Origin of the sequence: Pseudoxanthomonas sp. J35 (assembly GCF_000513995.1) — a bacterium.
In the GTDB taxonomy this organism is placed as follows: Bacteria; Pseudomonadota; Gammaproteobacteria; order Xanthomonadales; family Xanthomonadaceae; genus Pseudoxanthomonas.
This window is the reverse complement of the sequence record NZ_AZVB01000008.1, coordinates 55,263-112,128: the sequence shown is the minus strand read 5'-3', so window position 1 is coordinate 112,128 and position 56,866 is coordinate 55,263. Positions and strand designations below refer to the sequence as shown.

Genomic DNA, 56,866 nt, shown 5'->3' with positions numbered 1-56,866 from the left:
AGCGATGGATGGCCAGCTGCAATCCAAGCGCGCTGGCGGTGTGTGCAAGCCGCGAGCCGAGGCTGTCCGCCGCAGCCTCACTGCGCACCTTGGCGGTCGGACCCACCGGCATGTCGATCAGCACGTGGGTGGAGCCCGCCGCGATCTTCTTCGACAGCACGCTGGCAACCAGTTGGCCGTCGCTGTCGAAGTCGAGTGGCCGTTGGACCCGGATCAGGATGTCGTCGGCCGGGCTCAGGCGCACGTTGCCGCCCCAGACGATGCAGCCGCCCTCGCGCTCCACCACCCGCCGCATCGCCGCCAGGTCGAGCGCCACCGGCGCCATGACCTCCATGGTGTCGGCGGTGCCCGCGGGCGACGTGATCGCGCGCGACGAGGTCTTCGGAATGCGGTAGCCAAGCGCGGCCACGATGGCCACCACGATCGGGGTGGTGCGATTGCCCGGCAGGCCGCCGACGCAGTGCTTGTCCAGCACCGGCCCATCGCCCCAGTCCAGGCGCTGGCCAACCGCGATCATGGCCCGCGTCAGCGCGGTCGTCTCGACGTTGTCGAGGCGGTCGCCCGCGCTGGCCGTGACGAAGGCGGCAAGCTCCAGGTCCGACAGCCTGCTTTCCATCACGTCCTGCACCAGGGCGAGGTACTGCGCGTCGTCCAGCCGTGCCCCGAACACCTTGGCGCGGAGCGCGCCTGCCGACGCCGCGGGTTCCGCGTGCCGAACCCGGGCCAGTGCATCCGGCATGGGTTCGAGGAGCGTCCACGCGGTCTCCGAGAGCGCCACCTCGTCCAGGCCGAGCCGATCGTCCACGACCACGTTCAGCGTCGCCACCAGCGTGCGCGCGCCGACGTCCAGCCTCACGCGCGTCATCGCGGCAAAGCCTTCCGAGCGGCAGACTTCGCAGTCACGGTGCATATAGACCACCGGCTGCTGGTAGGTGTCGATGCCGGCACGGGTGACGCGCAGCAGGGTGTGACCAGCGGCCAGCTCGCTCATCGCGCATCCTCCAGTCCAACGCGCTCCAGGTGCTCCGGAACGCGCGCGCGCCAGCCCAGCTCACGCTGCACGCGCCCGCGCAACGTGTCGGCTGCATCGGGCTCGCCGTGGGTGAGGTAGACGACGCGCGGCGCGGACGGCGCGGTGCGCATCCAGTCCAGCAGTTCCCCGGCGTCGGCGTGGCCGGAGAAGCCTTCCAGCTGCACGACCTCGGCGCGGATGGGGACCTCGCGGCCAAACATGCGCAAGGTTCGCTTTCCTGCCGCCAGCGCGGCACCGCGTGTTCCGCCGGCCTGGTAGCCCGCGAGGAGGATCGCGTTGCGGTCATCGGGGCCGAACGCTTCGATGTGGTGCAACACGCGCCCCCCGGTCGCCATCCCGCTGGCGGAGATGATGATCATCGGCCCGCGCTGGCGGTTGAGCGCCTTCGACTCTTCCACCGTGTTGACGAAGGTGGCCACGTCGAACATCCGCTGGCAGTCCTCTTCGGACACGTGGTGCTCGGAATGGTGGGCGTGGTAGTGCCGGGTCGCGTTGATCGCCATCGGGCTGTTGAGGTAGACCGGGACGCGGGGAATCTCCTGCCGCTCACGCAGCCGGGCGATGTGAAGCATGAGCGCCTGGGCGCGGCCGATGGCAAAGGCGGGGATGACGATCACGCCCCCGCGCGCGGCAACACGGCGGATGATCGGGGCCAATTCCGCTTCCTGGTCGATCGGGACGTGTTCGCGATTGCCATATGTGGACTCGCAGACCAGTACGTCGCAGGCGGGCAGGGGCGTCGGCGGATTCATCAGCGATTCCTGCTGCCGTCCCAAGTCGCCGCTGAAGTGCAGGCGCTGCCCCTGGACATCCAGGCTGACGTGGGCGGCGCCCAGGATGTGGCCTGCGGGGTGGAAGCGCACCGTGAAGCCGGGCGCGACCTCGATGTCGCGTTCATGGTCATGTCCCTGCAGCTGCTTCAGGCTGCGACGGGCGTCCTCTTCCGTATAGAGCGGTCGCGGCTCCTTGTGCTTCGAGTAGCCCTTGCGCGCGGCGTACTTCGCCTCTTCTTCCAGCAGGTGCCCGCTGTCGGGAAGCAGCAGTCCGCACAGGGCCACGCTGCCGTGGGTGCAGTGGATCCGGCCGCGGAATCCCTGCTTGACCAGCGCCGGCAGGTAGCCCGAATGATCCAGATGGGCATGGGTCAGGACCACCGCGTCGATGGACGCCGGATCGACTGGGAACGGTGCCCGGTTGCGGTCGCGCAGCTGCTTGTAGCCCTGGAAGAGACCGCAGTCGACCAGCACGCGCTGGCCATTGGCCTCGACCAGGTAGCGCGATCCGGTGACGGTGCCGGCGGCACCGAGGAACTGCAGCGTCGGGCGGGAAGTCGAGGTCATGATGAGCTCCGGTTCTGGCAGGAAGTGATGGCGGAGAGCGGGCGCACGTCCGGCGCAGATCGCGCCGGACGCGTGGCTTGCTCACGGTCGAATCAGCTCGACGATGTCATTGACCTTGGGCTTTCCGGAGATCACTTCAGCCTCTGCGTAGTGGTCGTCGAACAGCCCGGTAATGCGCACCTGACCGACGGCTTCCCGGCGAAAGCGCGGCCCGATATCCCGAGGACCGCGGTTACGGCGCTTGTGCCGGATCACATCCAGCACCTGGTCGACCTGGGCTCCGTCGGCCTTGCCGACGCAGACCACCAGTGTGTCGTCCTGCGTCTCCAGAACCTGGCCGCGCATCAACACGTTGTGGCGGAACCCGCCTTCGCTCGCGGAAGCAACCCCCGGCAGTGCGAAGGAGAAGGCGAAGGCGCCCGCCAGCGCCAGCGCGGCGAACCAGCGATTGGGATTGGTGCGTGGGCCAGAAAAACAGGCGGCATGTGTGACGTTGTTCATTGTGTGGACTCCTTGCATGGATGTGAGGCGAAACAGCGAGACTGCTAGAGCACGAAGGGATGGAACACGACGGTCGGCCTTCATCGGGCTTCCCCCGCCGATCGGACAGGACCGCGCCGGCGTCGCGGTATGAAGGCCGGCACCTCCTGCATATAGCTCACGTAGTCCTCGCCGAAGCGGCTCAGGCAATCCCTCTCCTCACGACGCGCGAGGCGGGCATAGGCCCACACCAGCACCGGATAGCTGACGAGCGTGAGCAGCGTGGGCCACTGCAGGAGGAAACCGGTCAGTACGAATACGAAGGCGACGTACTGCGGGTGACGCAAGCGCGCATAGACGCCCTCCCGGGCAAGCCGACCCTCACGCTGTGCCCGATACAGCACGGGCCAAGCTGCCGACAGCAGCCAGAAGCCGCCGCCGATCAGGACGAAACTCGCGAGGTGGAATGGACCGAAATGCGGATTGGCGCGCCAGCCGAACCACATCTCCAGCAGATGGCCGGCGTCGTGGCTGAGCCAGTTGACCTGCGGATAGTTGGCGCTGAGCCACCCGCCCAGGACGTACAGCGTCAGCGGGAAGCCATACATTTCCGCGAACAGGGCCACGACGAATGCGGAGAACATCCCGAACCCACGCCAGTCCCACCGGGTCAGCGGTTTGTAGAAGCTCCAGGCGAAGAAGATGAAGAACGCGGCGTCGATGGCGGCGAGGAGCCAAAGACCGTAGCCGGAGTCAGGTGCGTGCATGTCATCGTCCTCCGTTCGAGGGGCCGGACGTTTCGTCATCCAGCGTCCGCGTGCGCCGGCTCTCATGCTGGCCGTGAGGTGTGTCGTCGGCATTGCTGTCGCGCCCATGACCGCCGTGACCGCCATGCCCCTTGTGCATGAACACCTGCAACAGGGGGCATAGCAGCAGGATCGCCAGCGGCAGCCAGCGGAGCGTTCCCGCAAGGTGGGCGCGGTGCTCGAAGCCGAGATAGAACAAGGCCAGCGCCAGGAAGATCCAGAAGACCCAACGTCGGGACCCCGAGGTGGCAGGACCGGGGACAGTCATGGCAAATTCTCCTGAGTGGGGCGGCGTCCAAGGAGGCGCCGCGGGGTGGACCTGACGAACCCGCCGCCCTCAGCGGCGGCAACGGATTCGATCAATGCGCAGACATCGTTGCCAGTCGGGATGGAATCCGGCAGCGAAGACCAGGCGTGGACGGCATGTTCCATCCGCGCGTGCATGGCGAGCAGGTTGTCCAGTTGCTGGCGGGTGTCGTCGAGTCGGCGTCGGATGATGTCCCGCACAAACGGGCAGGGACTATGTCGCAGCAGGCTGTGGCGGATGATCTCCTCGATCTCCGCCAGCGTGAAGCCGAGCTGTTGGGCGGTGCGAATGAAGTGCAGGCGCTGGAGCTCCGAAGCCGAGAACAGTTGGTAGCCACTCTCGGTGTGCCTCGCCGCCTGCAGCAGGCCGCGCCGCAGATAGTTGCGCACCACATGCACCGTGACGTCGCCCTGTCGGGCCAGCTGGCGGACCGTCATCAGCGGCGGTACTGCTTTGTCGGTGACCGTCATTGGCGCACTCCCGGCAGGGTGTAGGTCAGGCTAGACCTGTGTCTCGCACACAGGTCAACCTGCATGAGCGTGGTCGCAGTCACAAACGCCCGAGACTGTCGCCAACGGGCGCAAGTCCACGTCCGCGCGTGCGCGGACGATCCGTCCGTGCATGTGTTGAACGGCCGCATCACCGCATCTCCACGGGCAGCGCAGTGGGTGCCGGCGGCTTCCTGGCCAGTTGCCGCTGCTTGATCAGCGAGTACAGCGCCGGGATCACGACCAGGGTCAGCACCGTGGACGACACCATGCCGCCCACCATCGGCGCGGCGATACGACGCATGACCTCGGAGCCGGTGCCGCTGCTCCACATGATCGGCAGCAGGCCAGCCATGATCGCCACCACGGTCATCATCTTCGGACGTACACGGTCGACCGCGCCTTCGATGATCGCTTCGCGCAGGTCGCCAGCATCCAGCGAGCGGCCTTCGGCCTGCCTCTGCGCGGCGCGCGCCTCCAGCGCGTGGTCGAGGTAGATCAGCATGACCACGCCGGTTTCAGCTGCGACGCCGGCCAGCGCGATGAAGCCGACGATTACCGCGACGCTGGTGTTGTAGTCGAGCAGCCACATCAACCACACGCCGCCGACCAGTGCGAAGGGCACCGACAGCATCACGATCAACGACTCGGTGACCCGGCGGAAGTTGAGGTACAGCAGCAGGAAGATCAGCGCCAGCGTCACGGGGATGACAACGCGCATCTTGTCGGCGGCGCGCTGCATGTATTCGTACTGTCCACTCCAGGTCACGTAGTAGCCAGGCGGGAACTGCACCTGCTCGGTGACCGCTTCCTGCGCAGCCTTCACGTAGCGGCCGAGATCGCTCTCTCGGGTGTCGATGTAGATGTACGCCGCCAGCATCGCGTTCTCGGTGCGGATGCTCGGCGCACCCTTCCTGACCTCAATCCGCGCCAGTTCGCCCAGCGGCACCTGGGCGCCGCCGGGCACCGGCACAAGGACTTGGCTGCCTATCCGGTGCGGATCGTCGCGGAGTTCGCGGGGATAGCGCACGATCGCGCTGAAGCGTTCGCGGCCCTGGAGGATGGTGGTGACGATCTCGCCGCCCAGCGCGGCGGCCACCACGTTCTGCACCTCGCCCAGGGTGACGCCGTACTGGGCCAGGCTGCCAAGGTCGGGGGTGATGTCGAGGTAGTAGGCGCCGGTCAGGCGTTCGGCGAACGCGCTGGTCGTGCCCGGCACTTCGCGCACCACGGCTTCGATCTCGGTGGCCAGCGCGTCGAGTTGCTCAAGGTCCGTGCCGAAGAGTTTGATGCCCACGGGCGTGCGGATGCCGGTGGCCAGCATGTCGGTGCGCGCCTTGATCGGCATCGTCCAGGAGTTGGCGACGCCCGGGAACTTCAGCGCCGCGTCCATCTCGGCGATGAGCTTGTCGGTGGTCATGCCGTCCCGCCATTCGTCCTCGGGCTTGAGGTTGATGACGGTCTCGAACATCTCCAGCGGTGCGGGATCGGTGGCCGTCAGGGCACGGCCCGCCTTGCCGAACACCGACTCCACTTCCGGGAAGCCCTTGATGATCCGGTCCTGCTGCTGCAGCAGCTCCGAGGCCTTGGTCACCGACATGCCCGGAAGCGACGCGGGCATGTACAGCAGCGTGCCTTCGTTGAGGGTTGGCATGAACTCGCTGCCCAGCCGCGATGCAGGCCACAGGCTTGCAAACAGGGCGACCAACGCAAACATGATTGTGGCCATGCGATGCCGCAGAACGACGTTGATCACCGGCCGATAGGCCGCAACCAGGAACCGGTTCACCGGATTCTTGTGCTCGGGCACGATCTTGCCGCGCACGAACAGCAGCATGAGTACCGGTACCAGCGTGATCGACAACAGCGCGCCACCGGCCATCGCGAAGGTCTTGGTGAAGGCCAGCGGCTTGAACAGGCGACCTTCCTGAGCCTCCAGGGCGAACACGGGCAGGAACGAGACGGTGATGATCATCAGGCTGAAGAACAGCGCCGGCCCGACCTCGCGACAGGCATCGATGATCAGCTGGGTCCGGCTGCGGGAGCCGTCGGAGCGCTCGATGTGCTTGTGCGCGTTCTCGATCATCACGATCGCCGCGTCGACCATCACGCCAATCGAGATCGCGATGCCGCCCAGGCTCATGATGTTGGAGTTCATGCCCAGCATGCGCATCGCGATCACCGCGATCAGCACGCCGACGGGCAGCATGACGATCGCGACCAGCGCGCTGCGCGCATGGAACAGGAATACTAGGCACACCAGTGCGACGATCAGGCTCTCCTCGAGCAGCGTCGTGCGTAGCGTCTTGATCGCGCGCACGATGAGATCGGAGCGGTCGTAGACCGCCTGGACGCTGACGCCCTCGGGGAGTCCACTCGCAAGCTGGGCGATCTTTTCCTTCACCCCCCCGATCACGGCCAGGGCGTTTTCGCCGAAGCGCGCAATGGCGATCCCGCCCACAACGTCGCCTTCGCCGTCCAGGTCGGCGATGCCACGGCGCTCATCGGGTACCAGTTCGACCCGGGCGACGTCGCCGATCAGCACCGGTGCGCCCCCTTCGGCGCGCAGAACCAGGCTCTCGATATCCTCGATACCGCGCAGGTAGCCGCGGCCCCGCACCATGTACTCGGTCTCGGCCAGCTCGATCACGCGGCCGCCGACGTCGCGGTTGCTCTCGGCGATCACCTCGGACACGCGTGAAATCGGGATGTCGAACTCGCGCAGCCGGACCGGATCGACGGTGATCGAGTACTGGCGCACGAAGCCGCCGACGCTGGCGACCTCGGCCACGCCGGGCGCGGTGGTGAGCTGGTAACGCAGGTACCAGTCCTGCATCGCGCGCAGCTCGTCCAGCGAGTGGCGGTCGCTCTGCAGCACGTACTGGTAGACCCAGCCCACGCCGGACGCGTCGGGTCCCAGTGCCGGTGCCACGCCAGCCGGCAGGTTTTTCGACGCGACGTTGAGGTTCTCGAGCACGCGCGAGCGCGCCCAGTACAGGTCCGTGCCTTCTTCGAAGATGACGTAGATGAAGGAGGCGCCGAAGAACGAGAAGCCGCGGACGTCCTTCGACTTCGGCGTCGCGAGCAGGGCGCTGGTCAGCGGATAGGTGACCTGGTCCTCGACCACCTGGGGCGCCTGCCCCGGGTACTCCGTGAACACGATCACCTGCACGTCCGACAGATCCGGTTGTGCGTCCAGCGGCGTGTTCATCAGTGCGTAGATGCCACCGGCGACAATCGCCAGCGCCATCAGCAGCACCAGGAAGACGTTGCGCACCGACCATTCAACGAGACGGCCAAGCATGTCAGTGCCCCTCGTGGCTGGTGGCGGGAGCAGGTGTGCCGTGGTCGTTCATCGTTCCATGGTCGCCATGGCTGTCATGGCCGTCGGACGCGCCAGGATCGCTGGCGGCAGCCGGTGGATCTCCCGATGTCGCCGGTATGGCATGGCCTGCGTGGGGATCAGCGACCTCGTCAACATGACCTGCGTGCGGATCGACGGCGTCCTCACCGTGCCCGGCGTGTGGATCCTCAGTGGTGCCCGAAGGCGCGCCGTGTCCTGCATGACCCTCAAGCCCCTGGAGTGCCGACTGCAGGTTGCTTTCGGCGTCGATCAGGAAGTTGGCGGAGACCACGACCTGTTCGCCTTCGGCGATCCCGTCGAGCACTTCGATGCGATCGCCGCCACGGCGACCCAGGGTGACGTCGCGCGGTGCGAACCGGCCGGGGCCGGTCTCGACCAGCACCACCTGGCGCGTGCCGCTGTCGAGCACGGCCGAGCGCGGAACGGTCAGGACCGGTCCGGACCCCGGCTCCTCGAGCAGCACCGTCCCGTAGAGCCCCGGCCGGAGGTCGCCGTCGGGGTTGGGCAGGGCGATGCGCACATCCACGGTGCGCGTCATCGCATCGATGACGGGGTGCACGAAGGCGACTTCGCCCTCGGCCACCTGGCCAGGCAGGGCCACGGTTTCAAATCGTGCGGGCTGGCCGGGCTGGATGCCCGCGGCCTGCGCCGCCGGGACCTTCGCGATCACCCACACCGTCGACAGGTCCGCCAGGCGCAGGATGGTTTCGCCGGGCTCGAAGCGTGCGCCCTGGACCACCGGCTTCTCGATCACGACCCCGTCCGCGGGCGCGGTGAGCACCAGCCCCGTCTTGCCGAGTTGCGCGTCGCTGATTTCCCAGTTGCGCAGGCGGGTGCGGGCGGCATCGCGCAGCCGGATCATTGACGCCGCGCTCGCGGGGTCGGACGCCGCCAGCCTGCGGGCGGTCTCGTCGGCCAGTCGGTATTCCTGCTGCGCCGCGGCCAGCTGCGGGCTGTAGACGGACAGCAGCGGTTGCCCCGCGCGGACCCGCATTCCGGTCTGGTTCGCGTACAGCCGCTCCACCCAGCCTTCGAAGCGCGGCGCGATCGCGTACTGCCGGGTCTCGTCGACTTCGACCGTGCCGCTGGTGCGCACGGTGGCGGACAGGGCGCCGCGCTTGACCGCTTCGGTGCGCACGCCCAGCGCCTGCACCTTGTCGGGTGGCATCACCACCGTTCCCGGCGCCGCGGCAGGCGCGTCGCCGGCGTAGACCGGAATGTAGTCCATGCCCATCGGGTCCTTCTTCGGCACCGGCGAGGTGTCCGGAAGGCCCATGGGATTGCGGTAATAGAGCACCTTGCGTTCCGCGGCCGGCGCTTCGGCGGACGTGGCTGCGCTCGGAGCATCGTTCGTCGCGCGGCCGGCCATCCAGCCGACGGCGAGGGCGGCGAGTGCGACGCCGATGGCGAGCGACAGGGTCTGGACACGGGTCATCGGATCTCTCCTTCGATGGCGCGCACGGCGGCGGCGCCCAACAGTTCGTCACGCAGTGCATCGAGCCGTGCGAGGTCGGCGCCCTGCCATTCATTGAGTGCTTCCAGCAGCGTCCCGAAGTCGACTTCGCCGACCTGGTAGCTGGCCAGCGCGGACTGCCAGGTGGCGTCGGCCTGCGGCAGCAGCGTGTTCTCGATCAGCTCGCGGCGCTCGCGTGCGCTGGTCCACTGCGCCCAGGCAGAGGCGCCGCGTTCCTCGACGGCCCGCAGCGTGGCGTCCATCCGCGCCAGCGCCGCTTCTTCGAGCAGGCGCGATTCGCGCTCGCGTTCGCGGCGTGCACGCTGCTGGAACGGGATCTCGACCTCGAGCATCAGCTCGGTGCTTTCGAGGCCGTTGCCGAGCTGCATCGCACCCACGCCCAGGGTGATGTCCGGAAAGCGGTTGCGACGCTGCAGCACCACGTTCGTGCGCGCCGCCTCGGCGCGGGCCTGCTGCGAGCGCACCGCGGGATGCGCATCGGCGTCATCCAGTGCCTCGGCAAGCGAGGCGCTGTGGACGGCGAGGCGCGGCGCCTCGCCGGGAGTCGCCAGCGGTGCATCGGACCGGCGCCCCAGCACCGCGTTCAAGGTGGCGGCCGCCTCCTGCTTGGTCGCGAGGCGTTCGATCCGCTCGCGCTGTAGGCTGGTCTGCTCGACCTGGGCGCGGATGGCATCCTGCTGCGCCGCGCGACCCAGGGCGTAGCGCACGCCGGCTATTTCCTCGACCTGGCGGAGCAGGGCGATGCGGCGGTCGAGCACGGCCACGGCCTGATCGGCATGCCAGTAGCGCACGTACGCCGCTTCAGCCTCTGCCAGCAGGTCGCGCGCCGCGGTGATGCGGTCAAGCCCGACCGCGACCGCGTCCTGGCTGGCCGCGGTCCGCGCCAGACCACGCTTGCCCCAGAGCGGGAAGCGCTGGCGCAGCGCGTAGTTCACCTCGCGCTCGGCACCGGCGGTGCGCCAGGGCTTGTCCGGATCGAGGCCGCGGAATCCAACCGAGGCCATCGGATCGGGCAGGGCACCTGCGGGAAGGATCCTCGCTTCGGCGGCCTGGGTTTCGAAGTCCATGGCCCGCAGCTCGGGGTTGTGTTCCAGAACCCAGGTGCGGATCGACTCGAGGCTGTGCCCCGGGATGGGTTCGGTGGCGGTCGCGGGCAGCGCCAGCGTCCACAAGCCGCCGGCGAACACGCAGGCAAGCAGGTGCCGGAGCAGTGGCCGACGGCGGAACAGCGGGTAAGGGTGCAGGCGCCTGGCCTGCATCGGGTCGAACAGGGATGCCATATCAGTGTCCTTGGGCCGACGCGACGCAGGTCGCTCGGACGAGGCAGGAACACATGCCGTGACGCGCACGGCACGAACGCACAGCACTGCGCCGCACCGGTGTGCGGAGCAGTCAGCGTCCGGGCATCAGATCAGCAGGAGTGCCGCGGGATGAGCGGTGGGGCGGTGCCAGGCGGGCCTGGGTGGCGAATCTACCCATGTGGACGTGACACCCGGTGCACCATCCCCACTCTCGGCGACTGCGAACCAGGAGAACCATGCTCCGACAAGGAGCGGCGGAATCGAGGGGATGCGCCCACTGTCCGCCGAGATGCCACCCTCGGTGCAGTGCGCGTCGCACAGGGCCTTGCTCGCCGAGGGGAGCTCGGCATCGCAAGCGTGGCCATGGTCGTGACGGGTGTCACTGGCGGCAGCGACACAAGCCGCCGGCGTACCTGGGAGATCCAGGCACTCGCCATGGCCGGCCAAAGCGAACTGGGACCAGAGCAGCGCCGCCATCGCGAGGAGGGCGGTGCGCTGGAACCAATTCCGATGGCGGATGCGGACCATGACTTGAGCTTACCTCTTACCAGGACCGATGCAATTGACTCAAGTCAATCCCTGGCGAGGCCCAAGGTACGGTCCCGCACGGGTGCCGTCGGCGAGGGCGGTACGGCGGCCGACTTGGCCAGGCGAAGCGCATTGGCCACCACCGACACCGAGCTCAAGCTCATCGCAAGCGCCGCGACCATCGGACTCAGCAGGATCCCGAACGCGGGGTAGAGCACCCCGGCCGCGACCGGCACCCCAAGCGCGTTGTACAGGAACGCGAAGGTGAGGTTCTGCTTCATGTTGGCCACGGTGGCCTGGGAGATCTTGCGGGCGCGCAGGATGCCGCGCAGGTCGCCCTTGAGCAGGGTGATCTGGGCGCTGGACATCGCGACGTCGGTGCCCGTGCCCATGGCGATGCCGACGTCGGCGGCGGCCAGCGCGGGAGCATCGTTGATGCCGTCGCCGGCCATCGCCACCCGCCGGCCTTCGCCCTTGAGGCGCTGCACCAGCTCGGCCTTGTCCTCGGGGCGGACTTCGCCATGCACCTCGTCCAAGCCCAGCTCGGTGGCCACGGCCCGTGCGGTGGTGAGCCCGTCACCGGTGGCCATGATGATGCGCAGCCCGGCGGCGTGCAGCTCATTGATGGCGGTCGCGGCCGACGCCTTGATCGGGTCTGCGACCGCGATCAGACCCGCCAAGCGACCGTCCACGGCGAGGAACATGACGCTAGCACCCTCGCGGCGCAGACGCTCGGCGACGTCGAGATGCGCACCGGGATCGGCGCCCATATCATCCATGAGTGCGGTATTGCCCAACGCAAGCGCGTGACCCGCTACGGTTCCGCGCACACCCATGCCGGTCACCGAGTCGAAGTCCTCCACGCGGTCGAGCTCGAAGTTCCGGCGTCGGGCCTCGGCCACGATGGCATCGGCCAGCGGATGCTCGCTGCCCTGGTCCAGGCTGGCCGCCAGGTGCAGCACCTGGTCGGCGTCGAAGCCCTCGAAGGCCACGACTTCCTTGAAGGCCGGGCGCCCTTCGGTGAGCGTGCCGGTCTTGTCGACGATCAGGGTGTCGATGCGGCGCATATGCTCGATGGCTTCGGCATCGCGGAACAGCACGCCCACCTGCGCCGCCTTGCCCGTGGCGACCATGATCGACATCGGCGTCGCCAGGCCCAGCGCGCAGGGGCAGGCGATGATCAGCACCGAGACCGCGTTCAGGATGGCAAAGGTCCAGGCCGGGTCCGGGCCGAAGAAGCCCCAGATGAAGAAGGTGGCCACCGCGATCGCCAGCACTGCGAGGACGAACCAGTAGGCGACGGTATCAGCCATCCGCTGCATCGGCGCGCGGGAGCGCTGCGCCTGCGCGACCAGCTGCACGATCTGCGACAGCACCGTATCGGAACCCACCTTGGCGGCGCGGATCACCAGTGCGCCAGTGCCGTTCTGGGTCGCGCCGATGACCTGGTCGCCCGCGGTCTTCTCGACCGGGATCGGCTCGCCGGTGAGCATCGATTCGTCGACGCTGGAGCGGCCCTCGACCACTTCGCCATCCACCGGCACCTTCTCGCCAGGACGCACGCGCAGGTGATCGCCGACATGCACGTGGGTCAGCGGGATGTCTTCCTCGGTACCGTCGGGGTTGACCCGCCGTGCTTCCTTGGGCGCGAGACCGAGCAGGCCCTTGATCGCCGCGGAGGTTTTCGAACGTGCCCGCAGCTCCAGCATCTGGCCCAGGAGCGTCAACGATACGATTACCGCTGCCGCCTCGTAATACACACCGACGCGCCCGTGCTCGGTAAACGACGGCGGGAACAAGCCGGGTGCCAGCGTGGCGACCAGGCTGTAGCCAAAGGCGGCCGCAACGCCAATCCCGATGAGGGTGAACATGTTCGGGCTGCGGTTGCGGATCGACTGCACGCAGCGCTCGAAGAACGGCCAGCCGGCCCACAGCACGACCGGTGTGGTCAGGACCAGCTCGACCCAGGTTTGCAGGTCGATCGACAGCGGCAGGATCTGCACGCCGCCCAGCACGATACGCGGGAGGTACTGGCCGAACATGGCCAGCACGAGCGTCACCGCCGTCAGCGGAAGCGTCCACCAGAAGCGCCGACTGAAGGCGACGAGCTCCGGGTTCTCCTCGTCGTCAAGCCCGGGCATCTCCGGTTCCAGAGCCATGCCGCAGAGCGGGCAGGTACCGGGGTGGTCCTGGCGGACTTCGGGATGCATCGGGCAGATGTACATGGCGCCCGGAACCGCGGCTGCAGGCTCGATCGGCCCAGGTGCGAGGTACTTCCCGGGGTCGGCAACGAACTTCGTGCGGCAACCGGCCGAGCAGAAGTGGTACGTCGTGCCGGCGTTTACGGCGTGGTGGGGCGAGGTCTTCGGATCGACGTTCATGCCGCAGACCGGATCCTTCACCGTTCCGGGAGGCGCGGAGGGCGGACCGCCTTCAGGCGCTTGCCCGGCAGTGCTGCCGCCATGTCCGTGTGCCTGCTGATGTGTGTGCGTGTTCATGCGTCTTCCTTCGACAAGGCACCCAGGATCGGGCAGTCCTGGATGCCGCCGTGACCCGGGCAGGCAGTGACCAGTTGGCGTAGCCCATCGCGAATGCGTGTGAGTTCATCCAGCTTGCGCTCGACGTCGGCGAGGCGTGCCGCCGCCGACGCGCGCACCGCCGCCATGTCCTCGCCAGACCGCCCGGAGAGCTGCAGCAGCTCGCTGATCTCGCGCAGCGTGAAGCCGAGCGCCTTGGCGCGACGCACGAAATGCAGGCGCGCCACGTCGGCGTCGCCGTAGGATCGATATCCCGAATTGCGACGGGCAGGGGCGGGCAGGATGCCGTGGCTCTCGTAGTAGCGGATCGTGTCGATGGGCACGTGTGTCCGCTTGGCGAGTTGACCTATCTGCATGGTGGGCGCTCCGCTAGACCAGATTCCGAGTGTGTGCCCTTGACCATGGTCCAGAGTCAAGTGGTGGTGGCCCTCGCGCTGATGCCCGTTGCCTTCGGTGCCAGCCTCGAGCTGCCGTATGGATTGCAACCGCTACACAGGACTGAGCGTCCCGAGCACTGAAACAACAATCAGGATCAAGATGGCTAGCGCGGCCTCAGCCGTAACACTTTGCCGCAAAGCACGCGCCTCCTGTGCAGGTTCTCCGCTGGTCAGCGCCCGTCCCAGGCGCGGCACCAGCGTCCATCGGTGCAGCGCCCCTAGGCCCAGCATTCCGCCGAACAGAGCCAGTTTGAACAGCAGGAACTTCCCGTAGGTGCTCTGAAACAGGGCCGAAAACGACCACGCGGTGAGATCCCCGTAGTGCACGATGCCGGACACGACGAGCGCAGCAACGAAAATCGTTCCCAGCGTCGAAAATCCATGCAGAAAGTCATGCGTTGATCGCAGACGCCCGCTGCCGGAGGCCTCCTTGCCGCGCAGGAGCATCCCCAGGAACATCAGGACCGCTGCGATCCAGCCGCCTGCCGCAAGAAGATGGACAAGGCCCGCAGCAAGCCGGACCGCGCCTGCCACGCCCTCACCAGCGGCCGCGTGGCCGTTCCATGCCAGAGAAGCGAGTGCGCCGCCCGCCAGCGTCACCGCCAGCGGGAAGGCGGGCTCCACCTTCCCGCGGCGACGATGCCATCCAAGCACAAACATCAGGGCGAGCAGCAGCGCGCCTCTCGCCATCGCTGCCCGGCCCGCGGACGTCTCGAGCAGATACCAGCCAAGCGATGCGCGATCAACGTCGGCAAGCGGCATCCCCATGATGCCCGCGGTCTTGAAGACCACATCGGCGCCGGTGAGCACGATACCGACAGCGGCACTTGCCAATAGAATGCCCATAAGTGGCCATCCGGCCAGGGCATCGGTGAGTGCCGCTCGACGCGAACCGTACCACCCGAGCAATGGGACCCCGAAAAGAACCATGAGGACTAGGTATTCCAGGAACCTCACTGCATAAGCCGACAGGTCGAGCATTTGTTGCTCCTCAGCGCACCGTGAAACTGAAATTGCCGGTCATGGGGTGGTTGTCGCCTCCCACGGCGCGGTATTCCACGGTATAGACGCCCGGAGTCAGCGGCTGGGGCAACTTGGCACGCAGGGTCTTACCGTTGTTGACGATCTCGGTCGTGAAATTCTCGATCGGCATGGTGGAACTCCCGTGCTTCATGAGCAACTTGAGACGCGACGCCCGCGGAATCAATGTTTCGTTGAACACGAGATCGATCTGGCCCGGCGAAGCCACCACCGCATTTGCCGCCGGTGTGGACTGCTGCAGCGCGGCGTGGGCGTGCGCGATCTGCAGGGAGAACTGCCCAGCCGCAATCGCGAGGACGAGCGCGAAGGAGCGAAGGACGTTTGATGATTTCATAGGGATAAATCCTCATTGCGAATGTGATGCAAAGCCCCGTTCGGCGCCGTGCTGTGTTGGATCCGACAAGCGTTAGGTGTCGGGCTGTCACCGAAACCACGGTTGGTCGGCTTTTGATATTGGAGATGAGGATCCCGCCGCTCAGGCGGGATCCTCGACGCGTCAAGCCGCCATGGCGCTGCAGCTTTCCGCGCATCGACGACACGCTTCAGCGCAACGCGTCATCTCGGGGTCGTTCATGGCATCGCATGCATCCGCGCACTGGCGGCAGATCTCCGCGCAGGCACCGCAAATGACGTTATGAACGCTCGTACCGCGCAGCATCGCGTCGGCACTGGTTGCGCAGATATCGGCACACGTCGCAAGGAGTGCGATGTGCTCCGGGGCCGCGTGGGCACCTCCTTTGGTCAGGCAATAGTTGATGGTCTCCAAGCAGATCGCATGGCATTGCGTGCAGTTGTCGATGCACTCGTTCATGGCCTGGGACCGGTGTGCCGCGGAATGGTGAGTCATGTGGTTCTCCTTCTTCCTCGCGGACGAGAATCGGCGCGCCCGCAACACCGCCCCCTGTTCCTGCACCGGATCAGTGCTGTGCGAACGGTTCAGTGGTTCCGTCGTGACGGACCAGCTCGACCGTGTACGGCTGTTGTCGCCCGGCAGGGACCTCCATGCCCGGCGAGCCGAGCGGCATTCCCGGCAGGACCAGGCCGCGTGCGTCCGGCTTCGCTTCGAGGAGGCGCTTGATGTCCGCGGCCGGGACATGGCCTTCGATGAGGTATCCACCGATCTCGGCCGTGTGGCAGGAGCCCTTTGCATAGGGGACACCCAGCCGTTCCTTGACCGGACCCAGGTCATCCATGTCGTGCACATCCACGGTGAAGCCCGCCTTCAGCACGTGGTCAACCCAGCTACCGCAACACCCGCAGGTCGGGGTCTTGTGGACGGTCATGCGTGGCAGGGCAGCGGGAGTGGTGTCGGCTGTTTCCGGGACGACCTGTACAGCGGGCGCGATGGTGGACTGCGCGGGTGTCGCCGCCTGGGTACAGGCACCCAGGCCGGCGACCGCAAAAGCCGCCCACGCCAGTCGGTTCAATCTGCAGGCTTTCATTTCCGGTTCTCCGCTCAGCGCCTGGTCCGCGAGGACCAGTGGATGTGGACGATCCGCCAGCCGTCGGCGGTCTGCTTCAGCACCATCGTTTCGGTGCTCTGGACGGTCAGTGGCTTGCCGTCCTTCTGGGCGTGCAGCTCGCTTTCGGTTCCGACCCACGCGAACTCGCCAGCGGTTCGTGCACGCTGACGGAGCAGCTGGCGATGGGCGCCCTTGAGGAACGCCGCATCGCTGACTGCGTGATGGCCCATGTATTCCTCGCGGCTGCGTTCTGCACCTCCGGACTCGAGGATGAGAACGTCGGCAGCGAGCAGGGCTTCGACCGTGGCCAGGTCGCCGCTGGAGAGGGCGGCGTTGAAGCGCTCCGCCACGTCGACGGCGGCCTTCGCGGCGGCCGGCACGTCTACGTCCGCCGCTGCCGCAGCGGCGGGGTGATGTGCATGCGACTGTGCCGTCTGCGCCATTGCGGGCGACACCATTGCCAGCATCAGCGCGAGGCCAGACGAAATTGCTGTTGCATTCATTGTTCAACTCCAGGTTTTCAGTGAGTGTGCGCAGGGCCGTCTTCGGCCTCGGTCATATGGGGTGAAGGTGGAGACTGCACTTTGCCGTCGGCATGGCGATGCTCTACCGCGCGGACTTCTGTGTCGGTGACACGCGTTCCGTGGTCATCGTCCATACCCGGCGACTGCGCGTGCGGCATCGCGTCGCTCCCAGCTGTGGGCTGGGCAGGGTGATCCTCCGTCGCCGCCTCGTCATGGTCGTCGTCGTGTGTCTCGCCGCCGCCATGCGCGTGGCCTTCGCTGCTGTCGACCAGTTCCCTGTATGCAGCCGCGTCGAGCGTGGGCAGCACCTGCAGGAACGCGGCCATGTTCCATATGTACTCGTCCTCCATGTTCTTGCCCCAGGCGGGCATGCCGCTTGCTTTGATCCCGTGCTTGATCACCCAGAACGCTTTTGGCGCATCGACCCCGTACTGGCTGAGGTTGGGCGGGGCTGGATACAGGCCTTGGCTCATCTCTGTTTCGGCCATCGATGGAGCCAGGTGGCACCCGGCGCACATCGCTGCGTAGTTGCCCGCGCCCTGCACGATTCTCGCTGGATCGTCCAGGCCCGGCGGGACGTCCAACCTTCCCGCACGCGCCAGGATGGAGCGCTCGCGTGCGGTCTCGAGCAGGAAATACACGGGCTTCGTGTGCATGTCATCGGCGGCGACGTTGTACACGCCGCCCCAGATGAAGCCCGCCGTACCGGCCACGACAACCAGCGGAACCCCGATCAACCAAACACGCTTGCGTGTCTTTGGTTGCATGTGTGTTCTCCCATCAGAACCAGATTCGGACGCCGGCCACGACCCGGGTGTCGTCGACGTCCCCGGACCGTGCGCGACGCTGGTCCGCCGTTCCGCCGTAGGCACGCTCCCTGACGACGCCGACATAGGGAGCGAACTGCCGATGGAACTCGTAGCGCAGGCGGAAACCGGCTTCGACCTTGCTCAGTCCGCTGCCGATTCCAACCGCCGGATCGTCCTTGCTCCAGGCTTCGCCCTCGACGAGCCACTGGCCGATCAGCCGGTTGGTGAACAGCATTTCGTATTCGGCTTCCGCCCCAAGCCCGACCTGGCCGGACTCGCCCACGTAGGCGGTCGCTTCGACTTCGAACTTGTACGGGGCGAGACCGATGACACCAAGCGCGGCATAGGTGCGCGATGGACCGCCGTCGAAACCGAAGTCATGGCGGACACCGGCGACCGCGTCCCACCAGGGGGCGATGGCCCGACCGTACAGGACTTCCACATCCGCCGACTCGGTGGATCCGCTCGCACGCTCGCCCTCGCTGCGGAGCCAGAGCCGGTTCAAGTCGGAGCCGACCCAGGCTTTCGCTTCCCAGGCCATGCCGGTGCCGTCCTCATCCGCGTCCCAGGCCTCAAGCCGGTCAAGCGACCAGTAGGAGTTGATCGATTCGCCGTGCATTACGTGCGCATCGAGGTCCTGGAACGCCGCGGCCCGATCGGCCGGCGTGATGGCAGGAATGGGCTCGTGCGGCTCCGCGTTCGCCGGGAGATCCTGGCTGGCACCAGGCTGATGGCCCATGGACGCGTGGTCCATGCCGGAGTCATCCATTCCGGAGTGATCCATCGTGGAGTGATCCATCGTGGAGTGATCCATCGTGGAGTGATCCATCGTGGAGTGATCGCTGCCGGCAGTGTCCGTAGCCCCGTGTTTCATGGCGCCGTGGTCCATGTTTCCGTGGTCCATGGTCCCGTGATCATTGGAGCTTTTGTCTGTCGGAGTCGGCTGATGTCCGGCGTGTGGGTCAACAGGTTTGGGTGACGATGGTGTCGCAGCGGGCTTCGCTTCCGGGTGGTGCGAGGCGTGGTCCGTCTCCTGCGCCCACGCCGGCGCGAAGCCCGCTGCGAGAGACAATGCGGAGGCCAGGCCGACGGCCAGGGGATGACGACTTGAAAGGATCATGGCGTTCATTCCTCCACCCGCACTTCGCGGAACATGCCGGCTTCCATGTGGTAGAGCAGGTGGCAGTGGTAGGCCCAGCGGCCAAGGGCATCCGCACGCACGCGGTAGCTGCGCTTGGTGCCCGGCGGCATGTCGATGGTGTGCTTGCGCACCATGAAGTTGCCCGATTCGTCCTCGAGGTCGCTCCACAGGCCGTGGAGGTGGATCGGGTGCGACATCATCGTGTCGTTGACCAGCACGATCCGCATGCGCTCGCCGTAGTTCAGGCGCAGCGGTTCGGCATCAGCGAACTTCACTCCGTTGAACGACCAGGCGAAACGCTCCATGTGCCCGGTCAGGTGCAGCTCGACCGTGCGACCGGGCTCACGCCCGTCCGGGTCGCTGAACGTGCTGCGCAGGTCGGAGTAGGTCAGCACGCGGCGGCCGTTGTCGCGTAAGCCGATGCCCGGGTCATCCAGCCTGGGCGCGGGCGCCATCGTCTGCATGTCGACCAGGGGGTTGCCGGTTTCGGTGGCAGGGTGTTCCTGCATGCCGCCGGCACCGTGGTCCATCCCGGCCATGCTCCCGCCGGTGCCATGATCCATGCCGGCCATGCTTCCGCCGGCCATTGCGCCTCCAGCCATCGCCGACATGTCGTGACCGCTGTGATCCATGCCGCCGGTTGCACCACCGGCCATTGCGCTGTGAGACATCGAAGACATGTCATGGCCGCCGCCCCCCATTCCGCCGTGGCCCATGTCGTCCATGGTGAGAATCGGCTTGGGATCGACGTTGGGCACGGGAGCCCGCAGCCCTTGCCTGACGGCGAGCGTGCCGCTGATGTAGCCGGTACGGCCACTGTCCTGGGCAAAGATGGTGAACGCATCCTGCCCGGTCGGTTCGACAATGACGTCGAAGGTCTCGGCGGTGGCGATGCGGAATTCGTCGACCGTGACCGGATGCACGTACTGGCCATCGGCTGCGACCACGGTCATCTTCAGGCCCGGGATCCGCACGTCGAAGTAGGTCATCGCGGAGCCGTTGATGAAGCGGAGGCGGACCTTCTCGCCCGACCGGAACAGCCCGGTCCAGTTGCCGAGCGAGGTCATGCCGTTCATGAGGTAGGTGTAGGTGTTGCCGTTGACGTCCGACAGGTCGGTCGGCGTCATCCGCATCCGGCCCCACATCTTGCGGTCTTCGACCGTGGCGGCCAGGCCGTGCTGTTTCACGTCGGCGAAGAAGTCGCCAACCGTCCGCTTGGAGAAGTTGTCGAAATCCGACCGCTTCTTGAGCCGGGCAAACAGGCGCTTCGGATCGAGGTCGGTCCAGTCGCTGAGCATGACCACGTAATCGCGGTCATAGGCGAAGGGCTCGGGCTCCAGCGGCTCAATCACCAGCGGCCCGTAGAGGCCGGCCTGCTCCTGGAAACCGGAGTGGCTGTGGTACCAGTAGGTGCCGCCCTGCACGACGTTGAAGCGGTACTGGTAGGTCTCGCCACGGTCGATGCCGTTGAAGCTCAGCCCGGGCACGCCGTCCATGTTGGCTGGCAGCAGGATGCCGTGCCAGTGGATCGACGCCTGCTCGCCATGGATCGAGCCGCGGGGCAGGGCATTGCGGACCCGCAGGTTGACGGTGGCGCCTTCCCGCCAGCGCAGCAAGGGTGCGGGAATCGATCCGTTGACCGTGATCGCGGGGCGCGTGGCGCCGGTGAAGTTCATCGGCGTCTCGCCGATGGTCAGGTCGAACTCGGTGCCCGAGAGCACGTTGGGCAGGCCCTCGGCCTTGACGGCCCAGCTGGAACGGGGCCACAGGCCCAAGGTTGCGACGGCCCCGCCAACAGCAAGGCCCTGGACGAAGCGGCGGCGCGACGGGGCAGACAGCCCCTCGGCACGGCCGAAAGAATCGGATGACATGGGAACTCCGGGAAAGGTCGAAGGCTCGCGGGACGAGCGTTACCCTGTCAGTGCGGAGCAGCGGACAGGATCCATCAGCGCCTCGGAAGGCGCGCAGGGACACTTAGCCGATCGGAGGTCGGAAGAGATTTCTCAGTGCCGCGGACGCGTGAACCGACAGGAAGGGTTCGGCGGTCTGCCGGTACCGGACGGTGAAGTCGGCGAGTGCCGACCCGGCAAGTGCCGCGGAGCAATGGTGCATGCACGCATCGCAATCGCCTGACTGACAGCAGTCGTCCAACGGCGATACCGCTCCGGCCTCGTCAGTGGCCTGGGGGTGATGGTGTTCATTGGCCCCCGTAGCAGCCGCTGCTCCTCCATGGCAGGCCGCCATGGCCTCGGCTGCTGTCGGTGCCGAGGTGACGTCACCGGCGGAGTCGCGCACGTGCTCCATGTGCATGGACGCGCCAGCGATGCCCGGACCGTTGGCGAGCAAGGCAACGACCAGGAACAACCGCATCAGGAGCGCGCGGAAAGGCATGCGCCTTAGTATACGTGCGGATATAAACTCCGGATGAATACAGTGACAACGCACGGGGGATCGAGCCGCGGGTCTTCGTCGCCTGCCTGACCCAACGTCGCCTCCCGCTTTTCGGCTACAGGGCCATGTCTTCGTAGCTGCGGGGATCGGAGACCGGTTCCAGGTGCCCGGTCACGCGCATGGCGGGAAACTCCGCCACGATCTTCTCCACCAGGTCTTCCATGGCGTCATGCCCGCGCAGCACCGTCCAGTCGCCGGGCACCAGCATGTGCATCTCCATGAACTGGCGGGCCCCGGACTCGCGCGTGCGCACGGCGTGGAATTCGATCCGGCCCGGTTCGGCGTGCGCGTCCAGGATGGCCTGGATCCGGGCGTTGTCCTCGGGGGACAGGGTCGCGTCCATCAGGCCGGAGGCGGATTCGGACATCAGCCGGTAGCCGACAACCAGGATATTCACGCCCACCAGGATCGCGATCACCGGATCCAGCCAGTTCCAGCCTGTCAGCCACGCCAACCCCAGGCCCACCACGACCCCGACCGAGGTGTACACGTCGGCCATCAGGTGCTTGCCGTCGGCGCGCAGGGTGATGGAGCGGTGGCGCGTGCCGACCTTGATCAGGATCCGCCCGACGATGCCGTTGAGGACGGCGGCCATGATCGAAACAGCGAGGCCGATGCCGAGCGATCCCAGCGGCCGGGGGTTGAGCAGGCGATCGATGCCCAGGTAGATGATCGAGGCCGCGGCGACGAAGATCATGATCCCTTCCAGCGCGGCGGAGAAATACTCCGCCTTGCTGTGGCCGAAGTGGTGGTCGTCGTCGGCCGGCCGGGCGGCGATGGTCAGCGAGACCAGGGCGACGATGGCGGCCACCAGGTTGACCATCGATTCGGCGGCGTCCGACAGCAGGCCCACCGAGCCGGTGATCGCCCAGGCGCTGCCCTTGAGCAGCACCGTCAGCACCGCGGTCACGATGGCCAGCCAGGCGTATTTCCTCAGGTCCGGCGTGGCTTCGGCCGGTCTGTCGCGGGGTTTCATGGCGACCATTGTCTGCTGTGCGCGCGAGTCCGGCCAGCCGAAGCCTGTCGCCTTACGATCACCAGGGTCGCCCGGAATCTCCACGTGGCCCGTACGTACACGTTGTCATTGCGGCGCGCGCCGGGCGATTTCCTCGCGCGGCGGAGGATGCCCCCGTTGGTCATGGTCTACCACACCCACCGCATCCCGAGCAGTTCGTCGCTGACCTGAAATCGCTCAGCAACAGCTAGCCGTTGGGGCGCCGAGTAAACGATACCGGCGCCGTGATCGTAGGCCGCTTTGGCCGGAAGCGAACATCGATAGGGCAGGGGATTAGGGATGTTTATCAGCGGTACGTCAGACACAGCACGGGAGCTCGTAACGGGGTCAGACTACCCCTCTCCTTCTTTGCAATCCTCAAGCCAATTCAACCCCTCGATTGTCGTCCGTTCCATCACTTCTTCAAGAGTAGAGGGTGTGATGCTCCCGAAAACGCGGATCAGGAGTGGGTACAACTGCGCTGCGCACAAAATACACAACCGACTTAACCGTGCTGCGCGATGAGCAGCTTCATGAACGCTGGTGTCGATGGGGGAGATCTCTCCGTGCAATAGCTCGGAACGGATACGATAAACGCCCAAAACCTGTTCGTATTCTCTTACATCGTCATCGCACTCAAAGGAAATTAGAATGCCACTAATGCGACGAGCGAAATGCTTCGTGCGGTCCCGCTGAAACGTCCCAAAGAACAAGCGCTCGATCGCTGATACGTACTTTGCGATGCTTGACGAAGGGTTTGAGTCAGTAGCGGCGTCACCGAACCAGCGTATAGCATCTAGTAGTCGTTGATGCAGGTGATGGATGTCAATGGGGTTTACGATCGATCTCACCGCAGAGCCCAGCACTTCAAGATAGTAATTGCTCTGTCGAAGTGCCTCGTACCAGTTCTTCGTCCCTACCGCCCCCATTGCACTTCTGCCAACACTCGCGTGAATAACTCCGTCGGCATCAGCGAAGAGGTGTGCCGTTTGCAATGCATCACTCTTGGCCCATGCGACCCGCAGTTTGCGAGTTGGCTCGGATCCCAAAAGAACACGAACGACGTGAAGCGCCATCTCGACTGCTTCAGCCGCCCGCTGTCGAGAAAACTCCTCCTCACAATCAGTCACGTGGACGCTCGCAACCCAAGGATAGCGTCGATATGTAGCGATTGCGCCAGCATGAAGGTGACGGATTAGCTGCCGTGATTCATCCCTAGTGTACGCTCTCTCGCGCGGGAAACCTTTCTCTACCGCCGTGGAAACGAGATCTACGTGGTTGCGGGTGCCCGCGTCAACGCTCCTTCTCAGCGCTGATCGCTGCTCATTAAAGAACCTCCTCCTTCTTGTGAAGGTGACCGGTCCCACCATGAACTCCTCGGCTTCGCCATCCGAGAACAGCACGCATGGAATGTGGTGTTCCGTCACGACGAGGGATTTCCTCAACGAGTTCAGTGCGTCCTCGAGCAGTAGGGCTGCTGTTTCTTGGTCAATCGGACGCTCCTCCTGCAGCACGAGCCTTACGAACGAGTCCGACACCGCACTTCGAGCAAGTTGGCGACTGATACGGAGCGCGAGAGGGCGATCCAGGTCCAAGGCGAGATCCGCAAGTGCGCCCATCCTGGCCCACCCAAGATCTCCAACTGGGATGTGGCCCCTCCCCTCGGGATGAGGAAGTTGCCGAAAAACGTCCATGGGGTTCCTGTCGTAATGACTCTTTCGTTCGCTGGTCGTCATTCTTGCGAATCGGACTAGCTGCCGAAAGATGAACGCCATGTCTCGCCGTGCGCGGTTGGTAGCCTTTTGGGTGACAAGGGAGACCATTGATGGTTGGGCGGAGCCTTTAGCGCACGTTGCAGTGTCGCCTCATGGCGTACTCGCGGCAAGCGGAACACGGCGTCATGGTCCAACTACGCAGAGAGGATTGATTGCGCGCTGTCAGGCTACTGTCCCTACCGAGCTCTCTACAACGCTCGTCGTTCTAGTCGACCTCTGCCGCCTTCTCGACGTCCGGCGCCCTTCATCCGAGCACCACTACATGCTCACGCGCCCTATCACCCCTCCCTGAGGGGATTAGATTGATTTATCAGGGGTAGGGAGGGTGATCTTCAAACATTTCGGGCATTGGATGTCTATACCTACCTGACCGATTCAGTTGTCTCAATGACTGGCAATTACGCGCAGGTCGACGTTTGCTATGTCACGCAGATACATGTAACTGGTACCGAGCACCGTCATGACACTATCCGTAATGTTAACGGCCGAAAAAGCAGGCTGGACGATGAAGAACCCCATTCGCATTTCGATATCTTGCGCTTTGAACCTCAAGATGTCGATTTGCTGCGGAGTACCTTTAAGCAGTCGTTGCGTTCCAGCACCGTTGCCCGTGCTATAGCGTTCCAACAGACGCTGGAAGAGTGCGGGACCTTTATGGAGCCATTTTGCAGACCGACTTGCTTGCCCCGCCACCACGTAGGCATCGTCCACGCGCGACCCCGGTCGTTGACCACTACCGCAGTACTTGCAGTGATAGAGGTCCACCACAATGTGATCGGGTGCTTCCCGGATCGCGACAAGATCGGCAATTTCACCAGCACCGTCGTCGTTGAAGACAATGTCGTAGCTATCGGAAATCTTCTGGAGTGTGAAGCCTTGGACTGAATCGAAATCCTCAGGATGGGCCATCGATTCCTTATGTATGTTGGTAGTGCCCCAATCCCAGGTCGACAGGAGAGTGGCCGGGAGCGGTACGTTGAGCGCCGCGTGGGTGAAGTAGCGATAGTCGCCAATAAGTATGGAACCATCGGCCTGAAGCAATCGCATGCGTTCACGATCTAGATACTCGCTGAGCTCGTGCTCCTGACTGCCGATAAGCAAAGTTGCACGACCGCATGAGTATCGGTAGCCATCAGTCTCAAGACGGATTCGAATGGTAGTCAGTATCTGTTCGTCGCCGCTGACTGAAATAGCCGACAATGCAATGGCTAGGGTGTCATCACTCTCCTTAACTGGCTGCCCAAGTTTGGTGTCGAGCAATGGATAGGACACCCCATTGAGGGTGATCGCGCAGCGCCTTTCGGTTTCAACACCTATGGCATCCGGCCAGTCAGCGAAGAAGATTCCGTCCGGCCAGCGTCCGCTCAGCTTCTCCGCCCGCATGACGTTTCGAAGTATGGCGGCCGTATCGATAGAAGAGTTGTTGATCTTCGAGGCGACGACATCGCACCAGCGCACCCATTCGTCAATGGCGCCGGAATCCATTTTCCAGAGCTTGCCCTTGGCCGAGCAGCCTGCGGTGGTACTTTCCCCGTCGGCGTGGCCGACGCCAAAAATGTTGGACTTGATGGACCGGCCACTCTCGAGGTCGTCCATGACCCGATTGACGTCTTGCCCAACGTGCATGGTGAAACGTACGTCACGGCCGGATCGACTGAGGCCCACATTCTGTAGCTTCAGTCGGTTGATCCCGTGCATGATGCGAAATACGTCGTCGCCATTGATACGACGTGCCGAGGGGGCAACGAGGGTTTGGAAGCGCGACGTCTGCCGCTCGTCTCCGGTGCACGAGATAAAGAGGGTCGAATCGCTTTGTCGGTAGTAGGCCAGGTAGAGGTTCCAAGTCGAGCCATAGATCGACTCGCTACGCGCCCAGGCAACGGGAGAAGTTTCATGGGAAACAGCCATAACAATCCAGCCGTCGTCGCTTACCGAATGCAGCTCAAGCTTCTCCTTCGCTGACCCTAGCTTATTTACGGCGTGGGGACTCCAATTCGATCTGGTTAGGCGGTAGGCCAGGCAGCTGATGTTAGGCGTTGGGTTGAGTGCGGCGATCCTCGCGCCCTCAGAATCTCCTTCGAATCGTGATTCGAATTCCTGACGTTGGAGCTCGCGGCCGATGCGCTCAGTGCTTACCTCGCGAATGATCAAACTCCAGTCCGCGCTTTCCTCAAAGAGGCGCTTCATGGGGCTGTCCGCACGCTGGTTAGCAACGTTGGCGACGAACTTCGCGGTTCCCAGGCGCGCGTCCGTTCGGGTCAGGCGACCAATAAACTGGAGTGTGACGGCCGGGCTTTGATGCTGATCGTGGATCGCGGCTATCTTTAGCTCAGGCAGGTCAAAGCCTTCGCCGAACATGTCGACGCAAACTACGATGCGACTTTGCCGGCTTCGGATGCGGTCGAGATCCCGCTCCTTCGTTCTTTTGCTCTTGCTGTGGATGACGACTGGCTCAAATTCGGGTCCCAACTCACGGTACAGCTCGAAGATCTGGTTAGCCTTGGATATCTTGGCGCATCGCGCCATGAGAATGTGATCGAAGCCTGCTTCCAAATCGGTAGCTAGCAGCTCAACGGCTTTGGTGGCGATGGTCCGATCAATCTCGCTAGTCACATACTCGCGCACAGGAAAGAAATCGATCTTCTGGAAGTAATTGTCTCGCTGCGCCTGGCTCAGGGTATAGTTGAAGATGATCTTGCCGTCGAGCCGTTGCTGGTCGAGACGGAACGGTGTGGCAGTGAAGTAGATGGCTGGTTTGGAGCCGAAAGCATTTCGAATACGTCCCCACGTCATGGCGGCAACGTGGTGAGCCTCGTCAAAGATGAGGTGACTGAAGTGGGCTGCAAAGGTCTCCAGTTCGTCGTCATCCAATTGGGCCAGGGCGGCAGGCGTCGCAATAGTGACATTTGAAGCTTCGATGGCTTGCGCGTCGATTGCAGCATCGCGACCATCGATGCGATGGACGATCGGTGAAAGAATATCGTCGGAAATCGCATTGATGGCTCGTAGGCGCTGCAAGCTGGCCAGTCGATCGCCTATCTGGGTACGGAGCGCATCGGACGGCACGATCATCAGCGTGCGTCGGAATCGACCCGCTATGATGATTGCGAAGATGGTGTCCGTTTTTCCCGTGCCGGTGGGCATCACAACGGTCGCTGACACGTCGGCATCGGAATCGAGGTGGGAAAAAACAGCAAATGCAGCAGCGCGCTGGGGCTTCCGAAATCCGGCGAACCCATTGGCTGGTCCTTCGATAGCGAAATTGACAGCGTGGTCGGCCCAACTGCGGTAAACCACGTTCTCCCGGTAAAACTCGACGTCAACGTCCATCGCTTTCCCCCTGTGAAGCGTCTTCCGGTCGCCGACCACCCGTCTCGACGGAGGCGAGCCGCACCGGACTCCCATTCTGCCAGTGGATTGTGGATTAGGAATAGTCTGATTGCGAGCTTCCTTGGCCCGCAGAAGAGTCTGAGCCACTGTATTTGCGAGGGTTCGCATCTGCTGAGACTTTTGACATGTAGTGACCCAGAGCCACGCGAAAGGTGGAGTAGTTGTAAGTCATGTCTGTCCGTTTGAGGACGAAATCTGCTTTCAATGCGGCGCGGCAGCCCGATCGCGCAGCATCCGTCTGCGGGCCGCTTGTTTGCCGGCAAAGCTGGTAAGGAGGTTCTCCTGTCTCGTTTACTATGGCGTCATGATAGAAACCAGCATCGTCGTTGGCGGGCCACCGCAAGCGGAGACCGTCATCCGTTGGCTCAAGAGAGAGTGGGTCGGCAACCCTGACGGCGCCGGGTTCTACCACAACCGATCGATCATTCGGCAGGCCGCCCGAAATGGCGAGATGACGTGCCTGCGCGACGGCAAGACAATCATTGGGTTCGCGGTCGTCACCCTCGGCCAGGGCCGTGCGAAGGTCGACATCCTAGAAGTCCGGCCCGGGTATCGCGGCCGCGGATTCGGTCGTCATCTAGCCGCGCACATCGTCCGGATGCTCGTGTCCCAAGGGGCTCCGCGAATTGATCTGGAATGCGCCCCGAGGAGTTCCGAAGGATTCTGGCGGGCACTCGGCTTCGTGGATCAAGAAGGGCCCGCCAGTGCTTGGGGGAATCCGAAGCTAACGTTGGAGTCACGAGCTGCCGACGCTTTCGAGGAGACGTCGCTTCATGACTAGGACAGATCGAATCCAGCACTCCATGTAATGACCTGTCCCCCGGAACGGACAGGCAGACGAGATCATGCGGAGCGCCCCGCGCTGACCGCGGGTGGGGGATAATTGCGGGGATCGCGTAGGCCGACCCACGAGGCATGTGATGACGACGACTAGCTCAGGAGACCAACGTGCCAGAGAGGCGGATTTTGCAACGCCTGGTGCCGATGTTCGCGGCGAGCGACCATGGCGAATCGAAACTACCCAGCGTCTGCATACGCTTCAGCGGGCCATCCGCGATGGGCAGATGCGCTTTCCTGAATCCCTGGCCGGCGTGGTGGACGAGATCATGGCAATCAGCCTGCAGCCGGGGCAGCTGATCAATCGCAATGCGTTGTCGCCCGAAGCATTCGGCATGGTGCGCACCGCCGCCATGGCGCTGACATACGATGCCGAGCGGTGTGCCGGTGAGGGAGACAGTCGAGCGCCGATCAAGCTTGCAGACGCACAGGTTGAGCTGTTCCGCCACTTCTCCGAGGTGTTCGTCGCGGTTGCGGGCAGGCCCTATCACGCTTTCGCCACCATAGACGACTTGGCGACGGCGGTACGTAAGCGCGCTCGGGGGAGCTCAGCAACGTTAGCGCGTAACTACGAGAATGCCTGTAATGGCTTGGCCGGGTTCTACCAAGCGCATGCGCGCACTCTGTGGAACTACGCGCGCGAACTCGGCGGACTCAAGCTAGTGCTCGGCGGTCAGCGGCAGTTCGGCTCATCCGCGTTCTCCGGCCTACGCAGGATGGCACTGTACGCCGACACGCAGCTGGTGGCCGACCCGGTGTACCCCTTCTTCGAACGCGATCTCGATCTCGGTGCGGAACATGTGGAGCTGCTCCGGCAGCTGTACCAGTTGTTGCAGCTCACGCCGTTGGTGGAGGCAGGGCTGCCGGTGCCTCCGGTGCTGGTGTTCCCCAGCTTCGAGAAGGGCCTGGAGGACCTTGACGTCTATACCCAAGTGGGAATCGGTGATCTCGTGCTGCAGGCGGTAGGCGCCGCGTGCGACGCTACGTTCTCTGAACTCGACGAACTGCAGGCGTTCGTTCGCGAGAATCCGGAGCGATTCGTGACCGACGTGATGCGCGCGCAACTCTTCCTGCCGCCTGGCGTCGTTCCAGGCGAGATCATGGATCCCCGCGTAGCCGTGAAACGCTATCTCGACGAGATCGCCGAGTACCGCCGACCCGAGTCGGTGCGGGCGCTGGCAGAGGCGCCGCTGCCGCGGGTACTGCTTACCGGCATCGCCGAGCGCTTCGCGCCCCAGTATCACCTCCTGGAGAACGCCAGCGAACTGTCGGCCCAACCGATGCTGACGCAGCGAACGCACTGGCATTTCTTCGAGAGGGCATCCGCTGCCAGCGCGGTCGACCTCCATCGGCAGGACATCCTCTCGGAAGGCGGTCTCAAGGCGCTGCAGGCGCTTCAACACGCGCGTTTAGCTTGGCTGGGAGATATTCCGATGCCGGTACTGGTGGAACTACTCGCTAACCAGGAAAACCTGGCGTTCCGCAGGCAACTCGGCGAGCACACGAGAGCGCTTTCGCTCGCAGGTCCTGCTGAACTAGATCGTGTTGTACGCGAGGTCTGCCACGCGATCAATGCGATGGCGCAATCGCACGACAAGACGATCGGTGAGATCGACGCAAAGTATGCGCCGAAGTATGCGGCGACCCAATGGACCGGAGCCGCCGGAATTGGGCTCGGTTTCGGAGCGATGCTCCTGCCAATGCTTTCTGCATTCGGGCCAGCTCCGCCACTGGCCGCGGGGGTAGCGATGCTGGGCAAGCTGGGTGTTGATAAATTGCACGAGAACGCAGAGCGTCGGCGGGCTCGCTCGAGTTTGATGGGTGTTCTGGCAGCCGTGTCGCGGCAGTAGTTTTGCAATCCGTCTTTTTATCCGCGCCTAGTCTTCGAGCAGGCGCGCGGCGGGATTGTCTGCAGCTCCGCCTGTCTGGAAGTACCCAATCACGCTCGACACCGCCCGGTGCTCGGTCAGCTGCATGATCGCTGGCAACGCAACGCCCTGACGGCTCGCCTCGGTCACGAACCCCGAGCGCAGGCTGTGCCCCCCAAAATCCCCCTCCAGCCCTGCCAGGCGCGCCCGCCGCTGCACGATCTCGCCGACCGCGGCGGGGGAGAGGGCAGGGCCCATGCGCTGTTTCCAGAGCCGCCGGAAGATCGCGCCCTCGGTGATCCCGGACGCCTCCAACCAATCCTCCAGTGCCAGCGCGGCCCGATCCAGCACCGGCTTGTCCGGGGTCGAGGACGCGGTAACCCCCGCCTGCTGGGTCTTGCTGTGTTCGAGCCGGTAGATGTAGCCGGTGTCACCGATCCGGCGCAGGTCCCGCATGTCCGCGGCGGCGATTTCACTCCGGCGGCGTCCACCGCTAGCGAACCCGAAGCAGAGGAGGGCGCGATCGCGCAGGCCTTCCAGGCTGTCGTCACAGGTGGCCAGCATGGCCTCCAGCTCAGTCAGGGTGATCGCGGTCTTCTTACGGGGGCGCTCGCCGCGCTTGACCGCCGCCCGGGCAGCGCGGCTCAGCACGGTCCGGATCGCTGGCTGCTCGCAGGGATTCGGGACCTGCTTGAGCCGGTGCGCCGTGGACAGGACCGCAACCCGGTGCCGGACCGTGGCCAGCGTCCACGGGCCTGGCTTGGCTTTGAGACCGGCGGCCACCAGCGCCTTGTCGACGGCCAGCGGCAGTTCCCACGCCAGGTCACCATCGGCAGATCGCCGCTGGACGTGGTCGACCACGAACTGCAGCACGGCCGCTTCCGAAACCGGGAGTGCCAGTTCGACGCCGTAGCGCGCCGCATGCCAGCCGGCCCAGTAGCGCAAGGCCGTGGCGTAACTGCGGGTCGTGTTCTCGGCGGCCGCTTCGGCCAACAGCTCGCGCACGGCATCGGCGGCCTGTTCGGCGAGCTGGTCGGGGAGGACCATGCCAGACGCCGGTTGCACGAGGACCGGAAGTGCGTGATTATCATTCATAATATGTAGTATCCACTACGGTATAGACCGTATACACGCGATAATCATCACTTATCACCAGTACGGAATCAACAGAGTAGGGCGACCGAGTAGGAGGCACTTCCATGGCCCGAGGCATCACCGAATCCGACGTGCACACCGCTGCCGACGAGATCGTCGGCTTGGGCGAACGGCCGACTGTGGAGCGCGTCCGTGCGCACTTAGGTACCGGCTCGCCGAACACGGTTACGCGGTGGCTGGAAACTTGGTGGCAAGGACTCGGAAGGCGGCTGGACGCGCATCACCGCAGCGTCGCCGTTCCAGACGCCCCAGATGCGGTCGCGCGCTTGGCGAGCGAATTGTGGGCGTCGGCTATGAGGCACGCTCAAAGCATTGCGGACGATGCGTTGAGGGCTGACCGCGCAGCTCTGGGGCGTGAGATCCAAGCGCTTGAAAGTGATCGCGAGGCCTTTCTGGCGGAAGCTGCCACTTTGCGGGAACAGGTGGCGGCCGCAGGCCACAAGGCGGAGCTGGCTACCACCCGGGCCGCAGAGCTCCAGCGCTTGGTCGACAGGCTTGAGGAGCAGGTTGAAGAAGTCGGCCGCCAGCGCGATGCGGCCGTCGCCCACGCAGCAGACGGCGTAAGCACCCGCGACGCCCTGGAGGCCAGGGTCCGCTCGTTGCAGGATGCCGCCCTGGCTGAACGCGAGTCACTCGGTCAGCATGTCCGTGCGGTGGAGGATCGAGCCCTCAAAGAGATCGACCGAGCTCGTCAGGAGACAAAGGAACTGCAAGGGAGACTGACGGCCGCCGTGCGCCAATCGGCTGCTGCCGAGAAGTCGCTACGTGAACTGATCGACCAGGCGAACACCAAGGCGGTTGAAGCTTCTCGCGAGGCCTCGGCGCAACGGGCCCGCGCGGACGCGCTTGAGGGTCAGCTGGGCGTGCTGCGGGATCTGCCCGCGGCGCTCAGAGCGGCATTCCCCCAGGCTGCCCCTGGGTCCGCGGCTCGGAAGTCGCGCAGCCGGAGCAAAGTTGCGCCCTCGAAGCAGACCAAAGCTACGAAGCAATCCAGCCAGCCGGCACGCCGGCGTCGTGCGAAAGTGGCCGATTGATCTATTCTCAAGGTGTCGGGGCGCGACATCGTATCGGAGCACGACACGGTTAAGGGGGGCAAGGCGCTCGAATCGGCTACGACAAAGGTCACTGCATGGAGGCTCTATGTCATTGATCTACATGGGAGTGATTGTCGGACGACGACATGGTTACGGGTCACGTCATGGTTAAGGAGCAGACGACAGAGTTTGGGTAGCACCGACAGCAGGTTCCAGTAGTAGCCCAGCCGCGTTGACATAATGTGCATTATGCGAAATTAAGGATGGGTGCGGAGGGCGATATCTGCTGCGCCCCATCGCCGCTGGTTTCCAGGGTTGCCAGCTCCCCTGACGGCCTGTCGCATGGTGTTCCCGCTCGACGGTGGGCCCTTGGGGCATGCAGCGGCACGGCTTCCCCCGATGGCTTTGCGATGCGGTTCGGACAGTCCTGGCGTTCTGCACAGCCGTCCGGGCACGGTTGGCGCGTATCGAAACCGGTGGGCTCGTCGGCCGCAGCCAGCTGGAAGCGCGGCTGCTCCGCTGTGCGGCCGCGTCCACGAAAGCCTGGCGCATGGGCCCAGCATGCGCGGCTCACTTCGCCTCGGCTGCCCACTGCTCCGCGTCCGCACCGGCCGGGATGTAGAGCGGCGCGGCCGGATCGGTCGCCGCGCGCCAGACCGCTTCGGCGACGTCCCGGGAACGCGTCCCTGGGCCGACGGAGTTGGCCATGCGGGCGATGGTGTGCTGCATGAACTGGCCGTACACCGGGTCGTCGAAACCGCGCAGGCCGCTCCGCGCGGACTCGCGGAAGCGGGTCTCGCCGGAGGATCCGGGCAGGACCAGGTGCGCGCGCAGGCCGAACTGGGCGATCTCGGCGGCCAGCGATTCGGTGGTGGCGTTCACCGCCGCCTTGGAGGCGCGGTAGGCGCCGCTCAGCGGCAGCGGCTTGTAGATCGCGCTGGAGGTCACGTTGATGATGACGCCCGACCCGCGCTCGCGCATCTCGGGAGCACGGCCTGGGCCATGGCGATGGTGCCGAAGATATTGGTCTCGAACAGGCCCCGAACGGTCTCCATGTCCATCAGCTCGAACGGCGCCGGGCGCCGAAGCCGGCGTTGTTGACGAGCACATCGACCTCCCCTGCCCCGGCGACCGCGGCCTGGATGCCCTGCGGGTCGGCGACATCCAGCGGAATCACCCACAGGTTCGGGGAGGCCGGCAGCAGGTCATCGCGCGGGGTGCGCATGGTGGCGACGACGCGCCAGTCCCGTTCCAGGAAGTAACGGGCGGTGTCCAGCCCGAAGCCGGAGGAGCAGCCGGTGATCAGTACGGTCTTCATGCGGGGTCTCGCGAGTGGTGGGCGAGTCACCAAGGTATGCGACGGAGCCCGTACTGCCTACAATCGAAAGTCCTTTTTCCGTTTGCAGGGGTCCGGCAATAGTCGATCCACTGGCGGAGATCGTCCTGCTCCTCAAGCCCACCGCCCGCTTTTCCAAGCAGGTGGTCGGCGCCGGGCCGTGGCGGGTCAGCCGTTCGGATGGCGGGGACCCGTTCTATTGCGTCGTCATCGAGGGCGGCTGCCGGCTGATGCTCGAAGGTAGCGACACGGTGGTCCTGCAGGCCGGGGATTTCGTGCTGGTCCCGGCCGCCTACGGCGTCACCATGTCCAGCGTGCACGAGGTGGACTCCACGACCCACTCGATTCCGGTCGAACTGGACAAGGGCTTCTACCGCATCGGGGTGCAGCACGGACCGACCGACATGCGCATCCTGGCCGGGCATTGCAGCTTCGATTCGCCAGACGCGGCCCTGCTGGTCCCGCTGATGCCGCAGCTGATCCATATCCGCGGTGAGCACCGGCTGGCCACGCTGGTGCGCATGCTGGGCGAGGAGTCGCGCGACAGCAGGCCCGCGCGCGACCTCGTGCTGGCGCGCCTGCTGGACGTGCTGTTCATCGAGGCGCTGCGTTCGGCCAGCGGATCGGGCGTGGACCGCGGCCTGGTCCAGGCGCTGTCGGATCCGCGCCTGGCCGCGGCGATCCGGGCGATGCATGCGGAACCTGCACGAGGCTGGACCATCAACGAGCTGGCCAGGGAAGCCGCCCTCTCCCGCTCCGCCTTCTTCGACCGCTTCAACCGGGTGATGGGCATGCCGCCGATGGAGTACCTGCTGGCCTGGCGCATGGCGCTGGCCAGGGACCTCCTGCGGCACGGCGACATCGGCATAGCCGAGGTCGCCCAGCGCGTGGGCTACAGTTCGGCCAGCACCTTCAGCGTCGCTTTCTCGCGGCATGTCGGGAGTCCGCCGGCGCGCTACGCGCGCAGCGCCGGAGCTGGTTTGCAGGAGCAGGAAGAGACACATCTGGACCCGTTCGAGGCAAGCCGGAAAGAGCGGACGGAAGGCGCTTCCGCGTTGGGCGTCTGAGCCGGGAACAGTTCCCCCAGTCAGGCGGTGTCCGGTTCTCGCGTCTGCCTGCAGCTAGAACTTGCAGGCGGCCTGCACTTCCTTGTCGAGGGCACGGCGGTACTCGATCGACGGGCGTGGGCCGGCTTCGTACAGCAGCCGGTCCCGGCGGGCCTTCGCGTCCCGGCATTGGCTGCCGCCGGTTACCGGGATCACGCCGCCCTGGGAGGCGCTGCGACCGGCGGCCGGCACACGTACTGCCTGCGCAGGCCTGGCCTGGCGTTCGTAGGACGCGATGCGGGCATTGGCCTCGGCCGCCGACATCCGGTCCCGATCATTCGGGTTCCCGGTGCCATCGAACTCGCGTCGCCATTCCTCGGCCGTGGTCGGGCATGGCGAAGAGGAGTACGCCACCTTGCCGGTGACCGGATGCGTGCACTTGTTGATGGCCTGGCCGAAGGCCGGCCCCATTGCCAGCAAGGTGACGAACAGACTGGACGCAGCAAGCCTGCAGGATGCCATGGTCTCTCCTTGACCGTGGGTGGTTCTCCTGGGGCGGATGCTAGCAAACCGCTGCGCGCCGTCCACACTGCTGCGAGGGCGTGCGGGCCGGGCGCGGGCACACCACCCCGCGGCCCCTCGATGTCGTCCAGGCTGCAAGGCGTGCGTTGCTGAAAGGCTCACCGTGGACCTCGAGGATCCGGCTGCCGGGCGCGAGCCGCGCCTGGAAGGCCGGTCCCTCCCAGGACACGGCGCGGACCACGCCGTTGCCGTTCACCTTCAGTCCCAGCGAGTAGGAGAGATCGGTGATGCCTTCCTCCGCCTCGTGCTGGCGGAAGGTGGCCGTCGGCGTCTCGGCGTATGCCAGCGCCCAGCCGTGCTGGCGCAGTCCGGCCAGGGTGTCGAATTCGCCGTGGCCGTCGATCCAGCCACGCAGGTAGGTGCTCCAGTCGCCGGGAACGATGGACTCGAGCGCGTCGCACAGGCTGTCGAAGGTGTACGTCCTCGCCGGTGCATCGGCAGCCGCCCCCGCGAAGAAGGCGCGCGCGAAATCGTCGATGCCTTTGGCTCCCTCGCTGAGCTCGCGCAGCCGTGCATCCACGGCCAGCCAGAGCATCACGCCTTCCGGGTAGTAGTCCTTGCGCCGCTGCCAGTCCTGCCAGGGGACCGGCTTGCGCAGCATGAAGGCCGGATAGTTCACGTCGTCGGACAGGCTCCGCCAGGTGCGCCCGGGCCGGGCGGAGACCAGCACGGCGTCGAGGGCCAGCTGGTCCAGCGTCTCCTGGTGGTTGCGGAGCCCGGCACGCGCGGCGAGGATCCGCGCCCAGAACTCGCTCTGTCCCTCGTAGGCCCAGAGCAGGCTGCCGCCTTGCGGGCTGTTCGGCGTGGGCGTCCACAGGTCGGCGGGCACGCGGTAGAGGCCGTTCCAGGCATGGACCAGCTCGTGGGCGATGATGTCTCGTCCGTTGAGCTGGCTGGCCCAGTCGCTGAAGTAACCGGTGGGCAACGACAGCTCGCTGGAGCTGCGATGCTCGCTGCCGCCGTTTGCGGCGTCGTCCTCCATCCGCGCGAGGAAGCGGTAACGGCGGAACGGTGGCGGACCGAACACCGCAGCGGTCTCGTCGAGGAGCCGCTGCAATGCAGCCATCTGGCCCGGCGGTATCGCGAGGTCCGACGCGCGGGCGGCCATCAGGTCGAAGCTCGCTGCTTCCGCGCCGGGGAAGTCCAGCGCGACCTGCGTGATGTGACGCGCCGCGTAGAGCGGCGAATCGAGCAGCGTCTCCAGCGGGGTGTCCGGGAGCACCACGACCCCGCCCTGCCCCGCGGCCGCATCCAGTGCCGAGACCGCCTGCAACCCGGGAGGCAGTGCCACGCTCGCACGCACCGGCAGGTTCCGCGCGTACCAGCCTGCCGGGTACACCACCAGGCGCTGCCATGGCACCACGACCAGGTCCGGGGCCAGCACGTCGGCGCCGGCCACGACCTGGTACTTCGCCTCGATCGTCCGTGCACCGGCCGGGATATCGAGATGGAAGGCATGCGGCTCGACCGGATCGCGCCGCCAGCGCAGCGGCTGCCCGTCGACCGACACCACCAGCCCGGCGAGATCGGTCACCGTGAGGCTGGGACCATGGCTGCTGGTCTCCCAGCGCGGATACAGCAGCGTGACCGTCCCCGGCTGCTGCACCGGCAGGCGCAGGCGGACGTTGAACAGCATCCTGTCCACGTCGGTCGCATCGACATCGAGCTCGATGACCCCGGCGAAGCCGCGGTCCACGGGAGCCGGTATCGGCGCGGCCTCGAGCTGCTGGACCGGCCATTCCGGAGCCTTTGCATGACCGGCGCCGACGGCGACCGACATCGACAACGCGGCGACGAGCGCGCCGGACCGTTTCCACCTCGGGGCGATCAGGGTCATGGGCCCATCATGCTTCAGCCGCGCCCGCGCAGGAAGCGAACAACGGCCCATGACGATCACGACCCGTCGGTCGCATGCGCACGCTCCGGTTCCCCGCGAACACGGCTGGCACTGCGCGATGGGCTCAGTCCGCGGCCGCTGCCAGCCACCCCAGCAGCCGCGACAGCGTGATCACGTCCTGCCGGTTGTGCACCAGCACCCGCCGCAGCAGTGCGCTGCCGCCACCACGGATGTAGCCCAGCCATGCCGCCGGCGCTTCCGAACCCGGCAGGTCGTCCTCGCGCACGATCTTCAGCACATGGCGTTCGATGGTGGCCAGGCGGCAGTTCTCGTAGACGCCGCGGTAGCTGCGGCGGGTCGGGTACAGCAGGTCGACGTGGCGCAGGCCGGGCAGCGGACTGGTGCGCCGGGCCAGCCGGTAGCGGGTGTTGAGCAGCGGCGCGTCGTAGCACTTGCCGTTGTAGCTGCACAGGACGGTGTGCGGCTGCAGCCAGCCGGCGAAGGCGTCGAGCATGTCCCGCTCGGCGCCCATGCTCGCCAGGGTGAGCTGGCGGATGCGCAGGCGCGGGCCGCACCAGTCGGCTGCGCCGATCATGAATGCGCGGGTACCGGTGCCACCGGCCAGGCCGGTGCTTTCGGTGTCGAAGAACAGCACGTCGCCGGTCGCGACCGGTTCGCCCCGGTCGAAGCTTCCGTCGAGTACCGGCGGCACCTCCGGATCCGGCAGGAACTCTTCGACGAAGAACAGGCCGGGCGCGATCTCGGTGCCGGGAAGGCTGCGGTCGCCGCGGACCACGGGCTCCGGCCCGCGGCCACGCACGCGCAGCAGGCTGCGCAAGTGGTCCAGCGAGAGGTCCGCTCCGGTTGCCTGCGCCGGCCGCGGCGGGCGCGCTGGTGCCGCGCCGGCCTGGCGTTTGAGCTGCTGCAGCTTGGCCAGGGAAACGCTCACGCAGCCTCCAGCGCGGCCAGCACGCGCAGCGCCAGGGCACGCGGTGTGGTTTCGGCATCTTCCTGCGTGGCCGACACAGGCCGGGCAGCCACCCTTGCAGCCGCAGGCTTCGACCAGTTCGCGGGCGCGCTTGACCAGTTCGCGCTGGCGGTGCCACAGCGGCTCGCTCTGGCCCATGCCGCCGGGATAGTTGTCGTAGAGGTAGACCGTGGGCAGGAAGCTGTCGTGGCGGTCCGGGTCGACGGCGCTGCCATCCAGCCCGCGCAGCTGTCCCCTGCCCCGCCCGTCGGCGGTGGCGGACCAGGCACCGTCGCCGCTGCCGACCGCCTTCTGCAGGTCGGCCGAATCGGCCATGACCGCGACCTTGGCCACCACGTGCAGCGCGTAGCCGGCGCCGAGATCGGTACCACCTTGGCGATCGTCACCACGTAGTTGATCGCCGCGGCCTGCTTCACCCCGCGCAGGATCATGAAGTGGAACAGCCAAATGCCCACCGAGGCGACCAGGATGGCGACCACCGTGTTGCCGTCGCCGAACACCGGGAAGAAGGCGCCGAGGGTGGACTTGATCAGTACCCAGTAGGACACGTTGCCGATGCAGCTGCCCATCCAGTAGCCGAACGCGGACAGGAAGCCGGGGTAGTCGCCGTAGCCTTCCCGCGCGTAGGCGAACACGCCGGCGTCCAGGTCCGGCTTGCGCTCGGCGAGGAACTGGAACACCCGCGCCAGCATGAACATGCCGGTGCCGGCGATCACCCAGGCGATCAGCGCACCCAGCGGGCCGGTGGCGCCGGCGAAGGTACTCGGGAGGGCGAAGATGCCGGCACCGACCATGCTGCCGACGACCATCGCGGTGAGGTGGAGCCTGGAGATCTTGATATCGGATGCCATGGCTCGCTCCGCTGCCCCGCCCGCACCGGGGCTGGCCGGGGACCATGCTGCTTCGCCCGCCTGTTATGGGCGCATGAAAGGTCGCGCGCCCGTCGGCGCCGCTTCCGGCCCTGGATGGCGAGGCCGGGGGGCCGGGAGCTCTCCGGATTGCAGAACCAGGGAATCAGCAATTTCACTTTATATCAATTACGTATGTCGACAACTTGAAGTGATGCGAGCAGAGCTGGCGACCCTTGACCCTTGAGCAAGGTCCAGGGTCGACAATAGGGCTCCCTCTCCATTGGTGCCGCCATGAACATCGGCCAGCTTGCCCGGCAGACCCGGGTCGCCATCGACACCATCCGCTACTACGAACGCGAGCAGGTGCTCCCGCCTCCGCGCCGCGCCGCCAACGGCTACCGCGAATACGGACCGGACGACGTGCGCCGGCTGCGCTTCATCCGCCGCGCCAAGGAGCTGGGCTTCGGCCTGGACGAGATCCGCGGCCTGCTCGCCCTCAGCGACAACCGCAGCGGCGACATGGCGGCGGTCCGCACCACGGCGTGGGAGAAACTGCAGCTGATCGAGCAGCGCATCGAGGAGCTGCAGCGCGTCCGCAACGCGCTGCAGGAACTGGTCGCGGCCTGCCCCGGGCACGGCTCGCTGAGCGAGTGCCCGATCATGTCCGCCCTGGCCGGAGAGCGCGAATGAACGGCCACGACGCAGCCCCCTCCCCCGCCCGCAGCTGCTGCTGCCAGCACGGCGCTCCGAAGGGCCACGAGGCAGCCGCGGCCGCGCATGCTGCCCCGCCGTCCGGGCGCCGCGAGATCGACCCGGTCTGCGGGATGAGCGTGGACCCGGAACGCACTCCGCACCATGTCGCGCATCGTGGCCGCACTTGGTACTTCTGCGCGGCGCGCTGCCGCGAACGTTTCCTGGCCGACCCGGCGCGCTACACCGGCGAGAAGCCGGCGCCAACGCCGGAACCGGCGCCCGCCGGCACGCTGTACACCTGTCCGATGGATCCGGAAATCGTGCGCGATGGCCCCGGGACCTGCCCGGTCTGCGGCATGGCGCTGGAGCCGATGATGCCCTCGCTCGACGAAGGCGAGAATCCGGAACGCACCGACTTCCGCCGCCGCTTCATCGTCTCGCTGCCGCTGACCGCGGCGACCATGCTGCTGGCGATGTGGGGACACCAGCTGCTGCCCGGCGTGGGCGCGGCGACGCGCAGCTGGATCGAGCTGGTCCTGGCCACGCCGGTGGTGCTGTGGTGCGGCTGGCCGTTCCTGCAGCGCTGGGCCACGTCGCTGGCCACGCGCACCCCGAACATGTGGACGCTGATCGGCACCGGCGTGCTGGCCGCGTACGGCTACAGCGTCGTCGCCACGCTGGCGCCGAGCTGGTTCCCGGCCGCCTTCCACGAGCATGGCCGCGCCGGCGTCTACTTCGAGGCGGCCGCGACCATCGTCTCGCTCACCCTGCTCGGGCAGCTGCTGGAACTGGGCGCGCGCTCGCGCACCTCCTCGGCGCTGCGCGAGCTGCTGGAGCTGGCGCCGGCCACCGCGCGCCGGCTGCGCGACGACGGCAGCGAGGAGGACGTGTCCGTGGCCGAGCTGCGGCCCGGCGACCGCCTGCGCGTGCGCCCCGGCGAGAAGGTGCCGGTCGACGCGGTGGTCCTGGAGGGCCGCTCGCACGTGGACGAATCCATGCTCAGCGGCGAACCGATGCCGGTGGCGAAGGCACCGGGCGATGCCGTGGTCGGCGCGACCCTCAACGGCACCGGCGCGCTGGTGGTGCGCGCGACCCGGGTCGGCGCGGATACGGTGCTGGCCCGCATCGTGCAGCTGGTGGCGCAGGCGCAGCGTTCGCGCGCGCCGATGCAGAAGCTGGCCGACCGGGTGGCGCGCTGGTTCGTGCTGGGCGTGGCCGTCGTGGCCGTGGCCAGCCTGCTGGCCTGGGGCCTGTTCGGACCGGACCCGGCCTGGAGCCGCGCCATCCTCAGCGCCGTCTCGGTCCTGATCATCGCCTGCCCGTGTGCGCTGGGCTTAGCCACGCCGATGTCGGTGATGGTGGCCACCGGCCGCGCCGCGCGGCTGGGCGTGCTGTTCCGCGACGCCGAGGCGCTCGAACGCCTGCAGCAGGTGGACACCGTGGTGGTCGACAAGACCGGTACCCTCACCGAAGGCCGCCCCGCGTTCCGAGAACTCGTCGTTATCGCAGCGCACGCGGAAGACCGCGTGCTGCAACTGGCCGCCAGCCTGGAGGCCGGCAGCGAGCATCCGTTGGCGATCGCGATCGTCGCCGAGGCCCGACGCCGCGGCATCGCCCTGCTGCCGACACAGGAGTTCGAAGCGGATACCGGTGCCGGCGTGCGTGGCCGGGTCGATGGAAGCGCGCTGTTGCTCGGCTCGGCGGCGTTGATGCAGGAGGCACGCGTCGACGTGCAGTCCCTGCAGGCCCGCGCTGAAGCGCTGCGCAGCGAAGGCGCCAGCGTCGTGTTCCTGGCGATCGACGGCGCAGCGGCGGGCCTGCTCGCGGTCGCCGACACGATCAAGGAGACCACGGCCGCGGCCCTTGCACGCCTCCACGCGGCCGGCCTGCGCATCATCGTTGCCAGCGGCGACGGCGAGGCCACGGTGCGCTGGACCGCCGCGCGCTTGGGCATCGACGAGGCTCACGGCGAGATGACCCCGGCCGCCAAGGTCGAACTGGTTTCGCGCCTGCAGCGCGAAGGCCGGCGCGTGGCGATGGCCGGCGACGGCATCAACGACGCGCCCGCGCTGGCCGCGGCGGACGTCGGCATCGCCATGGGCACCGGCACCGACGTGGCCATGTCCAGCGCCCAGGTCACCCTGGTGCGTGGCGACCTGCGCGGCATCGCCGACGCCATCGGGGTCTCGCGCGCGACCGTGCGCAACATGCGCCAGAACCTGGGCTTCGCCCTGTTCTACAACGCGCTTGGCGTGCCGGTCGCGGCGGGCGTGCTGTACCCGTTCACCGGCCTGGTGATGTCGCCGATGCTGGCGGCGCTGGCAATGAGCCTCAGCTCGGTCTCGGTGGTCGGCAACGCGCTGCGCCTGCGCTTGCGCCCGGTTGCCCGGGGATGAGCGCCGCGGTGCGACCGGGCCGGCCACGCAATCGAAGCGGGCCGCCACTTCCTGCGTACGTGATGACACGGCGCGGATGTTCCGGCGCAGGAACACGAAGGGCCGCCTTCCGGCGGCCCTTCGTGTATGCAGTTGGCGTCCCCACGGGGATTCGAACCCCGGTCGCTACCGTGAAAGGGTAGTGTCCTAGGCCTCTAGACGATGGGGACTTGGAACTGTCGCAACTCGCGTCGGGTGACGAAGAGTTTGGTGGAGCCAGCCGGGATCGAACCGGCGACCTCTTGCATGCCATGCAAGCGCTCTCCCAGCTGAGCTATGGCCCCACGAAGCTGAGGCGCGAGATTGTATAGGAAGCCGGGGTCAGGAAAACAGGGGGTCCATCAGGTGCCAGTTACCGGACCGGGCGTGGCTCGACCTTTGGCATGTGCGTCGCACTCGACCTTTGGCATGTGCGTCGCACGGGCGATCGATCAATCCGACCTGTGCTCCGCGTGCCGATGATGCACCACCGATACACCTGGCGCAGAAACACCGAGGGCCGCCTTGCGGCAGCCCTCGGTGGTGTAGATGGCGTCCCCACGGGGATTCGAACCCCGGTCGCTACCGTGAAAGGGTAATGTCCTAGGCCTCTAGACGATGGGGACTTGGAACTGTCGCAACTCGCGTCGGGTGACGAAGAGTTTGGTGGAGCCAGCCGGGATCGAACCGGCGACCTCTTGCATGCCATGCAAGCGCTCTCCCAGCTGAGCTATGGCCCCACGAAGCTGAGGAGCGAAATTGTATTCAGGCTTTCCGCCCCGCGCAAGCCTTCCGTGAAAGATTTTTCAGGAAGCCGTCCGCGGCACTCAGTCCGTCAGCGGCCGCAGGGCCGGGTCCAGCGCCACCCGCTCGTCGAACACGAAGCAGCGGCCGTCGTAGCCGAGCCCGCCGACCTGCTCGAAGTAACCCAGGATCCCGCCGTCCAGCTGCAGCACGTTGTCCATGCCGTCCTGGCGCATCCACAGTGCGGCCTTCTCGCAGCGGATGCCGCCGGTACAGAAGCTGACCACGGTGGCGTCGCGCAGCGCCTCGCGGTGCGGTTCCAGGGCGGCTGGCAACTCGGTGAAGCGCGTGATCGGCAGGGTCAGCGCGCCGGCGAAGGTGCCGTACTCCACTTCCTGCGCGTTGCGGGTGTCGAGCAGCACCACCGGCCTGCCCTGGTCGTCGCGGCCACCCTGCCCCAGCCAGCGCGCGAGGGTCGGCGGGTTCACCACGGGGGCGCGCTCGCCGGTGGCCAGCGGCGTGGCCTGCGGACGGCGGAAGCTGATGATCTCCGGCTTCACCTTCACCCGCAGCCGGCCGAACGGGGCGCGGCGGCTGTGGCTGTATTTGGCCTGCAGGCCTTCCACGCCCGGGAGCCCGGCGAGCATCTTCATGAACTTGCGCAGGAGCGGTTCCTCGCCGGCGAGGAACAGGTTGAGCCCCTCCGGGGCAACCAGGACGGTGCCCTTCAGGGCGGCTGCGGTGGCGGCCTCACGCAGGGTGCGGGCCAGCTCCGTCGGATCGTCCACGGCGAAGAAGTGGTAAGCGGCAACGTTCAGCATCCGCCTATTGTAGGCGGCCGGCCGCGGCGCGACGGTTCAGCGCAGCAGCAGCCAGGGCAGCGCAAGCATCAGCGCGATGATGGCGATCATCGCCAGCAGTCGCGGCACGACGTAGCCGGGGCGCTCGCGCAGCAGGTCGAGGAAGCCGGGCTGGCCGTGTTCGCGCAGCTCCGCGCGGACGCGCTCGCGGCGCGCCTGCTGGTACTCGTCGAGGAGGCGACGCGCCTCGGGATAGGCAGCGGGATCGCGCAGCCACAGGCCGCCGGCGGAGATGCCCCAGGGCCCGGGGCGGGTTTCGTACCAGTCCATGCCGTGCCGGGTCAGCAGGGCGCGGACCTCGTCGGCCTCGTCCTCGGGCACGTTGCGCAGGGGGAACAGCAGCCTCGCCATGCGCGCATGATACGGCGGCCGGCAAGGCCGCATCGGTTACCCTTGCCGCCCGCGTCTTCTCTCCCCGCCCGCCATGCGCCGCCTGACCGTCCTGCTGCTGTCGTCCTTCCTGTTCCTGGCCGGGTGCGCCGGCGAACCGGGCATTCCGCCCGGCGGCAGCGTCGCCGAACTGCAGCGGATCGACGAGCAGGTCGGCGATGGCGCGATCGCCACCAGCGGCAGCGACGTCACCGTGCACTACACCGGCTGGTTGTACGACGAGAGCGCGCCGGACCGGCGCGGCCGCAAGTTCGACAGTTCGCGCGACCGCGGCGAACCGTTCACCTTCCTGCTCGGCGCCGGCCAGGTGATCCGCGGCTGGGACGACGGCGTGGCGGGCATGCGCGTGGGCGGCAAGCGCACCCTGCTCATCCCCTCCGATTACGCCTACGGCCGCCGCGGCGCCGGCCGGGTGATCCCGCCCAACGCATCGCTGGTGTTCGAGGTCGAGCTGCTGGACGTCAAGCCGCGCTGAGCCGGCCATGTCTCCTGCAACCGCACTCCCCGGCCTGGCCGTCGTCGGCGGTGGCCCGGCCGGCCTGATGGCCGCCGAAACCGCGCGCGCTTCCGGCCTGGAAGTGGACCTGTTCGAGGCCAAGGGCTCGGTCGGGCGCAAGTTCCTGATCGCCGGCAAGGGCGGCCTCAACCTGACCCACGCCGAACCCATGCCCGGCTTCGCCCGGCGCTATGGCGTGCGCGAGGCCGAGGTCGCCGCCTGGCTGCGCGACTTCGGCGCGGACGACCTGCGCGAGTGGGCGCGCGGCCTGGGCGTGGATACCTACGTCGGCACTTCCGACCGCGTGTTCCCGCTGGACCGCAAGGCCGCCCCGCTGCTGCGCGGCTGGGTGCGCCGGCTCAAGGACCAGGGCGTGCGCTTCCATGTGCAGCACCGCTGGCTGGGCTTGGATGAAGACGGCGCGCTGCGCTTCGCCACGCCGGAGGGCGAACGCGCCTTCCGCGCCGGCGCCACCGTGCTGGCATTGGGCGGCGGCAGCTGGCCGCAGCTCGGTTCCGATGGCGCCTGGGTCCCGGCGCTGCAGGCACAGGGGGTGGACGTGGCGCCGCTGGTCCCGTCCAACTGCGGCTTCGACATCGGCTGGAGCGCGCACTTCGCCCAGCGCCACGCCGGCGCACCGCTCAAGCCGGTGGTCGCGCACTGGCGCGATGCCGACGGCCGCGAACATGCGCTGCAGGGCGAATGCGTGGCCACCGCCACCGGGATCGAGGGCAGCCTGATCTATGCACTGTCGGTGCCGCTGCGCGAGGCGATCGCCCGCGACGGCCGGGCGCGGCTTTGGCTGGACCTGGTGCCGGGCCGCGAGGCCGGCCGCCTGCGCCGCGACCTGGCGCGTGCGCGCAACGGTCGCAGCCTGGGCGAGCATCTGCGGCGCCATGCCGGCGTGAGCGGGGTCAAGGCCGCACTGCTGCGCGAGGCGCTCGATCCCTCCGCATTGGCCGACATGGACCGCGTGGCCGACGCACTCAAGCGTTTGCCGCTGGTGCTGCGGCGGCCGCGCCCGCTCGAGGAGGCCATCAGCAGCGGCGGGGGCGTGCGCCTGGAAGCGCTGGACGAGAGCCTGATGCTGGCCGCCCTGCCCGGCGTGTTCTGCGCCGGCGAGATGCTGGACTGGGAAGCCCCGACCGGCGGCTATCTGCTCACCGCCTGCTTCGCCAGCGGCCGCCGCGCGGGGCTGGCTGCCGCGCAGCGGCTGCGGCGGTGCGGCTGACCGGGCGGTCAAGCGGCCCGCAGCGGCCAGCGACCGAGCACGCGGTACACCGTGCCGGCGGCGTCGCGCTGGCTGTGCACCAAGGCGAAGTCGGCCGCGGGCCAGCCCACTGGCGGAATCGCCCGCGCCGGGAAACGGATGCTGGCGCGTCGGCGCAGCGTCGCGTGCGGCACGAAGGGACTGGTGGACGGCAGCCGGATCCGCTGCCGGACCAGCGCCGTCGCCAAGCGATCGTACAGGGCATGCAGATCCGGCGGCGGGGCGGCGCAGCGCAGCACCCAGACCGCTTCGCCGCGGCCGAAACAATCGGCCATGTCCAGGCGCGCAACGAAGGGCGCCTGGCGCACCGACGCGGCCGCGGCACGGGCGGCGTCCACCGTCAGTTCCGGCAACTGCGGCCATTCCCCCAGCCAATGCAGGGTCAGGTGCAGCCGTTCGTCCGGCACGCCCGGGCCACGCTGCGGCGGCAGGCCGGCCTCCAGCGCGCGTTGCGCGGCCCGCAGGGCCTGGACCGTGGCTGCGTCGGGCAGCAGGGCCAGGAACAGGCTGTGGTGCCCGGCGGGCGTTCCGAACAGGTCCTCGGCCATCCCGGACATCGCTCCCCCCGTGCTAGACCGTGGTCGTGACCACGATCTCGACCTTCCACTCGGGCCGGGCCAGCCGGGCTTCCGCCGTGGCACGCGGCGGCGCGTGGCCGGGCGCCCCCCAGGCGTCCCACGCCTCGTTCATGCCCGCGATGTCGGCGATGTCGGCCAGGAAGACCTGCGCACGCAGGATCCGGGTCTTGTCGGCGCCGGCACGGGGGCCGCGGCCGATGGCGGCGAAGGAATGGCGGCGGCAGCGGCGGCGAGTGCGCCGAGCTTCAACAGGTCGCGACGTAGGGGCATGGCGGTCCCCGGAGGACGACGGGGCCGCCGCCCATGGCGGCGTTCTCCCCGGTCGCACTTTCATAGCACCCCGCTGTCTGCGCCGCCCATGACGAAAGCCGGGGGCCGGACCGGCACACCGGGCCGCGGCAAACGGAATGGTCCAGGGCAATCCCCACTACCTGGGCCAGGCCGGCGTGGTCTCCGAGATCCGCGCGCCGCTGCTGGCGGCGGTGCGCTCGGCGATGCTGTGGCGGCAGGTGGGCGGCAGCCAGTGGCAGTTCCTGCTCGGGCGGCGGCCCATGCTCGAGGCGATCGGGCGGCAGTTGCGCTGAGCCGCGGCTAAAGCCCCTCGGCGGGCGGCCGATACTGCGGACGTGGTTCCGCAGAGATCGCCCATGGACTCCCGCTTGCTCTTCCGCATGGCCGCACCGCTGGTGCTGACCCTCCTGGCTCCCATCGCCGTCGGCTTCGACTGGCCCGCTCCGGTGCGCTGGGCGATCCTGACCACGCTGACCCTGAGCTGGTTCGGTTTCGCCGCCTGGCTGTTGCTGCGCGGCGTCCCGGCGCCGCGCTCGGCCGAGCACCTGCGGGTGGTCCGCGAGCAGGAGCAACTGCTCGCGGACCTGCGCAGCTTCGTCGGCAAGGAGATCGAGGGCTCGCGCCACGAGATCGACCGTGCCCGCGAACTGATCCGCCAGGCGGTGGCGGGGCTGGGCGGCAGTTTCGAGGCGATGAACCGCAAGTCGCGCCTGCAGAGCCAGGCCATGGCCCGGATCGTCGCCGACCAGGACGGCGCCGGCGGGGTGGACGTGGCCCGCTTCGCCCAGCACGCCAGCCAGCGCATGGAACAGCTGGTGGAGGCGCTGGAGCAGGTGGCCGGCCAGAGCACGACCACGGTGCAGCACATCGACCAGATGGCCCAGCACCTGGACGGCATCTTCGCGCTGCTGGAGGACGTGAAATCCATCGCCGACCAGACCAACCTGCTGGCGTTGAACGCGGCCATCGAGGCCGCCCGCGCCGGCGAGGCCGGGCGCGGCTTCGCGGTCGTTGCCGACGAGGTGCGCAACCTGTCCGAACGCTCGACCACCTTCAACGAGCAGATCCGCAAGCTGGCCCACAGCTCCAAGGACGCCATCGCCAAGGTGCGCGAGACGGTGTCGCAGATGGCCTCGCGCGACCTGGACCGTTCGCGCGAGGCGCGCGCCGAGGCCGCGGCCATGCTGCAGAACGTGGCCGCGATCAACGCCTCGCTGGGCGAAGGGATGCGCGAGATATCCGAGTGCGGCCGCGCCATCGACGGCAGCGTCGCCGAAGCGGTGCGCGCCTTGCAGTTCGAGGACATCGCCACCCAGGCGCTGGGCGGGGCCCACGTGCACCTGGACCGGCTGGACGCGATCAACCGCGAGGCGCTGGCCCTGCAGGACCTGCTCCACCGCAGCAACGGGGCCAGCGACGAGGAACTGCTGCGCGCGCTGCAGCGGCTGGGCCAGCGCCTGCGCGACCTGTGCGGGGAATGGGAGCAGCCGCCGCACAAGCCGGTGACGCAGCAGACCATGAGCGCGGGCACCGTGGAACTGTTCTGACTCCCGTGTCTGCGGCCGGCCCCGGACATCGCCCGCCCCTTCCCGGCCCCGGCGCCCGTCCCGGGGCCGCGCCGTGTGCGGAACCGGCATCGGGCACAGGCCCGGGCGCCGAGGCGGTCTCCGTGCCGGCGCTGGCGCGCCTGGAGACGCTGGCCCTGCGTGAGTTGGAGACGCTGCGGCAGACCGCGCCCGTCCCCTGCGGGGTGGACCCGGTCGACGCCTGCATCGGCTGGGACCTGGCGTCGCCGGGCCTGGCCGCGAGCGGTGCCCGGCAGGGCGATTGAGGGCGTCGGCCGCCGCCGTGGCCGGCGCGGCGTCAGTGCGAGGAAGCGCGGGACTTCAGCCCCTGCCAGGCGGCCCCGCCCAGGGGCGCGCCGGCCTCGTTGGCCGCGCGCAGCCACTGCGCCAGTTCGCGCGGCGGCAGCGGCCGCGTGTGCAGGTAGCCCTGGACTTCGTCGCATCCCCACGCGCGCAGCTGGGCCTGTTCCTCCGCGGTTTCCACCCCTTCGGCCACCACCCGCATGCCCAGCGCATGGCCGAGGTGGATGATGGCCTGGGTGACCTCCCCGGCGCTGGCGTCGCGGAGCATGTCGGAGATGAAGCTGCGGTCGATCTTCAGCCGCTGAACCGGGAAGCGGTTGAGGTAATGCAGGTTGGAGAAACCGGTGCCGAAATCGTCCACGGCCAGCTGCACGCCGTGCCGTTCCAGCACCTGGAAGCACTGCCGCAGGCCCTCGCTGTCCAGGATCAGCGACGACTCGGTCAGCTCCAGCTCCAGGCGCCCGGGCGGCCAGCCGGCGCGCTGGCACAGCGCCACCACGCGGTCGCCGAAGCCGCGGTCGCGCAGCTGCACGCCCGAGACGTTGACCGCGATGCGGCCGAAGTTCAGGCCCGCCGCGTGCCAGGCCACGGCCTGGCGGCAAGCCTCGCTGATGACCCAGTCGCCGAGCCGGACGATCTCGCCGCATTCCTCTGCGATGGGGATGAACTCGCTCGGATGGCAGGGACCGCCGGGCCAGTGCCAGCGCAGCAGCGCCTCGATGCCCGGCGGCTGGCCGTCGCGGACTCCGACCTGCGGCTGGTAGACCAGGGTGAATTCCTCGCGCTCCAGTGCGCCGCGCAGCGCGTACTCGATCTCCATCCGCCGCCGGGTGCGGCGCTGGATCTCGTCGTTGTGGACCTGCCAGCCGTTGCGGCCGCGCTCGCGCGCCACGCGCAGCGCGGCGTGGGCCGCGCGCAGCAGCTCGTCGAAGGCCTGGCCGTCGCGGCCCAGCAGCGCGATGCCGACGCTGGCGCCCACCTTGAGGTTGTCGTTTCCGAACGCCAGCGGCTCGGACAGGACCGCGATCAGCCGCCGTGCCGCGGTCTCGGCCTCGGCCGCGCGGGCCGGGCCGCGCAGCGCCACCAGGAACTCGTCCCCGCCCAAGCGTCCGAACAGGTCCTCGGCCTTCAGGGTGTGGTGCATGCGCCCGGCCGCGGCCTTGAGCATGGCGTCGCCGGCGGCGTGCCCGAAGGAATCGTTGATGCTCTTGAAGCCGTCCAGGTCCACCAGCAGCAGCGCCAGGCCCGGTTCGGCGCCGCCGCGTTCGGCGGCGATGGCCTGCTCGGCCTGCTCGCGCAGCAGATAGCGATTGGGCAGCCCGGTCAGCAGGTCGTAGTGCGAGAGCAGTTCGATGCGCTCGCTGGTCTCGCGCTCGCGGCTGATGTCGCGGAACAGCGCCACGAAGCGCGGCGGCATGCCGTCGCGGCCGCCGTCCAGTTCCACCAGCACCTGCACCCATACCCGCTGGCCGTCGCGGCGGTAGAAGCACAGTTCCAGCTGCTCGCGCGGGCCGCCTCCGGCCAGCCGCGCCAGCGCCGCCTCGAACGCTTCGCGCGACTCGGGCGTGTACAGGGCCAGTGCGTCGTCCAGCGCCAGCAGGCCCGGCGGCAGGCCGTGGATCCGGCAGCACTCCTCGGTCCACTGCACCTGCCGGCTGTCCGGCTCGATCTCGCAGCCGCCGATGTGGCCCAGCGCCGACACCCGCTCCAGCAGTTCGGTGCGCCAGCGCAGCAGCGCATCGGCGTGCCGCTGCGCGGTCACGTCCTGGACCTGGCCGACCACGCCCACGATGTGGCCCGCCGCGTCCAGCTGCGGACGGGCCCAGGCCTGCAGGTGCAGCGGCCGGCCCTGGACGTCGCGCAGCTCCAGGTCGAAGCCCACCGACCGGCCGTCGGCCCGCATCCGCCGCCAGGCGCGGCGGAGCGCGGCCGCGGCCGGGCGCGGCAGCTGCCGCAGCCAGGCGCGGGCCGAGTCCTTCGGCCGCGGCGCCTGGCCGGCCAGGCGATAGAGTTCCCGCGGCCACCAGCCGGTGTCGGTACGCGGATCCCACGACCAGGGCACCATGCCGGCGATGCGTTGCACTTCCTCCAGCAGCGCCTGCTGCCGGCGCAGGCGCTCTTCCAACTGCTTCTGCGCGTCGATCGCGGTATGGGTGCCGACCATGCGCAGCGGCCGGCCGTCGGCCGACCAGGCCACGACCCGGCCGCTGTCGCGCACCCAGCGCCAGCTTCCGTCGCACTGGCGCAGCCGGTGTTCGCACACGTAGACGTCGGTGCGGCCCTCCAGGTGCGCGCGCACGCTCTCGCGCACCCGCTCCAGGTCATCGGGGTGGACCAGGGACAGCGCCGCCTCCAGGCCGCCGCCGGCCACGTCCTCGGCGGTGTAGCCGAGCATGGCCAGCCAGCTGTCCGAGCGGAAGATGCGGTTGGCGCCGATGTCCCAGTCCCAGAGGCCGTGGCCGGCGCTGTCCAGCGCCACCTGCCAGCGGCTGGCGCCTTCCGGGTCGGGAATGCTCAGGGTGTAGGCCAGCACGCCCCCGTCCGGATCGCGCACCGCGCGCAGCCAGCCGTCGAGCCGGCGGCCGGGCCCCGGGAGGCTGCAGGCGACGGCGTGCAGGGCGCCGGCGGCCAACTGCTGCCGCAGGTCCTGCAACAGCATCGCGTACGTCCCCGCCGCCTCCGGCAGCGCCAGCGCCTGTGCGGCCGGGTTGGCGGCCAGCACCCGGCCGTCGCGGTCCAGCACCAGCAAGGCGCTGCCTATGGGGTGTTGCAACAGGCTGGCGATTGCACCTGGATCCACGCCGGGCTTGCTCCTGACCGACCCCGTCCATCGGAGCCCTCGAGGCGTTAGCGGCGCACCGGGCCGATTGTTGAGCCTGCGGGAGGCGCGGCGCCGCCTGATATGCTCTGCGGGGTGACGTTTGCCCAGGGGGACTCGATGCGCGAGGTGGGATCCGGAGCGCGCCGGCGCGCAACCGCGGCCGACGATGCGCCCGGCCCGGGCCGCGCTCGGCTCCGGGCCATCGCCTGGGGCATGCCGGCGCTGTACCTGATCACGGGGGCGGCATGGATCGCCGCCAGCGACCGCGCGGCGGCCTGGTGGGCCGGGGGGGACGCCGCCGTCCTGGCCCGGCTCCAGGGCTACAAGGACGGTGTGTGGATCCTGGCCACGGCCCTCCTGCTCGGCCTGCTGCTGCGGCCGCTGGTCCGCGGCCTGCGCGACTGGCGGCAGCGCGCCCTGGACTGGAGGGCGCGCCATCGCGAACTGTTCCACGCCCATCCGGTCCCCATGTGGACCTACGACCCGGACACGGCTCGCATCGCCGAGGCCAACCCGGCCGCCGGCGCACTGCTGGGGTGGCCGTGCGAGGCGCTACGCGGCATGGACATGGGCGCGCTGTGGCAACCGGAGGCGGGAGGCGCCGCCGCGCTGGCGCCGGAAGGCGGGCCCGGGCGCCTGCGCCTGCGCGACGGCAGCGTGCGCGAAGTGGAACTGCGCAGCGTCGCGCTGGCCGGCGACGACGGCCGGCTGCGCCTGGCGGTGCTGCACGACCGCAGCGGCGAGGTCCACGCCCGACACGCCCTGGAGCAGGCGCGGCAGCTGCTGGACGAGCGCGAGCAACAGCTCCGCGAGCTCGTGCGCATGGTCCCCGACGGGCTGCTGCTCCTGGCCGGCCAGCGCGTGGCCTGGGCCAACCCGGCCTGCGCGGCGCTGTTCGGCCGGCCGGCCGAGGCGCTCGAGGGACAACCGCTCTCGGCGCTGGCGACGGGCAAGGACCTGCCTGCGCTGCAGCGGTGGCTGGACGGCGGGCCGCTGCCGGACGGCGTGGCCCGAATGCGGCGCAGCGACGGCAGCGTCTTTCGCGCTGCGCTGGCCTGTGGCCGGGCGCCGCACGATGGCGGCCCGGCGAGGCTGCTGCTGGTGCGGGACCTGAGCGAGCCGGAACGGATGCGCGAGGCCCTGGTCGCCGGCAACCAGGAACTGCAGGCCATGGCACGGCGGCTGTTCTCCGCGCAGGAGGACGAGCGCCGCGCGATCTCGCGCGAGCTGCACGACGACATCGGCCAGGCGATCACCGCGATGAAGCTGTCGGCGCACGCGGCCATGGCCGAGGAGGACGGCGAGCGCCTCCGCGAGGACCTGCAGGACATCGCCGCCACCGCCGACGCCACCCTGGAGAAGCTGCGCAACCTGTCGATGCTGCTGCGCCCGCCGCAACTGGACGCGCTAGGCCTGGAGGCGGCGCTGCGCTGGCACGCGGGGATCCTGTTCCGCAGCACCGCGGTGGCGCTGGAGCTGGACATCCGGTCGCTGCCGCGGCGCCCGGAACGCGAGGTGGAACAGGCCTGCTTCCGCATCGCGCAGGAGGCGCTGACCAACGCGCTGCGCCATGCCGGCGCCCGGGCCATCGTCCTGGCACTGCGCGACCAGGACGGCCGGTCCCTGTGCCTGGTCGTGGACGACGACGGCTGCGGCTTCGAGCCGGCGCGCGCGCGCGGGCTGGGCCTGGCGATCATGCGCGAGCGCGCGCAGAGCGCCGGCGGACGCCTGCAGATCGACACCGGTCCCGGCCAGGGCACCCGGATCCGGCTGCAACTGCCCTACGGGGCGCAAGCGGAGGCGGGGTGAGCATGTCCGCGCTGCCATCCGATGCCGGCCCCAGCCCCGGCCGCCTGGGCGCCGGGCATCCGCTGCTGCAGGCGATGGTCGAGGCCGCCATCGGCGACGGCCCGCCGCTGATGCTGCTGCACCTGGACATCGACCACTTCGCCTCGGTCAACGAGAACATGAGCGTGGCCGTGGGCGACCAGGCGCTGGAGTTGCTGGCGCGGCGCCTGGACGTGCTGCTGCACGGGCGCGGCCGGGTGTGGCGCCACGGCAGCGACGAGTTCGTGGCCGCCATCCCGTTGCTCCCCGGAATGCCGGCCCCGGAGGTCCTGGCCGAGGAACTGCTGGCCGAGGCTGAGCTGCCGCTGAGCGTGCTGCCCTACACCCTGTTCCTCAGCGCCAAGGCCGGCATCAGCCTGTGTCCCCTCCATGGGTGCAGCGCCGACGCCCTGCTGCGCATGGCCGAGATCGCCGCGCGCCAGGCCAGCCACGGCGGCGAGCGCATCCAGTTCTACGGCGGGCAGAGCCTGGAGAACGTCCACAACGAGAGCGTCATCGCGCGGCAGATCGTGGACGCGATCCCGAACGGCGAGCTGCGCCTGCGCTTCCAGCCGGAAATCAGCGCCCGCGACGGCCGCGTGGTCGGCATGGAGGCGCTGCTGCGCTGGCAGTCGCCGACCCTCGGGCTGATGGTGCCCGAGCGCTTCATGCCCACGGCCGAGCGGCTGGGCGTGGTGGTGCAGATCGGCGCCTGGGTGCTGGAAAGCGCCATCGCCCAGCTGCGGCAGTGGCGCGCGGCCGGCTTCGACGACCTGTTCCTGGCGGTGAACGTCTCCACCTTGCAGCTGCTGCGGCCCGGCTTCACCGCTGAGGTGCTGGAACTGCTGCGCCAGGCCGGCATTCCGCCCAAGTGCCTGGTGCTGGAGATCAACGAAAACGCCCTGGCCGGCAACGTGACCCCGATCCACGAAAGCCTGGCGGCCCTGCGCCGCGAGGGGGTGGGCCTGGTGCTGGACAACTTCGGCACCGGCGACTCCAGCCTCAGCGCGCTGGTGCGCTACCCGGTGGACATGCTCAAGGTGGACCGCAGCTTCATCCGCACCGCGCCGGCGGCCGAGCGCGAGACGGCCATCGTCCGCGCCATCATCGCCATGGGCCACCAGCTCGACATGAAGGTGATCGCCAACGGCGTGGAGAGCGAGGCGCAGCTGGGCTACCTGCGGCGCAGCGACTGCGACGTCTTCCAGGGCTACCTGTTCGGCGAGCCGATGCCCGCCGAGGCGGCCGGCACCGCCCTGCGCCGCCGCTATCTGCGCCCGGAGCTGTTCGCCGCCGGCAAGCAGGACCTCACCCTGCTGCTGGTGGACGACGAGGAGAACGTGCTGCGCTCGCTGGTGCGGCTGTTCCGCCGCGACGGCTACCGCATCCTGGCGGCCGGCAACGTGCGCGACGCCTTCGATCTGCTGGCCACCAACGAGGTGCAGGTCATCCTTTCCGACCAGCGCATGTCGGACATGAGCGGCACCGAGTTCCTGGGCCGGGTGAAGATGCTCTACCCGGACACGGTGCGCATGGTGCTGTCCGGCTACACCGACCTGGCCACGGTAACCGACGCCATCAACCGCGGCGCGATCTACCGTTTCCTGACCAAGCCCTGGAACGAGGACGAGCTGCGCGAGCACATCCGCCAGGCGTTCCGCACCCATGCCGAGCGCCGACCGCTGCGCGGTGACGCGGCGGGCTGAGGCTCAGGCCGCGGCCTTCGGCTGGCGCACCGGCAGCACGATGCGGAAGCGCGAGCCCTCGCCCAGCCGGCTGTCCACGTCGATGCGGCCGTGGTGCTTGGCGACGATGCCGTAGGAGATGGACAGACCCAGCCCGGTACCCTTGCCCACCGGCTTGGTGGTGAAGAACGGATCGAAGATCCGCTGCAGGGCGTCGGGCGGGATGCCCGGGCCGCTGTCGCTCACCTCCACCCAGACCTCGTCGCCCTCGTGCCCGGTGCTCACGCGGATGGTGCCGCGCTCGCCGATGGCCTGGCCGGCGTTGATCAGGACGTTCATGAACACCTGGTTGAGTTCCGAGGGCAGGCACTCGACCAGCGGCAGCTCGCCGTACGACTTCTCCAGCGTGGTCCTGTACTTGAGCTCGTTCCAGATGATGTTGAGGGTCGACTCGAGCCCGGCGTGCAGGTCCACCAGCTTCCACGACTCGTCGCGGTCGGAACGGGAGAAGTCCTTCAGGTCGCGCACGATGCGGGTGACGCGCTCGATGCCCTCGCGCGACTCGGTCATCAGCTGCGGCAGGTCGCGGCTGATGAAGTCGATGTCCAGCCGCGCGCGGGTCTGGTCGATCTCCGGGAGCATGGCCCGCGGGTCCGGCGAGCGCAGCGCGCGCTCGTAGGCGTCGATCAGCGCGAACAGGCTGTGCAGGTACTCCTGCAGGCTGCCCAGGTTGGAGTGCACGTAGCCGATCGGATTGTTGATCTCGTGGGCCACGCCCGCCGCCAGCTGGCCGATCGAGGCCAGCTTCTCGGCCTGCAGCAGCTTCTCCTGCGCCGCGGTCAGGCGCACGTTCAGCTCGGCGTGGCGGCGCAGCAGTTCCTGGTCGTGGGCGCGGATCAGGCGCATGTCCTGCATCAGCACCAGGTAGCAGCCGCCCTCTTCCTCGGCGTGGTAGGCGTGCACCAGCAGCATGCGCTGCTCGCCGAAGGACAGATGCCCGCTCCAGCGGCCGTGCTCGCGGGCGTGCGGCAGGGCCTCGCGCGGCAGCAGGCCGTCCAGCGACAGGCCCTGCTCCAGGTCGCGCGGGTAACAGGCGCGGCACAGTTCGCGGGCGGCATCGTTGGCGTACAGGCGCCGGCCGTCGGCGCCGAACAGCAGCACGCCTTCCCGCAGGCGCCGGCCGAGGGCTTCGAGGATGCGGAGGGAAGGCGCGGGGCCTTCGTTGGGAGTGTTCACGGGGCTGGGCCGTCGAATCGCGAGCGCGCGATTCTACCGCCCGGGACGGGCGCCGCGGGTCAGGCCACGGCCAGGTCGCGGCGCGGCCGCGGCTGCTGCGCCTGGCCGCGCGCGTCGTACTCGGGCGCGCTCTCCAGGCGTCCCAGGTGCCGCAGGGCCCAGTTCACCTCGCGCCGCCGCCGCGCCAGCAGCGCGCCATTGCTGCGGTTGGCCTCGGCCAGTTCGGCCAGCCGCTGCGCGTGGCCGTCCGGCAGCGCGGCTTCCAGCGCGCGCAGCGCGGCGAGCTTCTCCTGGGTGGCGCGGACCAGCAGCTCCACATCGTGGTCCAGCAGCGCGCGCCGTTCCTCGGCCAGCGCCGCGGCCAGGCGGTCCAGGGCATCGTCGCTGGCGTGCGCGCGGTCCATGGTCAGCCCAGCAGGCGCTCCATCCGGAGCATGCGGTCGGCGATGGCCGCCGGGTCGGCGCGGTAGCTGCCC

Annotated in this window: 45 protein-coding genes, 4 tRNA genes and 5 pseudogenes (2 of these 54 only partly in view); 13 read left to right on the top strand and 41 right to left on the bottom strand. The window is 67.8% G+C overall.

The window, feature by feature from the left end; genetic code table 11:
* The 22 genes from PSEJ35_RS0106765 to PSEJ35_RS0106670 all read right to left on the bottom strand — a co-directional run.
* Positions 1-991, bottom strand: partial view of a thymidine phosphorylase family protein gene (locus PSEJ35_RS0106765; RefSeq protein WP_028917125.1) — the 5' portion only. The gene continues 527 nt to the left of window position 1, outside the view; the window shows 991 of its 1,518 coding nt (coding positions 1-991); it begins with the start codon at positions 989-991; the stop codon falls past the left edge of the window.
* Positions 988-2,373 carry an MBL fold metallo-hydrolase gene (locus PSEJ35_RS0106760; RefSeq protein WP_028917124.1) on the bottom strand — a complete coding sequence of 462 codons (1,386 nt, stop codon included), beginning with the start codon at positions 2,371-2,373 and terminating at the stop codon, positions 988-990. The genes PSEJ35_RS0106765 and PSEJ35_RS0106760 overlap by 4 nt, the downstream gene beginning before the upstream one ends.
* Before the next feature lie 81 nt (positions 2,374-2,454).
* On the bottom strand, positions 2,455-2,874 hold the full coding sequence (locus PSEJ35_RS17185; protein ID WP_156924749.1) for a hypothetical protein: 420 nt from the start codon (positions 2,872-2,874) through the stop codon (positions 2,455-2,457).
* Between the two features lie 80 nt (positions 2,875-2,954).
* Entirely contained in the window at positions 2,955-3,620 is a 666-nt protein-coding gene (locus tag PSEJ35_RS0106750; RefSeq protein WP_028917122.1) for an isoprenylcysteine carboxylmethyltransferase family protein, read from the bottom strand.
* 1 nt (position 3,621) lies between these two features.
* Positions 3,622-3,927 (bottom strand): DUF2933 domain-containing protein, encoded by a 306-nt coding sequence (locus PSEJ35_RS15645; protein ID WP_084635469.1) that lies wholly within the window; start codon positions 3,925-3,927, stop codon positions 3,622-3,624.
* A complete protein-coding gene (locus PSEJ35_RS15640) occupies positions 3,924-4,436 on the bottom strand; it encodes a MerR family transcriptional regulator (RefSeq protein WP_051412559.1) in 513 nt (170 codons plus the stop codon). The genes PSEJ35_RS15645 and PSEJ35_RS15640 overlap by 4 nt, the downstream gene beginning before the upstream one ends.
* Before the next feature lie 169 nt (positions 4,437-4,605).
* Complete coding sequence (locus PSEJ35_RS0106740; protein ID WP_028917121.1) at positions 4,606-7,758, bottom strand: CusA/CzcA family heavy metal efflux RND transporter; 3,153 nt, start codon at positions 7,756-7,758, stop codon at positions 4,606-4,608.
* Between the two features lies 1 nt (position 7,759).
* Positions 7,760-9,253 carry an efflux RND transporter periplasmic adaptor subunit gene (locus tag PSEJ35_RS0106735; RefSeq protein ID WP_028917120.1) on the bottom strand — a complete coding sequence of 498 codons (1,494 nt, stop codon included), beginning with the start codon at positions 9,251-9,253 and terminating at the stop codon, positions 7,760-7,762.
* Positions 9,250-10,572: a TolC family protein gene (locus PSEJ35_RS0106730; RefSeq protein WP_232207592.1), complete on the bottom strand. Its 1,323-nt coding sequence runs from the start codon at positions 10,570-10,572 to the stop codon at positions 9,250-9,252. The genes PSEJ35_RS0106735 and PSEJ35_RS0106730 overlap by 4 nt, the downstream gene beginning before the upstream one ends.
* Before the next feature lie 593 nt (positions 10,573-11,165).
* Complete coding sequence (locus tag PSEJ35_RS15635) at positions 11,166-13,619, bottom strand: heavy metal translocating P-type ATPase (protein WP_255326727.1); 2,454 nt, start codon at positions 13,617-13,619, stop codon at positions 11,166-11,168.
* Complete coding sequence (locus PSEJ35_RS0106720) at positions 13,616-14,014, bottom strand: heavy metal-responsive transcriptional regulator (RefSeq protein WP_024889948.1); 399 nt, start codon at positions 14,012-14,014, stop codon at positions 13,616-13,618. Before PSEJ35_RS0106720 ends, PSEJ35_RS15635 begins: the two co-directional genes overlap by 4 nt.
* A gap of 132 nt (positions 14,015-14,146) precedes the next feature.
* On the bottom strand, positions 14,147-15,076 hold the full coding sequence (gene copD, locus PSEJ35_RS0106715) for a copper homeostasis membrane protein CopD (protein WP_028917118.1): 930 nt from the start codon (positions 15,074-15,076) through the stop codon (positions 14,147-14,149).
* 10 nt (positions 15,077-15,086) lie between these two features.
* Complete coding sequence (gene copC, locus PSEJ35_RS0106710) at positions 15,087-15,470, bottom strand: copper homeostasis periplasmic binding protein CopC (protein ID WP_024867866.1); 384 nt, start codon at positions 15,468-15,470, stop codon at positions 15,087-15,089.
* A 162-nt stretch (positions 15,471-15,632) separates the two neighbouring features.
* On the bottom strand, positions 15,633-15,983 hold the full coding sequence (locus tag PSEJ35_RS16895) for a four-helix bundle copper-binding protein (protein WP_084635478.1): 351 nt from the start codon (positions 15,981-15,983) through the stop codon (positions 15,633-15,635).
* 70 nt (positions 15,984-16,053) lie between these two features.
* Complete coding sequence (locus PSEJ35_RS0106705) at positions 16,054-16,578, bottom strand: DUF411 domain-containing protein (RefSeq protein ID WP_232207591.1); 525 nt, start codon at positions 16,576-16,578, stop codon at positions 16,054-16,056.
* A gap of 14 nt (positions 16,579-16,592) precedes the next feature.
* On the bottom strand, positions 16,593-17,102 hold the full coding sequence (locus PSEJ35_RS0106700) for a nuclear transport factor 2 family protein (RefSeq protein WP_028917116.1): 510 nt from the start codon (positions 17,100-17,102) through the stop codon (positions 16,593-16,595).
* A 17-nt stretch (positions 17,103-17,119) separates the two neighbouring features.
* Positions 17,120-17,890, bottom strand: coding sequence for a cytochrome c (locus PSEJ35_RS0106695; RefSeq protein ID WP_037082617.1), 771 nt, complete (start codon positions 17,888-17,890; stop codon positions 17,120-17,122).
* A 13-nt stretch (positions 17,891-17,903) separates the two neighbouring features.
* Entirely contained in the window at positions 17,904-19,061 is a 1,158-nt protein-coding gene (locus tag PSEJ35_RS0106690; protein WP_028917114.1) for a copper resistance protein B, read from the bottom strand.
* Positions 19,058-20,944: a copper resistance system multicopper oxidase gene (locus PSEJ35_RS0106685; RefSeq protein WP_037082616.1), complete on the bottom strand. Its 1,887-nt coding sequence runs from the start codon at positions 20,942-20,944 to the stop codon at positions 19,058-19,060. The genes PSEJ35_RS0106690 and PSEJ35_RS0106685 overlap by 4 nt, the downstream gene beginning before the upstream one ends.
* Before the next feature lie 635 nt (positions 20,945-21,579).
* Positions 21,580-22,500 (bottom strand): cation diffusion facilitator family transporter, encoded by a 921-nt coding sequence (locus PSEJ35_RS0106675; RefSeq protein ID WP_028917111.1) that lies wholly within the window; start codon positions 22,498-22,500, stop codon positions 21,580-21,582.
* A 371-nt stretch (positions 22,501-22,871) separates the two neighbouring features.
* A complete protein-coding gene (locus PSEJ35_RS16890) occupies positions 22,872-24,113 on the bottom strand; it encodes a HEPN domain-containing protein (RefSeq protein WP_198014161.1) in 1,242 nt (413 codons plus the stop codon).
* Between the two features lie 564 nt (positions 24,114-24,677).
* Entirely contained in the window at positions 24,678-27,623 is a 2,946-nt protein-coding gene (locus PSEJ35_RS0106670) for a DEAD/DEAH box helicase family protein (protein WP_028917110.1), read from the bottom strand.
* 364 nt (positions 27,624-27,987) lie between these two features.
* Between PSEJ35_RS0106670 and PSEJ35_RS16885 the strand changes: the two genes are divergently transcribed.
* Complete coding sequence (locus tag PSEJ35_RS16885) at positions 27,988-28,464, top strand: GNAT family N-acetyltransferase (protein WP_156924748.1); 477 nt, start codon at positions 27,988-27,990, stop codon at positions 28,462-28,464.
* Positions 28,465-28,603: 139 nt separating this feature from the next.
* Positions 28,604-30,370 carry a hypothetical protein gene (locus tag PSEJ35_RS0106665; protein ID WP_156924747.1) on the top strand — a complete coding sequence of 589 codons (1,767 nt, stop codon included), beginning with the start codon at positions 28,604-28,606 and terminating at the stop codon, positions 30,368-30,370.
* A gap of 27 nt (positions 30,371-30,397) precedes the next feature.
* On the opposite strand, the gene PSEJ35_RS0106660 is transcribed toward PSEJ35_RS0106665, so the two are convergent.
* Positions 30,398-31,435 carry a site-specific integrase gene (locus PSEJ35_RS0106660; RefSeq protein ID WP_037082612.1) on the bottom strand — a complete coding sequence of 346 codons (1,038 nt, stop codon included), beginning with the start codon at positions 31,433-31,435 and terminating at the stop codon, positions 30,398-30,400.
* A gap of 152 nt (positions 31,436-31,587) precedes the next feature.
* On the opposite strand from PSEJ35_RS0106660, the gene PSEJ35_RS15630 reads away from it, so the two are divergent.
* Positions 31,588-32,577 (top strand): DNA-binding protein, encoded by a 990-nt coding sequence (locus PSEJ35_RS15630; protein ID WP_051412556.1) that lies wholly within the window; start codon positions 31,588-31,590, stop codon positions 32,575-32,577.
* A 570-nt stretch (positions 32,578-33,147) separates the two neighbouring features.
* On the opposite strand, the pseudogene PSEJ35_RS15625 reads toward PSEJ35_RS15630, so the two are convergent.
* Positions 33,148-33,895 (bottom strand): annotated as a pseudogene (locus tag PSEJ35_RS15625) (SDR family oxidoreductase).
* 98 nt (positions 33,896-33,993) lie between these two features.
* Between PSEJ35_RS15625 and PSEJ35_RS0106645 the strand changes: the two are divergent.
* Positions 33,994-34,980 carry an AraC family transcriptional regulator gene (locus tag PSEJ35_RS0106645; RefSeq protein WP_028917107.1) on the top strand — a complete coding sequence of 329 codons (987 nt, stop codon included), beginning with the start codon at positions 33,994-33,996 and terminating at the stop codon, positions 34,978-34,980.
* A 54-nt stretch (positions 34,981-35,034) separates the two neighbouring features.
* On the opposite strand, the gene PSEJ35_RS0106640 is transcribed toward PSEJ35_RS0106645, so the two are convergent.
* The 5 genes and pseudogenes from PSEJ35_RS0106640 to PSEJ35_RS15610 all read right to left on the bottom strand — a co-directional run.
* On the bottom strand, positions 35,035-35,481 hold the full coding sequence (locus PSEJ35_RS0106640; RefSeq protein WP_156924746.1) for a hypothetical protein: 447 nt from the start codon (positions 35,479-35,481) through the stop codon (positions 35,035-35,037).
* Positions 35,482-35,521: 40 nt separating this feature from the next.
* The gene (locus tag PSEJ35_RS15620; protein ID WP_051412555.1) at positions 35,522-37,378 is read right to left on the bottom strand and encodes a M61 family metallopeptidase; all 1,857 of its coding nucleotides are present in this window, start codon (positions 37,376-37,378) and stop codon (positions 35,522-35,524) included.
* 124 nt (positions 37,379-37,502) lie between these two features.
* Positions 37,503-38,327: a ribonuclease H-like domain-containing protein gene (locus PSEJ35_RS15615; protein WP_037082611.1), complete on the bottom strand. Its 825-nt coding sequence runs from the start codon at positions 38,325-38,327 to the stop codon at positions 37,503-37,505.
* Positions 38,324-38,726 (bottom strand): annotated as a pseudogene (locus PSEJ35_RS16880) (DUF1998 domain-containing protein); the annotation flags it as partial. The gene PSEJ35_RS15615 and the pseudogene PSEJ35_RS16880, both read right to left, overlap by 4 nt.
* Positions 38,727-38,758: 32 nt before the next feature.
* Positions 38,759-39,160, bottom strand: a pseudogene (locus PSEJ35_RS15610) (amino acid permease); the annotation flags it as partial.
* Between the two features lie 348 nt (positions 39,161-39,508).
* Between PSEJ35_RS15610 and PSEJ35_RS0106620 the strand changes: the two are divergent.
* Positions 39,509-39,907, top strand: a complete 399-nt coding sequence (locus tag PSEJ35_RS0106620; RefSeq protein WP_028917104.1) for a heavy metal-responsive transcriptional regulator — start codon at positions 39,509-39,511, stop codon at positions 39,905-39,907.
* Between the two features lie 116 nt (positions 39,908-40,023).
* Positions 40,024-42,306: a heavy metal translocating P-type ATPase gene (locus PSEJ35_RS15605; protein ID WP_051412564.1), complete on the top strand. Its 2,283-nt coding sequence runs from the start codon at positions 40,024-40,026 to the stop codon at positions 42,304-42,306.
* A 133-nt stretch (positions 42,307-42,439) separates the two neighbouring features.
* Here PSEJ35_RS15605 and PSEJ35_RS0106610 read toward each other — a convergent pair.
* From PSEJ35_RS0106610 to PSEJ35_RS0106585, 6 genes are all read right to left on the bottom strand, one after another.
* A tRNA-Glu gene (locus PSEJ35_RS0106610) sits at positions 42,440-42,515 on the bottom strand.
* 38 nt (positions 42,516-42,553) lie between these two features.
* A tRNA-Ala gene (locus PSEJ35_RS0106605) sits at positions 42,554-42,629 on the bottom strand.
* 245 nt (positions 42,630-42,874) lie between these two features.
* Positions 42,875-42,950: transfer RNA gene (locus PSEJ35_RS0106600), tRNA-Glu, on the bottom strand.
* 38 nt (positions 42,951-42,988) lie between these two features.
* Positions 42,989-43,064: transfer RNA gene (locus PSEJ35_RS0106595), tRNA-Ala, on the bottom strand.
* 87 nt (positions 43,065-43,151) lie between these two features.
* Positions 43,152-43,889 carry a sulfurtransferase gene (locus PSEJ35_RS0106590; RefSeq protein ID WP_028917103.1) on the bottom strand — a complete coding sequence of 246 codons (738 nt, stop codon included), beginning with the start codon at positions 43,887-43,889 and terminating at the stop codon, positions 43,152-43,154.
* A gap of 36 nt (positions 43,890-43,925) precedes the next feature.
* Entirely contained in the window at positions 43,926-44,279 is a 354-nt protein-coding gene (locus PSEJ35_RS0106585; protein ID WP_028917102.1) for a DUF6164 family protein, read from the bottom strand.
* Positions 44,280-44,352: 73 nt separating this feature from the next.
* On the opposite strand from PSEJ35_RS0106585, the gene PSEJ35_RS0106580 reads away from it, so the two are divergent.
* On the top strand, positions 44,353-44,793 hold the full coding sequence (locus PSEJ35_RS0106580; protein ID WP_028917101.1) for an FKBP-type peptidyl-prolyl cis-trans isomerase: 441 nt from the start codon (positions 44,353-44,355) through the stop codon (positions 44,791-44,793).
* 7 nt (positions 44,794-44,800) lie between these two features.
* Positions 44,801-46,045, top strand: coding sequence for a TIGR03862 family flavoprotein (locus PSEJ35_RS0106575; protein WP_028917100.1), 1,245 nt, complete (start codon positions 44,801-44,803; stop codon positions 46,043-46,045).
* Positions 46,046-46,053: 8 nt separating this feature from the next.
* Here PSEJ35_RS0106575 and PSEJ35_RS16610 read toward each other — a convergent pair whose 3' ends face one another.
* Together PSEJ35_RS16610 and PSEJ35_RS17180 are read right to left on the bottom strand one after the other, a co-directional pair.
* On the bottom strand, positions 46,054-46,632 hold the full coding sequence (locus PSEJ35_RS16610) for a 2'-5' RNA ligase family protein (RefSeq protein WP_051412554.1): 579 nt from the start codon (positions 46,630-46,632) through the stop codon (positions 46,054-46,056).
* A 22-nt stretch (positions 46,633-46,654) separates the two neighbouring features.
* A pseudogene (locus PSEJ35_RS17180) lies at positions 46,655-46,843 on the bottom strand (Rid family hydrolase); the annotation flags it as partial.
* 226 nt (positions 46,844-47,069) lie between these two features.
* Between PSEJ35_RS17180 and PSEJ35_RS16870 the strand changes: the two are divergent.
* The 3 genes and pseudogenes from PSEJ35_RS16870 to PSEJ35_RS17170 form a co-directional block, all read left to right on the top strand.
* A pseudogene (locus PSEJ35_RS16870) lies at positions 47,070-47,246 on the top strand (DUF489 family protein); the annotation flags it as partial.
* A 63-nt stretch (positions 47,247-47,309) separates the two neighbouring features.
* Entirely contained in the window at positions 47,310-48,500 is a 1,191-nt protein-coding gene (locus tag PSEJ35_RS0106555; RefSeq protein ID WP_028917099.1) for a methyl-accepting chemotaxis protein, read from the top strand.
* 122 nt (positions 48,501-48,622) lie between these two features.
* The gene (locus PSEJ35_RS17170) at positions 48,623-48,784 is read left to right on the top strand and encodes a hypothetical protein (RefSeq protein WP_156924744.1); all 162 of its coding nucleotides are present in this window, start codon (positions 48,623-48,625) and stop codon (positions 48,782-48,784) included.
* 32 nt (positions 48,785-48,816) lie between these two features.
* Here PSEJ35_RS17170 and PSEJ35_RS15590 read toward each other — a convergent pair whose 3' ends face one another.
* The gene (locus tag PSEJ35_RS15590) at positions 48,817-51,621 is read right to left on the bottom strand and encodes a bifunctional diguanylate cyclase/phosphodiesterase (protein ID WP_051412553.1); all 2,805 of its coding nucleotides are present in this window, start codon (positions 51,619-51,621) and stop codon (positions 48,817-48,819) included.
* A 234-nt stretch (positions 51,622-51,855) separates the two neighbouring features.
* Between PSEJ35_RS15590 and PSEJ35_RS15585 the strand changes: the two genes are divergently transcribed.
* Both PSEJ35_RS15585 and PSEJ35_RS0106535 read left to right on the top strand, forming a co-directional pair.
* Positions 51,856-53,451, top strand: a complete 1,596-nt coding sequence (locus PSEJ35_RS15585) for an ATP-binding protein (RefSeq protein ID WP_051412552.1) — start codon at positions 51,856-51,858, stop codon at positions 53,449-53,451.
* A 2-nt stretch (positions 53,452-53,453) separates the two neighbouring features.
* A complete protein-coding gene (locus PSEJ35_RS0106535) occupies positions 53,454-55,175 on the top strand; it encodes an EAL domain-containing protein (RefSeq protein WP_028917098.1) in 1,722 nt (573 codons plus the stop codon).
* Positions 55,176-55,178: 3 nt separating this feature from the next.
* Here the strand turns inward: PSEJ35_RS0106535 and PSEJ35_RS0106530 are convergent, their stop codons facing one another.
* The 3 genes from PSEJ35_RS0106530 to flgM all read right to left on the bottom strand — a co-directional run.
* A complete protein-coding gene (locus tag PSEJ35_RS0106530; protein WP_156924754.1) occupies positions 55,179-56,351 on the bottom strand; it encodes an ATP-binding protein in 1,173 nt (390 codons plus the stop codon).
* A gap of 98 nt (positions 56,352-56,449) precedes the next feature.
* On the bottom strand, positions 56,450-56,794 hold the full coding sequence (locus PSEJ35_RS0106525) for a hypothetical protein (protein WP_028917096.1): 345 nt from the start codon (positions 56,792-56,794) through the stop codon (positions 56,450-56,452).
* A 2-nt stretch (positions 56,795-56,796) separates the two neighbouring features.
* Positions 56,797-56,866 carry the end of a flagellar biosynthesis anti-sigma factor FlgM gene (flgM, locus tag PSEJ35_RS0106520; protein ID WP_028917095.1) on the bottom strand. 236 nt of this gene lie beyond the right edge of the window, so 70 of the gene's 306 nt are visible here — the last part of the coding sequence; its start codon lies off the right edge, out of view; the stop codon is at positions 56,797-56,799.

Coding starts and splice junctions, on each gene's coding strand:
- PSEJ35_RS0106620 (WP_028917104.1), top strand. CDS start 39,509: ATGAACATCGGCCAGCTTGCCCGGCAGACCCGGGTCGCCATCGACACC.
- PSEJ35_RS15585 (WP_051412552.1), top strand. CDS start 51,856: ATGCCGGCGCTGTACCTGATCACGGGGGCGGCATGGATCGCCGCCAGC.
- PSEJ35_RS16885 (WP_156924748.1), top strand. CDS start 27,988: ATGATAGAAACCAGCATCGTCGTTGGCGGGCCACCGCAAGCGGAGACC.
- PSEJ35_RS0106690 (WP_028917114.1), bottom strand. CDS start 19,061: ATGAACGCCATGATCCTTTCAAGTCGTCATCCCCTGGCCGTCGGCCTG.
- copD (WP_028917118.1), bottom strand. CDS start 15,076: ATGCTCGACCTGTCGGCTTATGCAGTGAGGTTCCTGGAATACCTAGTC.
- PSEJ35_RS0106730 (WP_232207592.1), bottom strand. CDS start 10,572: ATGGCATCCCTGTTCGACCCGATGCAGGCCAGGCGCCTGCACCCTTAC.
- PSEJ35_RS16610 (WP_051412554.1), bottom strand. CDS start 46,632: ATGGCCGAGGACCTGTTCGGAACGCCCGCCGGGCACCACAGCCTGTTC.
- PSEJ35_RS0106700 (WP_028917116.1), bottom strand. CDS start 17,102: ATGAATGCAACAGCAATTTCGTCTGGCCTCGCGCTGATGCTGGCAATG.
- PSEJ35_RS15620 (WP_051412555.1), bottom strand. CDS start 37,378: ATGACCCTGATCGCCCCGAGGTGGAAACGGTCCGGCGCGCTCGTCGCC.
- PSEJ35_RS0106525 (WP_028917096.1), bottom strand. CDS start 56,794: ATGGACCGCGCGCACGCCAGCGACGATGCCCTGGACCGCCTGGCCGCG.
- PSEJ35_RS0106735 (WP_028917120.1), bottom strand. CDS start 9,253: ATGACCCGTGTCCAGACCCTGTCGCTCGCCATCGGCGTCGCACTCGCC.
- PSEJ35_RS0106660 (WP_037082612.1), bottom strand. CDS start 31,435: ATGGTCCTCCCCGACCAGCTCGCCGAACAGGCCGCCGATGCCGTGCGC.
- copC (WP_024867866.1), bottom strand. CDS start 15,470: ATGAAATCATCAAACGTCCTTCGCTCCTTCGCGCTCGTCCTCGCGATT.
- PSEJ35_RS16895 (WP_084635478.1), bottom strand. CDS start 15,983: ATGACTCACCATTCCGCGGCACACCGGTCCCAGGCCATGAACGAGTGC.
- PSEJ35_RS0106760 (WP_028917124.1), bottom strand. CDS start 2,373: ATGACCTCGACTTCCCGCCCGACGCTGCAGTTCCTCGGTGCCGCCGGC.
- PSEJ35_RS15635 (WP_255326727.1), bottom strand. CDS start 13,619: ATGAACACGCACACACATCAGCAGGCACACGGACATGGCGGCAGCACT.
- PSEJ35_RS15645 (WP_084635469.1), bottom strand. CDS start 3,927: ATGACTGTCCCCGGTCCTGCCACCTCGGGGTCCCGACGTTGGGTCTTC.
- PSEJ35_RS0106705 (WP_232207591.1), bottom strand. CDS start 16,578: ATGAAAGCCTGCAGATTGAACCGACTGGCGTGGGCGGCTTTTGCGGTC.
- PSEJ35_RS0106580 (WP_028917101.1), top strand. CDS start 44,353: ATGCGCCGCCTGACCGTCCTGCTGCTGTCGTCCTTCCTGTTCCTGGCC.
- PSEJ35_RS0106590 (WP_028917103.1), bottom strand. CDS start 43,889: ATGCTGAACGTTGCCGCTTACCACTTCTTCGCCGTGGACGATCCGACG.
- PSEJ35_RS0106555 (WP_028917099.1), top strand. CDS start 47,310: ATGGACTCCCGCTTGCTCTTCCGCATGGCCGCACCGCTGGTGCTGACC.
- PSEJ35_RS0106640 (WP_156924746.1), bottom strand. CDS start 35,481: ATGGCATCCTGCAGGCTTGCTGCGTCCAGTCTGTTCGTCACCTTGCTG.
- PSEJ35_RS0106740 (WP_028917121.1), bottom strand. CDS start 7,758: ATGCTTGGCCGTCTCGTTGAATGGTCGGTGCGCAACGTCTTCCTGGTG.
- PSEJ35_RS15640 (WP_051412559.1), bottom strand. CDS start 4,436: ATGACGGTCACCGACAAAGCAGTACCGCCGCTGATGACGGTCCGCCAG.
- PSEJ35_RS0106575 (WP_028917100.1), top strand. CDS start 44,801: ATGTCTCCTGCAACCGCACTCCCCGGCCTGGCCGTCGTCGGCGGTGGC.
- PSEJ35_RS0106535 (WP_028917098.1), top strand. CDS start 53,454: ATGTCCGCGCTGCCATCCGATGCCGGCCCCAGCCCCGGCCGCCTGGGC.
- PSEJ35_RS0106685 (WP_037082616.1), bottom strand. CDS start 20,944: ATGTCATCCGATTCTTTCGGCCGTGCCGAGGGGCTGTCTGCCCCGTCG.
- PSEJ35_RS0106720 (WP_024889948.1), bottom strand. CDS start 14,014: ATGCAGATAGGTCAACTCGCCAAGCGGACACACGTGCCCATCGACACG.
- PSEJ35_RS0106665 (WP_156924747.1), top strand. CDS start 28,604: ATGACGACGACTAGCTCAGGAGACCAACGTGCCAGAGAGGCGGATTTT.
- PSEJ35_RS17185 (WP_156924749.1), bottom strand. CDS start 2,874: ATGAACAACGTCACACATGCCGCCTGTTTTTCTGGCCCACGCACCAAT.
- PSEJ35_RS15630 (WP_051412556.1), top strand. CDS start 31,588: ATGGCCCGAGGCATCACCGAATCCGACGTGCACACCGCTGCCGACGAG.
- PSEJ35_RS0106750 (WP_028917122.1), bottom strand. CDS start 3,620: ATGCACGCACCTGACTCCGGCTACGGTCTTTGGCTCCTCGCCGCCATC.
- PSEJ35_RS0106585 (WP_028917102.1), bottom strand. CDS start 44,279: ATGGCGAGGCTGCTGTTCCCCCTGCGCAACGTGCCCGAGGACGAGGCC.
- PSEJ35_RS0106670 (WP_028917110.1), bottom strand. CDS start 27,623: ATGGACGTTGACGTCGAGTTTTACCGGGAGAACGTGGTTTACCGCAGT.
- PSEJ35_RS0106675 (WP_028917111.1), bottom strand. CDS start 22,500: ATGAAACCCCGCGACAGACCGGCCGAAGCCACGCCGGACCTGAGGAAA.
- PSEJ35_RS0106695 (WP_037082617.1), bottom strand. CDS start 17,890: ATGCAACCAAAGACACGCAAGCGTGTTTGGTTGATCGGGGTTCCGCTG.